Genomic DNA, 43302 nt, shown 5'->3' with positions numbered 1-43302 from the left:
AAGGGTTTATGGTAAAAAACATATTCCAGGGCAAGGAAAATAATGATTAGTTAAGAATTAGTGGATGATATTATTATATTATCTATTTGATATATTTATTATTTTAATGTTATTACGGATTTAAGATCCCAAACTATCTAAAATAAGATCGCCATAATGATAGACCACATTCTAAATTTTGTGTATTTGCCATCAAAAGGTGACGGTTGATTCTGTCACCAAATTTTACAATAAACGACCTATTGCACTTTTTTAGTTTTGAATAAGCATAGTCCATTTTTCTGAAGTGAGTTGGATTGTTATAAATAAACGATTTTTTAAACTGAGTTATTGGTTGGGAAAATCTTACGTTTCTTGATGGGATAGAAACAACACTATTTAAAGACTCTATCACATTGGTGACATAAACTGCTTTGCGAATCTTCTAAAGATACGCAAATAATGTATTGAGATTTTCCTTGTTTTTAGGTTATGACTGTCTAAATTTGAATGAGTGAGTAATTTCCTTGTAGCTATACTTTTGGCTAGCACTGTTGCTATTTACCTAGTTTTTTGTCCATTTTTTATCTAATTAGTTTTAATTCAAAAATAAGCAAATATACAATTTTATTTATAGATCACTAATGGTAATTGAGATAAATTGAATGATTTGTCATCTTTTCTCACGTTTTTCGTGCCTGAGTTATGCTACGGCTTTTCTATGATTTTTTTCCAAAAGCGATGATTTTAAGCTTAACTTGATTTTCAATTAATAATTAAACTTAGTGATTAATTAAAGTAATATATAAAAAAAGTTTATTGTGATGTTTTTTTATATAAATTTATTGCTTAAATATGGTAAGGTTTTGAGCTTGTCTTAAATAAACAGGAAAGTAGTATGACGCACTCATCCAATCCTTTGGTTCGTTTTTATTTTAAAATAGGGCTGATACCGCAGATTTTGTTGGGTTTAATATTTGGTATTATTCTTGCTGCGGTTTCGAAAGATACCGCATTAGCGATGTCACTTATAGGTGGGCTATTTATTAATGCTTTAAAATCGGTTGCTCCTATACTAGTGCTCATTTTGGTAATTGCATCAATATCAAATCATCAACATGGCAAACAAGCCAATATGAGACCATTAATTGCTCTTTATTTTGTCGGTATGATCTTAGCTGCTTTAATAGCAACCATTGCTAGTTTTTTATTTCCATCGCAGATTTCATTTGGTGATACGTTAAATAACCTTGAACTTACACCACCTAACGGTATTGCTGCTGTTTTAAAAACCTTGCTAGAAAAAATGATCGATAATCCCATAAATGCACTAATTAATGCAAATTATATTGGTCTTATCATTTGGGGTGTTGGTATCGGCTTGGCATTAAGACACTCAAGCCAAAGTACTAAAACCATGATGAATGATCTGTCTTATGCTATTTCTTTTATTGTAAGAATTATTATCCGCTTTGCTCCTTTAGGGGTATTTGGATTAGTGGCCTCAACGCTAGCTGAAACAGGTTTTGGTGAATTACTGAAATATGCACATCTATTGGTTGTGTTAGTTTCTTGTATGCTGTTTGTTGCATTGGTAATAAATCCATTATTAGCTTATTTAGTTATGCACAAAAACCCTTATCCATTAGTATTTACCTCTTTAAAAGAGAGTGCGATCCCAGCCTTCTTTACCCGAAGTTCAGCAGCAAATATTCCCGTTAATATGGAGATCTGTAAAAAATATAAAATGGATGAAGATACTTATTCGGTTGCAGTACCGTTAGGCGCTGCAATTAATATGTCAGGTGCTGCCGTTACTATAACGGTTTTAACTCTAGCCACCGTCAACTCAATGCCAGCTAGTGCTGGTATACATGTTGATATCTATTCCGCGGTATTACTTTGTATTGTAACTTCAGTATGTGCTTGTGGGGCATCAGGGATTGCGGGTGGATCGTTACTGCTTATTCCTGTCGCTTGTAGTATGTTTGGTATACCTAACGAAATTTCAGCTAAAGTGATTGGCATTGGAATTGCCATCGGAGTCATTCAAGATTCGGTTGAAACTGCATTAAATTCATCAAGTGATGTTGTATTTATTGGTGCGGTTTCATCAGCCGCGCAGAAAAAGCAAAATAATACGACTAAAAATTAAGTATTCAAGCCTATTTAATTGGTAACTCTGATTTATAACTGAGCATGGTAATTTGTTATTATCAGCTCAGTTTTTATTTATTCCTCACAACCAAACATATCACATTGCTTTTTCTTGAATATTAAAATAACATCTAATATTTAAGCGGTTTCTTATATTATTTAGATGTTCCGATACTATATGTGATGAGGAGACACTATGCCATTTAATGCCATTGTTTTATCGAAAGAAGAAAAAACGGGGTTTTCATGCTCCTTAAAGAGTATTAGTAAACAGCAGTTATTAGCGCAAGAAGGTGATACCTTAATCCAAATAACCTATTCAAGTATTAACTATAAAGATGCGCTAGCTTTAACTAATAAAAGTCCTGTTGTTAGACAGTGGCCAATGATACCAGGTATTGATGGTGTTGGTATTGTGCTAGAGTGTCGTAGTGGTCGCTATCAAAAAGGCGATATAGTTATATTAAATGGATGGGGGTGTGGCGAGACTCATTGGGGATGTTTGTCACAATATGCTTATTTAAAATCTGATTGGCTAATACCCTTGCCCAACAAACTTACAGATTATCAAGCAATGGCAATTGGTACGGCAGGTTATACAGCAGGCCTTTGTGTCCAACGTATTGTTGATTTCGGTGTAAAACCACAAGATGGTATGGTTTTGGTAACAGGTGCTAGTGGTGGAGTTGGCTCAATTGCCGTTGCATTACTTACTAAACTTGGTTATCAAGTCACCGCATCAACGAGTAAAATTGAAGAAGATCATTATTTACGACAACTTGGCGCAGTAAATATTATTGATGGTCAAACCTTAAAAGAAACAGGTAAACCATTACAAAAAGAACTGTGGTCAGCTGTTGTCGATGCGGTTGGTTCGCACACTTTAGCAAATGCTTGTGCCCAAACTCAATATGGTGGCATTGTGGCGTGTTGTGGTCTTGCTCAAGGCATGGACTTACCAGCAACGGTCGCGCCGTTTATTTTAAGAGGTGTTTCGTTAGCTGGGGTGGATAGTGTGATGGCAAATTATGATAAACGTGTGGCAGCATGGAATTTATTGGCACACAATCTGGATGAAAAAGTGTTATCTCATATTAGTAATACAATCACACTAAATGATTGTGTTGAGGTGGCAAATAAAATGATAGCAGGGCAAATAAAAGGACGATTTGTTGTTGATGTAAACAAACGAATTTAACGTTTACGCCCAATTTTTGTTGTTAGCTTAATTAAAAGAATGCTAGATAGAAATGCATTATCAAATATTTAGCGGTGTTTATATGCAAATATTTTTATTGTTGAATTTACAAGTTAAATAAAATTTTTAATAAATATATATTGTTATAATTATTGATTTTAAAATTAAATATTTTGTAAACGGAATAATATCTGAAAGCTGATTAGGTGGAGTATTATTTTTACTATTACCATTTTAAATTTTCAGCCATCAAAATTAATTTATGAGGGGGGATGTGATATGCCATATAAAACACGTGAAGATTTACCTGATTCAGTACGCCATGTCTTGCCTGAACATGCGCAAGATATTTTTAAAGAAGCATTTAATAGTGCAATTAAGGAATATCAAGATCCGCATAAACGGCGTGATAACAGTGCACCAGAAACGATTGCTTTTAAAGTAGCTTGGGCTGCTGTCGAAAAGGTTTATCACAAAGGTGAAGATGGTAAATGGGTAGCTAAATAGATATTTAAATGGTTTAAGTTGAGCAACACAGCTTAACATTTTGAAAAATTTATTTTTTGTATATTTATTAAGGATCTATATTATGTTTATTTATACACTTACTTATGTAAAACCCATTACTGAAGTAGAAAAATATTTGTCACAGCATATTGATTATCTTGAGGACTATTACCGATCGGGACATTTTATTGCATCAGGTCCAAAAGTCCCTCGTACAGGTGGTGTGATTATTTGTCGTGCTGAGAATAAAGAGCAAGCGCTAGCAATATTACAAAAAGATCCGTTTTATATTCATCACATTGCTCAATATGAGATTATCGAGTTTGTGCCATCAAAATATACTGATGGGTTTGAAGAATTTATTTAAAAGTTAACTTCAAATATTTAAAGTTTATTATTCATTTTTGTGATATTTATCACATTTCGGTAAATATCACAAAAAGCTGCACATTTCACTAATCACCTGTCCTCTCCAGATATACTTATATTTTTCCTGATCAATAAGGAAAAAGTTGGTTAGTAATTCTATTTTTTTCCTTTTATACTAAATTTGAATTATCAATAAACACAGGTACTTAATTATGAAAAATAGAGGTTTACCAAAAGATTTTTTGTGGGGTGGTGCTGTTGCTGCTCATCAATTAGAAGGTGCTTGGCAAGTTGGTGGAAAAGGAATAAGTGTCGCTGATGTGATGACTGTTGGTTCACCAAAAAGTTATCGTAAAATTACTGAAGGTGTTATTGAAGGTGAATATTATCCTAATCATGAAGCTATTGATTTTTATCATCATTATAAAGATGATATTAAGTTATTTGCTGAAATGGGTTTTAAATGTTTTCGTACTTCTATTGCTTGGACTCGTATCTTTCCAAAAGGTGATGAACTTGCACCAAATGAAGAAGGGTTAAAATTTTATGATGATCTTTTTGATGAATGCTTAAAATACAATATTGAGCCAGTTGTTACACTTTCTCATTTTGAATTACCTTATTACCTTGTTACTGAATATGGAGGATTCCGTAATCGTAAATTAATTGATTTTTTTGTCCGTTTTGCCGAGGTATGTTTTGATCGTTATAAGAATAAAGTCAAATATTGGATGACTTTTAACGAAATCAATAATCAAGCTAACTTTAATGAAGATTTTGCACCGTTTACTAACTCAGGTATTTTCTATAAACAAAGCGACGATCGCGAGCAGATTATGTATCAAGCTGCACATTATGAATTAGTTGCTAGTGCTAAAGCGGTACAAATTGGTCATGCTATTAATCCTGATTTTGAAATAGGCTGTATGTTGGCGATGATCCCTATCTATCCAGAGACTTGTAAACCAGGTGATATTCTAATGGCACAAAAGGCGATGGAGCGTAAATATTTTTTTGGTGATGTTCATGTCCATGGTCAGTATCCAAACCATATTAAAAATTATTGGCAACGTAAAGATTTTAAACTTGATATCACCAATCAAGATCTTGAGATCTTGAAAAATGGAACAGTTGATTACATTGGCTTTAGCTATTACATGTCTAATGCAATTAGGAAAAAAGAAGATAATGAAAGCTATGAATATAACGAAAAAACCGATCTGATCGGCAATCAATATGTTAAAAAATCAGATTGGGGTTGGCAAATCGATCCTGAGGGACTTCGTTATACACTTAATTGGTTAACTGATATGTATCGTTTACCGCTTTTCATAGTTGAAAATGGTTTTGGCGCCTACGATAAAGTTGAAGCTGATGGTAGCGTGCACGATGCTTACCGTATTGATTATCTGCGTGAACATATTAAACAAATGAAACTTGCTGTTGAAGAAGATGGTGTTGATTTGATGGGATACACTCCTTGGGGATGTATTGATCTTGTTTCAGCAGGGACAGGTGAAATGGAAAAACGTTATGGATTTATCTATGTTGATAAAGATAACAAAGGTAACGGTTCACTAAAACGTAGCCGCAAAGCCTCATTCGCATGGTTTAAAAGAGTGATTGAGTCTAATGGTGAAGTCTTATAAAGCATAACTATTTTTAGGGGAATTTATGAAAAAAGCATTAATCATTTGTGCGGCAGGTATGTCATCATCATTAATGGCTAAAAAAGTAACAGAATATTTTGCTAGCAAAGATAAAACAATTTTGGTTGATGCAGTCTCGGCAACCGAAGGCGGAAATATGATTCAAAATAGTGATTTTTCACTCTTTTTAATTAGCCCGCAAACTATGATGATGCTTGATAAATTTAAAAAATTGGGGGAAGAAGTCGGTAAGCCTGTTGTGAGTATTCCTTTTCAGGCTTATATACCCGTTCAATCAGGCATTGAACAATTGGCTAAGTTAGTAGAGGAGAATATAAACTAATTTAAATCAATATATATCGGCTTTAGCGATATGATTTGGCGTTGTGAATAGATTATTAAAATAGCAGCGCCTTACTATCTTACGTTGGTGTGTGGTGTACTTATGTTATGTAATAGTTAAAAGTATTCACTATATTATTAATAATATGGTTTTAGTTGACACAGGTATGGATGATAGTGATTAAAAATAAACAGCGTGACCTTATTAGTTTATTAGTTCGTTCTAAAGATATATTCAAAAGTAGTGCATTACTAGCAAATGAGTTAGCATTATCAGATCGTACTGTTCGCACTTATCTTAATGATTTGAAATCGTTAATTGAAAGTCACGGTGGATCTATTATTAGTAAACAAGGTTATGGTTACAAATTACAAATTAAAGATAGAACAGCTTTCAATTTATTTTTAATTGAGCATCATTTATTAGATCGCAATGTAGAACAAGCAAATTGTCGAGAAGTATGTCAGAGAAAACACCATATTCTTAATTTATTATTATTAGAAAGCCAAAAAATCGATATAGAAGCATTAGCTGAACAATTATTTATTAGTTCTTCTCAACTAAATAAAGATATTTTAGAAATCAAACACCAGCTCCAACCTTATGGGCTTACTATTAAAAAAAGTCAATCTCTGTTTTATGTTGAAGGTGAGGAAAAAGCAAAACGACATTTTATTTTGAGCTATTTTTTTCATGAAGAATCGATTAATTTTCTGCAGCATCTAACTTATTTAAACAAGTTCAATGATGTAATTGGCTTAGATACGTTAACCATTATTATTTTAGATGAGTGTCGTGAGGCAAAAATAAAATTATCTGATGTAATGATACAAAATATCGTTTTGCATTTATCATTAAGTATCAAACGGTTACAGTTAGGGCTTTCTATTCAAAATCTTGATATGCCACAATCTACTAAAAAGAAATTGGAATATCAAGTCGCTAAAAAAATCATCAATAGAGTAGAAAAAGTGATTGGTTTTTGTTTTCCTAAAGAAGAACAAATGTATTTAACATTGCATTTGATTAGTAAATCAAATTTTATTCAAAATGATTTTAACTCCGAGCTGTATTTATCTTTGACTAATTTATTATTTAGAATACAGCAAGAAACTGGATATTTATTTTTAAACGATGAGCAATTGAAAAACGGAATTATTCAGCACCTAAAACCGATGATTGTCCGCTTAGAACAGCATATAAAATTGAAAAACCCATTGCTTGATGAAATTAAAACAAACTCTCCAGAATTGTTTGAGTTAGTTAAAAAATACCTTAACCGGCTTCCTGAACTTAAAAAATTTACGATTCCTGATGATGAATGGGGTTATTTGACTTTGCACTTTTTAGCTTCGATAGAAAAGTTAAAAAATGAACAAAAGGCTAAAGTGTTAATTATTTGTGCAACTGGGCAGGGTAGTGCTCAACTACTAAAAAATCGCGTTGAATGCGAGTTTAATGAAAGAATAAAAATCGTTGCAACGCAAGGCTATTATGAAATTGAACCCAACGTATTGGATAAGGTTGATTTTATTATCTCGTCAGTTGATCTATCATCAAAAGTATTTAAAGTCCCTGTTTTTCACGTCTCTGTATTTTTTACAGAAGATGATATACAAAAAATTCGTCGTCATTTATCGTCACCAATTATGCTTATCTCGGCACATACAGAGCCAATATCAACATTTGCATCATCAAATACTTTAGATCATCTTAGTAATGTTGAACAAATGGTAGATGAATTATCCGCTGATTATTTCTACCAATGCAGTGGTACCCAAAGTAAAGCACAAGTTTTAGATGGTTTGCTTGATCTTTTAGTACTAAATGAAGATAACAATTATAAACAAAAGATGATAGAGCAAATGGAGAATCGTAACATATTAGGTGATATTTTCTTTAGCCCAACTATCGTAGTGCCACATCCGGCAATGCCTGTGGGAAAATTGTCTAAAATTGGTATTGCAATTATTCCTGGTGGATTATTTTGGGATCACAATTATCCAAAAATTCACTTTATCTTTATGATTTCACCATCTATTTATCAAAACCCGACTTTATCAATGATGACAAAAGCTATTGTCAAATTGATTGACGATTTAGAAATGCAAACAAAACTGTTAAAAACACAAAACTTTAACCAATTTAAACGACTTTTTATCCAACTTATTGAAAAAGAGGTATAGCAATGAATAAAGAAATGAGCTCAGAGGATATTCAACTTATTGCTTTTAATATTATTTTGTATAGTGGTAATGCTAAAACTAAAATCCACGAGGCTTTTAAGACGATGAGACAAGCTGATTTTATTGGCGCAAATCAGCTTCTTGAAGAAGCGAATAAAGAAATCTTACAAGCACACCATTCCCAAACAGAACTACTGCAAAATTATGCCAAAGGTACCAAAATCACAATGGAAATTATTATGGTACATGCACAAGATCACTTAATGACAACCATGAACTTTCGAGAAATGGCAATTGAAATGTTACATCTATATGAAAAACATCATGAGTTAGAAATAAAACTAAAGAGCTAAATAAGGAGTAGCATAATGACAGAAAATCTAACAATGCATAAAAAAATCAGCCTAACTAATCTCTATTTTAATCGATTCTTATTGATTCGCTATACCACTGCATTTTTTTTATTTTTGAATCTTTATTGGGCAACCTTTCTAATAGGTTCATTGTCAATAGTCGCTATTTTACCGCTTGCTCTTTTTGTTTTGGGCATACTTACCACATGGGAACAAATTAAGCTTTATCGTAATCATTGCAATAAATTGCCTTATGCAAGATTATTTTATCGTACTTTAGCAATAGTCTTTATGACACTCGTTATTACTTTCTACACTCCTTTGTTTCAATTTTTCTATCCATTCTTAAAACAGACGCAACAAACATTACATGTATTAGCGATATTACTGGTAGTGAGTTTAATTATTACGTTTTTAATGCTTAAAAAGCTAAATAATATTCAACATAATAGGGATCAGTATTTTAAAAGAATCCAAACTTACGAAGAATTTATTAATTAAAAGAGGACAATAAAATGAATACGGGATTTGTTATTTTGCAGAAATATCTGATGACGCCCATGGCTAAAATATCGCAATTCAAAATTGTTCGAGCCGTAATGGCTGCGGGAATGGCGTCTGTACCTTTTTCCATTGTAGGTTCCATGTTTTTAGTATTCAATACGTTGCCAATGACATTTACGGGATTGGAGGTTTTTTTTGAAAATACTTTTTTTAGAGTGAGTGATCTTTATATGATTGCTAACACAGCGACAATCGGTATTTTGGCTCTTTATTTTAACTTTGTTGTTGGTTATGAACTAACTAAAATCGAAGCAGAAGAAACAGGCCTTAAAGTTAATGCTCTTAATGGTGCGATGTTATCTGTTTTTGCCTTTTTCATGACTTTGCCTGAACTGATCATGCAAAATGGGGTTATTACCTTACTTAATGATCAAAATAATTTAGTCTTTAATGGGCTACGCTTACAACCATTTATCTTTCGCTTGGGTACATCAGGTATATTTATTGCAATAGTTATGGCCATTGTGGCAACTAACCTCTATTTTTTATGTGTTAGACGAAATTGGGTTGTAAAAATGCCTGAAACAGTGCCATTAGGTGTTTCGCGATCTTTTACCGCACTGATCCCAACTTTTGTAATTGCCTTTTTTGTGATCATTGTTAATGGTATTTTCATCTATTTTGGTACTGATATTTTCAATATTATAGCTGTACCGTTTGCTTTTGTAACCAATCTTACCAAAAGCTGGTTGGGTATTATGGTTATCCTATTTTTAATCCATGCGCTATGGGTGGTTGGGATCCATGGTGCCAGTATTATTGGAGCATTTATTACCCCTATTATGTTAACTAATATGACTGAAAATACAGCGGGAGCACATATTCCTTTTGCTGGTGAATTTAATAATTCACTCGTGATTTTAGGGGGATCAGGTTCTACTTTATTAATGACATTTTTTATTGCGTTTTTTGCTAAGTCTAGTCAACTAAAAATTTTAGGACGAGCATCTGCAGTACCCGCAATATTCAATATCAACGAACCAGTTATTTTTGGTATGCCGATTGTATACAATCCTTATTTAGCTCTCCCTTTTTTCTTAGCACCTATGGCTTGCGGAACATTAGGTTATTTGGCTATTAATACTGGATTTATTCATCCAATCATCGCATTAATTCCATGGCCATCTCCAATGGGATTAGGAGCATTTATTAGTACTGGCGGTGATTATAAAGCGGCTATTGTTGCCATATTCTCGGCTATTTTAGCTTTGCTAATCTATATTCCTTTTGTCAAATTATATGACAATAAATTGTATAAAGATGAGCAAGGTAAATCAGAAAACCAAATTCAAACAGCTTAATTTTTATATAAGGGCGTATACCTTTTATTAAAGGTTACGTTCTTTTTTAGTTAAAATCATAAATATCAATTATACTTATTTTCTCTGAGATCCAAGAAATCATTCCGACTAAATTTACTACTGTTTTATACTTAAACGTAGTGTTTCCTGAAAGTTTTTAACAAAATTAGTTTTATTTAGACGGAGGATATTTTACGCTAATTATATTAAGAAATGTATCATTGTTGACACTTGTGGGTAATTCTGTAAAAACGTTTTACACCAAACAAGAGTATTGCTACTCCATTTAAGTGACAATTTAAGGAAAGGTATGCATAGTGTTCCTGAGCAATATTTACTCAATGTTTTTGTTTTCTATGTTATATTGATGGTTCCCCCTTAACATATTGTTGCATGATTTATTAATATGCTTTATGTATTTTGGTGTTAAGTGGGTACGATAAATAATACTTTAATTAGGAGGTGCAAAATGTTTTCTCTTAAACATAAATTGATAAAGTATTGCTACTTTATGGTATTTTTACTGATAAGCCAACAAATACTTGCTGTCGAAAACGTAACACAAAAATTAACGGCTGCCGCAGTTGCTTCGCCTGATTATTATGGAGCAAAGGCAGCCGAAGAAGTGCTCGAAAAAGGCGGAAATGCAGCCGATGCTGCAGTGGCTACCGCATTTGCTCTTGCTGTTACTTATCCTGAAGCGGGTAATATTGGTGGGGGTGGTTTTATGACTCTTTGGATGGACAGTAAGCCTTATTTTATTGATTATCGTGAAGTTGCACCAAGTAAAGCTGATAAAGATATGTATCTTGATAATCATAAAAATGTGATTCCTAATTTGAGTTTATATTCTTACAAAGCATCGGGAGTGCCTGGAACTGTTGCTGGTATGTGGGCGGTTCATCAGCGTTTTGGTAAATTACCTTGGAAAGAGGTTATAGCACCAGCTATTCGATTTGCCAATGAAGGATTTATTGTAGACAAACAACTAGTTAAACGTTATCAAGAAGCACAAGAACTTGCGCCTGCTAATGGTCATTTTAAGCAATACTTTGGTTCAATGCAAGAAGGTAAAATATTTAAACAACTTGAGCTTGGTAAAGTTTTGGATCGTATTGCCCACCAAGGTAGCGATGGATTTTATAAAGGTGAAACGGCTAAATTAATTGCACAACAGATGGAGAAAAATGAAGGTTTAATTACTGAAAATGATTTAGCAAATTATAAGGTTAAATGGCGAGATCCTTTAATTGCTAACTGGCATGATATGCAGATTGTTACTGCTCCACCGCCAAGCTCAGGAGGTGTTGGTTTAATTCAATTATTATTAATGAAACAATATTTAGCGAATGATTTCAAAGGTGTAAAAGTAAATTCAGCACAATATATTCACTTGTTAGCAGAAATAGAAAAACGTGTTTTTGCTGATCGAGCCGAATATATGGGAGATCCTGATTTTATCTCTGTACCTGTCACTGAATTGATTGATACTAATTATTTAGCGCAGAGAGCGAAACAAGTTAATCCAAAAGCGATTTCTATTACTGAAAAAGTTAAACCAGGTTTAGATAATAATCGTGAAAAGTTACAGACTACACATTTTTCGATTGTAGATAAATGGGGCAATGCCGCATCGAATACTTATACACTTAATGGTTGGTTTGGCTCTGCTGTTGTAATAGAAGGCACTGGTATCATTCTAAATAATGAAATGGATGATTTTAGTAGTAAACCCGGTGTTGCTAATCAATTTGGTGTCGTGAGCAAAGATGCTAATGCAATAGAACCAAATAAACGTCCTTTATCTTCTATGACACCAAGTATTTTTATTAAAGATAACGAAGTTGCAATGGTCATTGGTACACCAGGCGGTTCAAGGATTTTCACTTCAATCTTTCAAGTTGTGACAAATGTTTTTGATAATCATATGTCATTAAAAGCGGCAATGGATGCTCCGCGTTATCATCATCAACTATTACCAGCGAATCTTATCTTTATTGAGCGTTTTCAAAATAAAGTGCCAGAGAAGTTAAAAGATAAACTTAAACAGATGGGTTATCATTTTAAACAGCAAGATTTTAGCGGTGATATTCAAGCCATAAAAATTACGGATAATAAACCCGAAGCCGTATCAGATATTCGAGGTCGAGGTAAATCAATTATTGTGAAATAGATAATAAAAGACCCGCCATAATGACGGGTCTTTTTGTGTTTATTGTTGGATAATTATTCAGGAATAATATCAACAATAAGTTTAGCAAATGCTTCGCTGTGTACTTGGAAGAACACTTCATGTTCACCAGTAGTACGCAGTACGCCATTTGGTAAGCGAACTTCGCTTTTTGATACTTGAATACCACGAGCTTTAACAGCATCAGCGATATCACGAGTACCGATTGAACCAAATAATTTGCCTTCATCACCGGCTTTAGAAGTAATAGTTACTTTACCAAGTGCATTGATTTGAGCAACACGCTCTTCAGCTGCTTTCAATGTTTCTGCAAGCTTAGCTTCTAATTCAGCACGACGAGCTTCAAAGAATTCGATATTCTTTTTAGTTGCTGATACAGCTTTACCTTGTGGAATTAAAAAGTTACGTGCGTAACCTGCTTTAACATTAACTTGATCACCTAAGCTGCCTAAATTAGCAACTCTATCGAGTAGAATAATTTGCATTATATGTTCCCTCTGTTGCTAATTACTGATGATTATCAGTATATGGTAATAATGCCAAGTAACGGGCGCGTTTGATTGCGCGAGCTAATTGACGTTGATATTTTGCGCTAGTACCAGTGATACGGCTTGGTACGATTTTACCACTTTCTGTGATATAACTTTTTAATAAAGAAACATCTTTATAATCAATTTCTTTAACGCCTTCTGCAGTAAAACGGCAGAATTTGCGACGACGGAAATAACGTGCCATTTGGCTATTCTCCTAATAGTTTAACTTGGTCAGCATGTAAAACAAGTTGGCTTGTTTGGTTGCGTTTAGTATGTGTGCTTATAAAGCCACTAACTAAAACTTTGCTGCCTTTTTTTATGTAACTTAACTCTTGTTGTCCACTAACAATCACAGGCATTATGCACCATGCTTGTCTTGTGAGTTCTGCTTCGATTTGTTTAGAAACGTGTTCTAAATAAAATTGACAATGCGAGATCCCACTTGGACTGATTTTTTGTATCGGAGTTTTTTTTACAATACCCGATAACATTAAACGATTATTCGTCGGAATCATCGTCCATGGTTACTTCGTTAAAATCTTCTTCAGAACTACGACGTTCATCTTTGGCTTTTAACATAGGTGAAGCTTCAGTTACAGCGTGTTTTGTGCGCATAATTAAACTGCGAATTACTGCATCATTGAAACGGAAGCTATCTTCAAGCTCGTTAACAGCTTCTTGAGTTGCTTCAACATTCATTAACACGTAATGTGCTTTGTGCAGTTTTTCGATAGGATAGGCTAATTGACGACGACCCCAATCTTCTAAACGATGGATTTTACCACCATCAGTGGTTAACGTACCAGTATAACGTTCAATCATACTAGGTACTTGTTCACTCTGATCTGGGTGAACCATAAATACTATTTCGTAATGACGCATTATCGCTCCCTACGGATTAATCAGCTTTCTGTCGGGGCAACCGCAACCCATTGAAAGCAAGGAACATGAAAAATAGGCGGTTGAAATCGACGAGGCATTATATATCAACCTATCATTTTTGACAAATGAATATACCAAGTTTAATTGTGGGTTTGTGTCACTCTTTTTTATAGAAAAATTTTTATATTTATGTCAGCTTTTAATAGAGGATATATTGTAGTGCATTATATCAAAAAAATAAAAAATCTAATAAAATAAATAGTCTACCTAATCGCTTTTTACGCTCTATCTTGATTATTTTACAAAGCATCTAAATTAATAAAAAAGTTTAAAAAAATTAATTAGTTTTCTAGTCTGCTTTTATAAACATAAAAATGCATTCTAAAATGTAACGTTTTCTATACATTTTTGTTATCAAAATATGCTATTCTTATGAGTACCTATCATTTTTACTTATAGACGTATGTATAAAAGGAGTGTTTGATGGTTCAGGAAACTATTTTTAGCAAAATCATTCGAAAAGAAATCCCAGCTAATATTGTTTTTCAAGATGATAAAGTAACGGCATTTCGTGATATTTCTCCTCAAGCGCCGACACATATTCTAATTATTCCTAACAAACTTATCCCAACCGTTAATGATATTAAGGAAGAAGATGAAACAATCATTGGGCATATGATGGTTGTTGCTGCCAAAATTGCAAAACAAGAAGGTATTGATGAAAGTGGATATCGTTTAATCATGAATTGTAATAAAGATGCAGGGCAAGAAGTTTTTCATCTTCATATGCATTTATTAGGTGGTAAAAATCTTGGTAGATTAATAGGGTAATCATATATGAAACAGATCAAGCGCATATTTGTTACAAGTTCACTGGTTTTTGCTTTAACGGGGTGTCACCTTATTAGTAATACCCAAAAAGTTGAGGTGAAACCACCTGTAGATGTTACTCAGCCTGATGATACTGGTGTGATTGAAATGCCTCCTGAAATTGCTAAACAGACTGATTGGAATTCGGTATTATCACCATTTATCAAGAAATTAGTTAATATGCCACTTTCAAATTCAGACAATAAACTTATTTTTATTAGTGATATTCAAAACCGGAGTGGTGATTATCTTGCAAATAATCAAATAGATGAAGCATTACATCAGTTAATGCATAAGCAAAATACGTTTACAGTAGTAGATAGACAGACAATAAGCCAAGCTAAACAATCATTGGGGATTTCAGTTGATGATAAGTTGGTATCACGAGGTAAGATGATTGGACTGGCTAAATCGATAAATGCTAGCTATGTTCTTTTCACCACAATATATAAAGTACCAAGTGCAAGCAATGATGTCGATCTGGCAATGGAATTAATTTCAACACAAAGTGGAGAAATCCTAACCAGATTTGCATCTAAAGATTTTCCTAAGCAGCCTGATATCAATAAAGAAACAAATAAAGTTATTGAGGACAACAAATAATGGGACCATTGTTGATTGATGTTGAAGGTTTAGCATTAACTGAAGAAGATAAAAAACTGTTGCAAAATCCGTTGATTGCAGGGGTGATTTTATTTAGTCGTAATTATCAAGATCAAACTCAATTGATGACATTGATAAAACAGATTCGAGCTGCCTCTTCACAGCGTTTATTAATTTCGGTCGATCATGAAGGAGGGCGTGTTCAGCGTTTTAGAGACGGTTTTACTTCTATACCTCCAGCGCAATCTTTTGCGGTTCTTAATGATCTTGAACAAGCTAAATCATTAGCTTTTGATGCCGGTTGGGTTCTGGCTATGGAACTTATTGCTTTTGATATCGATCTTAGCTATGCACCCGTTTTAGATTTAGGTCACGATTGTCTTGCTATCGGTACACGTTCTTTTCATCGAGATGTCGATATTGCTTATCACGTTGCTTCCGCTATGATTGATGGTATGCATGCTGCAGGTATGAAAACTACGGGCAAACATTTTCCTGGGCATGGTCATGTGATTGCTGATTCACACAAGGAAACGCCTGTAGATTATCGCGAAAAGTCGCTTATCGAACTCGATATGCAAATTTTTGCCAAATTGATTGCGGATAAAAAACTTGATGCAATCATGCCTGCTCATGTTATCTATCCTGCTTTTAATAATAAACCTGCTAGCGGTTCGCCATATTGGCTTAAAACAGTGCTTCGTGAGCAATTACATTTTGATGGTGTAATCTTTTCTGATGATTTATCAATGGAAGGTGCTTCAATAATGGGTAATTATGCTGAGCGAGCCCAAACGGCATTATCAGCAGGTTGCGATCTGCTTTTAGCTTGTAATAATAGGCAAGGGACATTAGCTATTTTAGACCAATTAGCAGCATTAGATAAGATTAATTCCTTAACATCAGATAAAGCAAAATGTTTATTAACCAATACAAAAATCACCTATGTAGAATTAACAAAAAGTTCTGAGTGGCAATATCGTCGTGATAATTTATTAAAACTTAATGAAAAGTGGACAGAGTATGCAAGCAGCAATCATTGAAATGGATAATGACCAACTTTTGGTTACCTATAATCATGTAGCTAGAGCACTATTCGCTCAAAACGATTTAGTATTAAATCAACCCTTTAATTATCAAAAGGTCTTCAATCTTGATAATACAATAAATATAGATGGACAAGATGATACGATTATTGTGTTAGATTCTCAGCACGTTTTATTGCAAAAAGTGATGGAATCATCTAAAACAATATTTATTTTACAACCAATTGAGTATTTAAAAAAAAGGTTATCAAAAATAAAGGTTGTTGGTTCTCAAGCTTTTGATATTTTTGCCAGCCAAAGTTTAGTCATGCAAAAACTTATCGCTCAAGCTAAAGCATTCTCAATGCAAAGAGAACCATTGCTTATCTCTGGCGAAACTGGTACAGGTAAAGATTTACTTGCTAATGCTTGTCATCAATACAGTTCACGTGGCGATCAGGCTTTTCTAGCATTAAATTGTGCAGCTATGCCTGATGAGGTTGTTGAAAGTGAATTATACGGGCATGCAGCTGGTGCCTATCCTGGCGCTATTGAAGGTAAAAAAGGCTTTTTTGAACAAGCCAACGGTGGCTCAGTATTGCTTGATGGCATTGATGAAATGTCGTTTCAAATGCAAACTAAATTATTACGTTTTATCAATGATGGCTATTTCCGCCGAGTGGGTGATGATGATGAAGTTTATGTCGATGTTAGAATTATTTGTGCAACAAAGGTCGATTTAGCTGATTTGGTTGAACAAGGTAAATTTAGAAAAGATCTTTATTACCGACTTAACGTACTATCGCTTAATTTACCTTCTTTACAACAGCGTAAAGACGATATTCAATCACTTACGCATATTTTTGTAAATGAATATGCCAATAAACAAGGCATCATACCACCAACAATTGACGATAATGTTATTGATAATTTGACCCGTTACTCATGGCCAGGTAATGTAAGACAACTTAAAAACATACTTTATTCGGCATTGGCGCAATTGACCTCGCCTAGGTTAACGGTCAAAGACGTTGTGTTACCGACTCCAATCACATCGCAATTATCGTGGGTCAACAATATTGAAAATAAAACTCTTGATGAAATAACCAAACAGTTTGAAAAAGAGATCTTATTAAAATTATATGATCAATACCCAAGCTCAAGAAAGCTGGCCAAAAGATTAGGTGTGTCGCATACAGCGATTGCGAATAAGTTGAGAGATTATGAGATAGGGCGGTGATAGATTTATCTATATAATTTTACATAATAAGCATCGATACAGCTTACGTGCATTATGTCGATGTTTAAATGTAACCCGAAATCGTTTCTATAATCAACGGTAATTGACGCAGTAACCACAAGATATATTCCTAGTGAAATTTTTAATAATAATTATCGTGCTTATGGTACAAAGCGTCTGCAAGCAGAGCTGAGAAAGCAAGGCATAACCGTATCTAGACGCCGAATAGGTCGGATCATGGCTGGGTATTCGAAATACACCTGTAAAAAATATTGTATTCATATAGAAAAAAGCAATGAATCGCCGGTGAATAATGAACTTAATCGAGAATTTGATATAGGTCAACCACAAAAGATATTAGTGACCAATTTAACCTATGTGAAGGTTAAACAACGTTAGCACCACTTTCGTGTAATTGTTGATATCAGTAATCGAGAAATAGTGGGACGAAGTGCTGGCAGGCATAAAACAGTGGCACTGGTCATGCAAGCTATGAGTCAAATTCCAATGAACTTACAGACGATTGAGTTGTTTCATTCTGATAGAGGAAAAGAGTTTGATAATCATTTGATTGATGAATGTTTAACAGCATTTGGAATTAAACAGTCGTTAAGTCGCAAAGGCTGCCTCTATGATAACGCAATTGCAGAAAGCACATTTAAAGCAGTGAAAACAGAATTTGTGTCAAATACTATTTTTGATTCACTGGCGCAACTTAAATTGGAATTTAATCACTATGTGGATTGGTTTAATTATAACCGACTTCATTTAACATTAAATTACCAGTCGCCGATTGAATACAAAAGAAATCGATGACCTTATCTTTTTAGTACTAAAAGTGTGGACATACCAAATAATGCGGATATAATAAAAAGGCATTTTTGTGCCATCATGATAACGGGGCTGAATTTGTTGCTCCTTATTATGTTGATATTAATCCAGATTTATTTGAAGAAGATAAAAATCATGCTAAATTTAAGATTAAAATAGATAATAAAGAATACAATTCAGATGTATATTTTAATGCTATTTATAAGGTTATGAATGAGAAGTAGTAATTTTTATAAATAATATTAACTGGGATTTAATTTTAATAGATATATTCAATAATAACAGCATTGTTACTAATTTATGTTAAAAGTGTTAATATGTACTAACCATATGGCTAGTATTGGTGGTTCTGAAATTGTCGCTTTAGAAGTTGCGGAATGCTTTAAGAAAAATAATTATGCCGTTGATATCGTTGCCAATTACGTTGGCTCTCCAGTCTCTGATATTGTTAGGGATTCTGGTATTAATTTATTAACTAGTGATGATTTACCCGATCCTTTTAGTTATGACATTGTTTGGGCTCAACATCAAATATTGCCTATTCTTGTTAATCACTATATAGATAGTTTTAATAATAATACATATTTTGTATTTGCCCATTTATCTCCATATGAGCATTTAGAAACTCTTGGTTTATATACAGAGAGATTACTTGCTGATAAAATTTTTGCTAATAGCAAAGAAACTTATAATCAATTATGTGATTTTGGTTTACCTACTGATATAAGCGATATTTTTTTTAATGCATCACCATCCGAATTTTTCCATGAAAAAGCTTCAAATGAACAACCTCTAAAAAATATACTTTTAGTCAGTAATCATCCGCCAGAAGAAATTCTTGATGCAATGGAAATTTTAAAAAATGAATATTCACTAAATATAATGAATATTGGTGTTCGAGGACAAATACAGCGAGTAACACCTAGAATGATCGAATATACAAATGCTGTTATTACTATTGGAAAAACAGCTCAATATGCTATTGTAGGTGATACTCCAGTTTATTGCTATGATCATTTTGGTGGGATTGGTTGGTTATCTGTAAATAATTATAAAAAAGCAGAAGAATTTAATTATTCTGGTCGGTGTTGTTTAAGAAAGATCTCTGCACGAGAGATAGTTGAAGAAATAATTGTTGGTTACGAAAAGGCTAAAAATGACATTCATGAAATTAGACATGAAGTTTTATCTAAATATTGTTTAGATTCCTATATAAGTACTATAATTAAAGCATCTAGAGAAAATTATAATTCAAGATTTATTAATTTAGAAGATCGTCAAAAAATAAAATCTGAATCAGAAATTACTAAATCAATCAAACAATATTACAATGCATATAATGAATTATCTGTATACCATAATGGGCTATTGATAAAGTTTAATGATTTATCGTCTAAAAATGAACAATTGGTTTCAGAAAATAATATTGTTTTGGATAAATTTAATAAATTAACTATTGATCATGATGAACTTATCTCAAAATTCAGTGAAGTAACATCTACGATTAACAATCTTTTAATCCATAATAATCATTTATTATCAGATAATAGTATTTGTTTGGAAAAGTACAATTCTTTACTAAACTCTTATAATAAATTAAAAAATCAATGTTTAAAATATAAGAATACATTTTTTAAAAAGCTAGCAAGAAAAATAAAAAGAATATATAACAAGAATGTAAATTAACTTAAATTAATAAAACCAATCTTTATCCGAATGATTTTCTGTTTTTTATAGTAAATTATTTATAAAGATTGGTTATAAACTTATTTTCTTGAATTGCTATTTTTTCCTAGCTTCTTTCCATAGTTTATCAATATTTAAACTAATAATTAAATCGGAAATACCTCTTGGATTATTTATAAGTAATGGATTCAATTTTACCACCCAACTGATATCTTTAGTTCTTTCTGATTGCGCACCAATATCAAAAACTAATGTTGGAATTCTTAAAGCTAGAGCTATTGATAAAGTATAAGAAAATGTTTCTTCCCATATGCTTGGTAATATGATTAAATCAGGAGAAATTTCTCTAATTTTATCAATACATTCTTTGTCGTTTTTATATTTACCAGTGACTGTAACATTATTTGTTTTCATTACATGTTGATCTCCTGGGTTACTAAATCCGACTAAAAAATATAATAAATTCAAATCTCTATTTTTAGAGTCAATAGCTAATGTTGAAAGTACTTGTGAACCTTTCTCAACACTAAGAGCACCAATTGATACAATTTTTATTTTATTTTTTTCTTTTTTTCTTTCAGCGGGTAAAATATCACCAACTATATCATCATGAGGAATAACATCAATGTCCAAGCCAGGAAAATCCTTTAGAACTATATCTCTAGCACGGTAAGATGGAGATTCAATTTTAAAACATTTTTTTAGAAATAGTGCATAGGCTTTATGTCGCGAATAAGCTTCAGTTATGTTTATTTCGTAATCAACTGGAATTTTTTTTGCATTGTACCAATGATTTCTTCTTTCTAATGAAGGCACACCTTCATAAATATATTCAGGATTTAGCAATTTATAATCATATGACATACAAGCATAATCATGAATAATAAATTTGTAATTTAAATTAGATGAAGAAAAATAAGACAAAAGCTTTTCATGATGATGCCAATCAAGACCTGCAAAACTATTGATATGAACTAAAACTGGCTGAATAGTTTTAAAAAACAAATCTAAAAAATTAAAATCACAACTTAATGATAGATTTTTTAAATTACAAAGATTGAATTGGTCATTTTCATGAGAAAAGATAGAATAACGATTTTTATCATGCACTTTTAAAAGAATTGTATCAGTTCCTTGGCTAGTATATTGACTTATTATTCTTTCTAAATATGTATTAATTCCTCCATCCCATGCATGGGAAAGAATTACGACACACTCCTTCTGTCCAATCTTCAACTGTAATCTAGCTATGTCCAAATTACGTCGCAATATAAAGACAGGATCTACATTTATAAAATTATGAACTAAATTAAGATAGTTTGGATGTTTTAGTTTTAATGCATTTGCTCCTTTTTTCATGTTTTCAGCTTTAATAGCGGAGAATGAAACAGATCCTACATGATATACAAATACATCACCAATGATAATATTTTTAAAACCGGCATGAATAGCTCTCATACAAAAATCGTTTTCTTCTCCATATCCAACTTTAAAAGAGTTTTCATCAAGCATACCTATTTTATCAATTACTTTTCTTCTCATATAAAAACAGAAGCCAACCCCTGTAGGTGCTTCGATGTAAGCGCTTTTATTTATCTTAGCGGCTAATTTATCTAATTCTGCAGGTGAAACTTCAATATTTTGATTGTTATCTTGGCATATAAAAGGATAACTACATATCGTGGCATTATTCGACATAGGTGTTATTGTTGCAATTGATTTATCTTTATCGGCATAATCAATCATCCTTTCAAAACATCCTTCAAAAACGAAAGCATCAGAGTTAAGTAATATAACATCAAGATTATGTGATAAATTACTAATTGCAAAATTGATTGTTTTAACAAAACCCAAATTTTCTTTATTTAAATGGTAATCAAACAATCCTTTTTTAGATAATTCTTTTAATTTTATATTTAATTTTTCATCCGGTCCTGCATCATTAATAACTAGTAAACTATATTGTTCTGATATTCTACTTTTCAATGCGTGATAAATTGAACATAATGATTCATCTAAACCTTTATAAATTGGAAGTATAACCACACATTTTGTATTTGAGGTGTATTTAGCAGGTTTAAGGCTATCCCACTTTTCATCTTGTGGTGATATAGGTGTAAACCATAATATATTTGATAATTCTGAATTAATTTGAGATTCTTTATGTATATTCTTAATGTTAGTATCAAGATTGTTATTTTTTACAGACCGTTTTTTAGATAGAATTTTAAAACCCAAAAAACTAATTGTTTTATAAGTATTATCCCTCTTAATTACAAGTGCTTTTTTTAAGAAATATTGTTCTTTAGGATTAAAAACTCTTTTATACACAGTTAAACCTAAAAATTTTATTTTTAACGACTTTTGAGACATGATTCGCTTTATCATTTGCTTTTTCACCGTTATCTTCTGTCGAATATAGGCTAGGAATTATAACTTAATTTATAGTTAAATAAAACTTGTGTTTATTAGTGAAGATACACAAAAAACAAAATTAATGCCTTATCAGATACCAGAGATATGGCAACGATTAAGGTACATAAGCGTGAGCAGAAGAATTACAAACTGTTCATGCTATTACGATTGTCATGAGCTATGCTATTGTCAGCTTAAATAGCTGTGCTTACTATTATAAATCTAAGTTATCAAATGATTCGATGATTATGTCTGTATAGAAGAAAAACATTTACGCAGGGACTTTCCTAAATATTTTCATTGGGGTAAAACACCTTATGAGTTTTTAGAGGATTATTTTAATCATGAAGTGTAAACAACTAGTGTTTTCATACTAGATTAATAATAAAGCATATTATATTACGAAAGATTGTGGCATAATTAGTTTTTTAAACATTATTAGCTAAATAATTCTTTGGGACTAATATGAAAACATTAATCACAGGTGGTGCTGGTTTTATCGGTTCCGCTGTTGTTAGGCATATTATTAATCAAACAGAAAATGAAGTTTTAGTCATTGATAAATTGACTTACGCGGGGAATTTGGAATCATTAGATCAGATATCTAAAAACGAAAGATTCCATTTTAAGCAAATTGATATTTGTGACCGAAAATCACTTGATTCTATAATCACTGATTTTCGACCTGATATTATTATGCACTTAGCTGCCGAAAGTCATGTTGACCGTTCTATTGATAATCCTTCAGCATTTATCGAAACCAATATAATAGGTACTTATGCTTTATTAGAAGCATCTTTGGCTTATTGGAAAACTCTAGACACAACCAAACAATCTACATTTCGTTTGCATCATATTTCAACTGATGAAGTGTATGGTGATCTGCATGGAACGAATGATTTATTTACTGAAAAAACACCTTATTCACCAAGTAGCCCATATTCGGCATCGAAAGCTTCAAGTGATCATTTAGTCCGTGCGTGGCATAGAACCTTTGGTTTACCTACAGTTATTACTAACTGCTCAAATAACTATGGTCCATACCATTTTCCAGAAAAACTAATCCCATTAATGATACTTAATGCTCTTGAAGGTAAGCCGTTGCCAGTATATGGTAATGGTCAACAAATTAGAGATTGGTTATATGTCGAAGATCATGCAAGAGCACTTTATCTTGTTGCTACTAAAGCAAAAATAGGTGAAACTTATAATATCGGTGGGCACAATGAACAAAAAAATATTGATGTTGTAAATATTATTTGTGAATTACTTGAAGAACTCGTTCCAAATAAGCCAGATGGTGTTAAGTGTTATAAAGATCTGATTACTTATGTTACTGATCGCCCAGGTCATGATCAACGTTATGCTATTGATGCATCAAAGATTTATCAAGATTTGGGTTGGAAACCACAAGAGACATTCCAAACAGGAATGCGCAAAACAGTAGAGTGGTATCTACAAAACAAACAATGGTGTGATCATATTAAAGATGGCTCATATGCAAGATCACGACAAGGAATTATTTAATATAGGTAATTTTATGAAAGGTATTGTATTAGCTGGCGGGTCAGGAACCCGTCTTTATCCCATAACTCGAGGTATTTCAAAACAGTTGTTACCTGTTTATGATAAACCGATGATTTATTATCCTTTATCTGTACTCATGCTTGCCGGCATTCGTGATATTTTAATAATCACAACACCTGATGATTTACCTGTGTTTCAACGATTGCTAGGTAACGGTTCTCGTTTTGGTGTCAAACTAAGTTATGCACAGCAACCTAAGCCAGAAGGTTTGGCACAAGCTTTTTTAATCGGTGAGGAGTTTATTCAAAAACAACGCTGTTCTTTAGTGTTAGGTGATAATGTATTTTTTGGCGAAAGCTTTGGCAAAAAATTGGTAAGAGTTGCAGCTCAAAAAGAAGGTGCAACAATTTTTGGTTATCAGGTACTTGATCCTGAACGTTTTGGTGTTGTTGATTTTGACGAAAATTTTAAAGCGTTATCCATTGAGGAAAAACCAGCCAATCCAAAGTCGAACTGGGCTGTAACAGGTCTTTATTTTTATGATGAAAATGTGGTTGAAATGGCAAAACAAGTTAAGCCATCTCATCGTGGTGAGCTAGAAATTACAACTCTTAATCAGATGTATTTGGATGCAGGACTGTTAAATGTTGAAATCCTAGGACGCGGTTTTGCTTGGCTTGATACAGGTACACATGACAGTTTGCTTGAAGCGTCATCATTTGTTCAAGTAATAGAAAAAAGGCAAGGACTCAAAGTTGCCTGTCTTGAAGAGATTGCTTATCGTAATGGCTGGCTAAGTGCTGAACAGGTGAAAGAAGAAGCCATTAGTTCAGGTAAAACATTATATGGGCAATATTTGGCAAGATTGATAGAACAATAAAATAGGTGGACAAATGGAAGTTATTTCAACGAATATTGTGGATGTGAAAATTATAAAACCGAAAGTGTTTGGTGATGAACGAGGCTTTTTTCTTGAAACTTTCGAACAAAAGCGGTACCAAGAAATGTTAGGTATAGAACTTAATTTTGTTCAAGATAACCATTCTCGCTCACAAAAAAATGTGTTAAGGGGATTACATTTTCAAAAAAAAAATCCTCAAGGCAAACTAGTTCGAGTTGTTCGAGGTGAAGTTTTTGATGTGGCTGTCGATATTCGTAAAGATTCCCCAACTTATGGAAAGTGGGTTGGTGTTACCTTAACTGAACATAATAAAACACAATTGTGGATACCTCCTGGACTTGCTCATGGTTTTGCTGTACTGTCAGATATTGCTGACTTTGAATATAAATGTACTAACTATTATGATCCTAAGTCAGAAGGGTGTTTGTTGTGGAACGATCCAACAGTAAATATTAGTTGGCCGATTTCAAACCCATTACTATCGACAAAAGATAAGTTAGGCAAAACATTACAGGAGTTATAGTTAATTGATGAAAGTTTTGTTAACTGGTGCTAATGGTCAGTTAGGTCATTGTTTTGAAGATATCTTTCCTTCAGATTGGCAATTACTTGCCACTAACAGTCAGCAATTAGATATAACTGATGGTTTAGTTGTTGATAATTTTGTTGCCTTGCATAGACCTGATGCCATTGTAAATGCTGCAGCATATACAGCAGTAGATAAAGCCGAAGATGAATATGAACTAGCTTATAAAGTTAATGCTGTCGGTCCTAAGAATTTAGCAGCAGCTGCCAAAAAATATCATGCAAAACTAGTTCATGTTTCGACCGATTATGTTTTCGATGGAACTAAACGTTCTCCTTATTTAGAGGATGATTTAACCAATCCAGTTAATGTTTATGGTGAGACTAAACGAGCTGGTGAATTATCTGTCTTAGACAATTATTCCTCTGCAATTGTAATTAGAACCTCTTGGGTTTTTAGTGAATATGGCAATAATTTTGTCAAAACGATGTTAAAGCTTAGTCAAACTAGACCTGAATTAACCATTATTGATGATCAGCTAGGATGTCCAACTTATGCAGGTGATATTGCTAAAACGATTTTAGATATGCTAATGAATGATATTCAAGGTGGTATATATCATTATTGTGGTGATGAAGCTACATCATGGTTTTTGTTTGCCAAAGAAATATTTGATATAGCATTAGATCAAAATTTATTGTTTCAGGCTCCTGTTGTTTCTCCAATTAATTCTCAATCTTTTCCCACTAAAGCTAAAAGGCCATTATATTCTGTCATGAGTATGGATAAAATGAAAAAACATAATTTATCTGGTTCAAATTGGAAAAAACAATTAATTTCTTGTATTTCTAAAATTAAATCTATTTAGGCTAATTAATGACTATTTATTTTGCTGAGTGGAATGCTGATTATGAAAAACATATGGTTAATATCTTAAAATCTGAATATGATGTTGTTCTTTTTAATAAATTAATGAAACATTTTAGAGATATTAATTTTCTATTGGATAGAAAGAAACTTCCTAGACAGTGGTTTATCAAATTCCACCAATTCATGAAATTAAGATCATTAAAATCCGATGATATTTTATTGTGTAGTGGTTTTGCTATTTCTGGATTCATTGACTTAGTCAAAAATCTTCAATGTCATAAAGTTTTAATATTGCGTGATACTATTGAAGTATTAAATGACAGCATGAAAAATAAGAAAAAATGGTTATGCCAACATGAAGATTATATAAATAAAATCACACCGTTTTTTGATAAAATTTATAGTTTTGATTTTGATGATTGCCAAAAATATAGTTTTACATATTTAAATCAATTTTTACCATTTACTTTTTCAGAAATGAAAAAATTGAGGGCGGAGTCTGATTATTTTCGCAATACTATAAAAAATTGTTTTTTTATAGGTGAGTATTGGGAAAATAGAGTTAAAGTTATTAATAGAATTGCGCCTATATTACACCAAAATGGTTACCAAACAGATTTTAATTTAATCAATTACAAATCAACACAAATAATATACCCGTTAGGAAAATCTAACTATTATAAATTGAGAGAAAAAATTAGTTATTTCGAAAATATAGAAAAAGTAAAACAGAGCGATGTTATTTTAGAAATAGGGCAAATAGGTCAAACGGGAGTCACTTTAAGAGCTATTGAAGCCATTTTATTTAACAAAAAATTAATTACTACTAATAAATCTATAAAAGAATATAATTTTTATTCGCCAGAACAAATTTTTATTCTTGATGATGAAAATTATCAAAATATTGAGTTATTTTTGAAATCTAAGTTTACACCAGTTACATTAGATATTTTGTATCAATATAGCCCAGATGCAATGCTAAAAACAATGACTAGTAATTTCTTATAAAAGAATTATATTTTTTAACTTTTTATTTTTTTTAAGCAATATTTAATATAACAAACGAAACCAGACCATAATTTCTTCTGATGCAATTTATGCTTTGCACAATATCTCATTTGCGCTGCTGTGATAGGTGATAGCAGAGGTGTTGAATTCAATGGCGATGCAGATTTCGCATCAAGAAAGCATTGCGAGCATTTGTAATCTTTAGCCCAATTATGCCATGGTTTAGTTGGACCAATATAATGAATTAATATTGTTTCATCTGAAATAGGCGAGTAGCAATTAAGGTCTGTTTTATATTTTAATTCATAATTAATGCTCACCTGTTGATTATATTTCCTATCAATATATTTAACTTTTTCAAGTAATAACAGATTTAATACATCTTGATCAAGATGTGTGAATTTTATTGATAGGTAAGGATCTGAAAGTAACTCTAATGCTTTGCTATTTACATTAAATTCTTGCCATTTTTTTAGATTAATTAGCAAAAATCCTGCATTGAAGTAACCTGATGATAATTTATGTTCATTAAGTCGAGTAGCACATTTGCTCCACCATATAGAGTCTTTTTCTGTCACTACATAGGCGATATTATTATCAAAATTTAACGTACATAATTCTTTTAATGAACCTTTACAGATGATATCGGCATCTAGATAAAGGATTTTATCTATTTTTCCATAAAAATAATCTGCTACGATAAATCTAAAATAGGTTGCAATTGTCCAATTTTTAGTAGTCGGTAAGTGTAATAACCCATTATCTTCAACTAAATAAATTGCTATGGTTGTTTTATAGCTATCGGCAAGTTGTTCTAATTTTTTTTCAAAATCGTCATTAATGTAATTTGTGAATATATGGAAATTAAAATTTAAACTAGGATTAGCCACTAAAATAGACGTAATTGAAACAGCACAACCTAAAAAAAAGTTTTTATCAATACCATATGCGATGTTTAGTTGATTAACATTATTGTTATTTCTAGCTCCAAATATTATCATTTTTTTTATGATTTTGTTTGCGTCGAAATACATTGTCAATTCCTATTACATCGTTTTTAATTAGTATTTAATAACTGAATACTTAATTAAGTATTTAATATTCTAAGGGACACTAAGAAACTTACTTAATATTTCTTTATTATATAGATAAAACAAATTTTTTCTAGTTGAAAAAGAGTTGTAATAAAATTTCAGATTAATAGAGTTTGTATAGTATAATTGCCTTTCTGATTAATTTTTTTACTTTATTATGTCTAATAAATATAGCTCATTGAATACCATTAAACAATTGTGGCCATTTATTTACCCACATAAAAAAGCGTTAATTGTTGCAATTATTGCACTTTTGCTAAATGCGGCAACTGACGCAACATTGATCTCATTAACAAAACCACTATTAGATAATGGGTTAATGGATAAAAATTATGAGTTATTAATTCTTTTTTCGATTGGTATTATAGGGTTAATTACATTACGTGGATTGTCTAACTATTGTTCTACTTACTGTCTTTCTTGGTTATCTGGTAAGGTGGTTACCAAATTCAGGCAGATGATTTTTAATCACCTTGTCAAAAGTCCTACTAGTTTTCTTGATAAAAATCCTATTGGCGAACTTGTTACTGTAATTACTTATAATACTCAATTATTATCAAAAGCTTCATCCGATGCTCTTATCATTTTAGTAAGAGAAATTGCTTATGCTATCGGTTTATGTATCGTTATGTTTTATGGTAATTGGAAGTTGGCTTTAGTTTTAATTATTGTTGTACCGTTAGTTATTTTTATAGCCCAATTTATTGCAAAAAAATTTCGAAGTACACTTGTTTCTATGCAAAAAGGAATAGGTAACATTACAACAGCAGCAGATGAGATGCTGAAAGGGCATAAAGAAATTTTAATTTTTAATGCTCAAAAATACGAAAAAGACAATTTTTATTCAATCAATAAAATTTTTAGAAAAGGCATTTTAAAAATTGTACTTGTTTCTGGTTTATCGACACCGATCATTCAATTAGTTGCTACATTGGCTTTAGGATTAATCTTGTTTCTTGTTGCAAGTCAAACTTTAGATATTACACCAGGATCATTTACTGTTGTTTTTTCGGCTATGGTTGCAGTAATGCGTCCTTTAAGGGAGCTAACTAGTGTTCATCTAGAATTACAAAAAGGCTCTGTTGCTTGCGAATCATTATTTGGGTTGTTAAATTTACCACTCGAAGATGACAACGGAAAAGTTGAGTTGAATAGAGCAAAAGGAAATATTGAGTTTTGTCAGGTCACCTATACTTATCCAACAAGAACATCACCATCTTTAAATAATATTAGTTTTAAAATTAAAGAAGGCGAAACGGTAGCTTTAGTAGGGCGCTCAGGTGCAGGTAAATCAACAATAGCAAGTTTATTGCCTAGATTCTATGATATACAAAAAGGTCAGATACTACTAGATAGTATTAATATCAAAGATTACACACTTGCTTCATTGCGTAAGCAAATAGGCTATGTTTCACAAAAAGTCCATTTATTTAATGGCACAATAGCAGATAACATAACTTATGGTGCTAAAAATCAGTATACTCAAGAAGATATTATTAATGCAGCTAAACAAGCTAACGCAATGGAGTTTATTGAAAAATTAGAACATGGATTGAATACAGAGATTGGTGATAATGGTGTTTTATTATCAGGTGGACAAAGACAAAGAATTGCTATAGCAAGAGTACTTTTACGCGATAAGCCTATCTTAATTTTTGATGAGGCTACTTCAGCATTGGATAATGAATCTGAAAGATTTGTTCAGCAGGCTATAGATAATTTACAAAAAAATCGAACTTCTATTATTATTGCACATAGGCTATCTACAATTGAAAAAGCTGATCGTATATTGGTTATTGATGATGGTTCGGTAATAGAGGAAGGTTCTCACAGTTCATTATTACTTCAAAATGGCACTTATGCCAAGATGTATCAAATGCAATTTAATTCTTAAAGCAAAAAAAATTTATGAAAAAAAATAATAATCAATCAGTAAACAACGATATTGATCAAGACACATCCACATGGAAAACGTTTTCTAAGTTATGGCCTTATATTGCTAAGCATAAATTTATTCTGTTTTTATCAATAATTCTGCTTGTTTTTAGTGCGTTTGCCGATACTTCACTTATTGCGTTGTTACAACCTTTACTTGATAAAGGTTTTGTTGAAAATGATCAGCATTTTTTAATGATGGCGCCTTTTTATATCTTTGGATTAGTGTTACTCCGCGGTATTGCTAATTATGGATATTCTTTCTTTTTATCTTTGATTTCTACTAAAATTGTACTTAATATTCGTCAACGCCTTTTTAATCATTTTGTTGATGCTCCAGTCAGTTATTATGATCGAAATTCTACAGGAAGATTGTTGTCTCGTATTACTTATGATACAGATCAAGTCGCCTCGTCATCATCTGATGCTTTGATAACAATAGTGCGTGAATCAGCATTTATTTGTGGTTTATTTTATACTATGTTTAGCAATAGCTGGCAGTTGTCTTTATCGTTGATTATCATTACGCCAATTGTTATTGGGTTGATTACTTTTATTTCTGTAAAATTTAGGCGATTAGCCAAAAATATGCAAAATTCAATGGGCAGCGTCACTATGTCTGTTGAACAGATGTTAAAAGGCCATAGGGAAATTATTCTTTTTGGTTCCCAAGATGAAGAATCAAAAAAATTTGATAAAGTGAACAATAAATTTCGTCGAGATGGTATGAGATTAGTTTCTATTTCAGCATTATCAACGCCAATTGTTCAACTTATTATTTCGTTTGCTATCGCTTTTGTCTTGTTAATGGCAAGTAATCCTGATTTAAATATTAGCCCAGGGCAGTTTACGGTAGTTTTTTCTTCACTAGTAGCGTTAATGCAACCAATAAAAAGCTTAACCAGTGTTAATGCTGATTTTCAAAAAGGTATGGCTGCTTGCCAAACGTTATTTGCTATTTTTGAACAACCAATTGAGAAGAATAATGGAAAAATCAATATTGAGCGAGTTAATGGAAATATTGAATTTAAACATGTGACTTTCACATATGAAAATAGACAAGAGCCAGCACTACAAGATATTAGTTTTTTAGTAGAGCCATGTAAAACCGTTGCTTTAGTTGGTCGTTCAGGTTCAGGAAAAACAACTATCGCAAGTTTGCTCACTCGTTTTTACGATATAAATGATGGTGAAATTTTAATCGATAATAATAATATTCAAGATTTAACTTTATATAGTTTGCGTAATCAAATTGGATTAGTTTCGCAAAACGTGCATTTATTTAATGATACTGTTGCAAATAATATTGCTTACGGAAAAGTAGGTGAATATTCTCAAGAAGAAATAGAAGAAGCTGCTAAAAAAGCGTATGCATATGATTTTATTATTGGGCTTGAAAATGGATTTGATACGATAGTTGGTGAAAGTGGCGTGTTATTATCTGGTGGTCAACGACAGCGTATTGCAATAGCAAGAGCTTTATTACGAGATACACCAATTTTAATACTTGATGAAGCCACTTCAGCCTTAGATACAGAATCAGAACTAGCAATTCAAAAAGCCTTAGACGATCTTCAAAAAGGAAGAACATCAATAGTGATAGCTCATCGACTATCAACTATTGAAAATGCGGATAAAATATTGGTAATTGATAGTGGTAAAATTGTTGAGCAAGGTAACCATCAAATGTTGTTATCAATGGATGGTTTATATGCAAAATTATACAAAGGAAACTTTGTAATTTAATATAGATGATTTTTGCATTATAGGGTATTAAAAGGAATGGCAAATAAGTTACTAGAATGTATTAAATACTTAAATAGGCAAAGAAATTTAAAGGTAAAACCGTTTAAATTGGCTATTAAATTAGCCTGGTTAAATCGAAAAAAAAAGGTAAGAACTATATTTCATCCGGATAAGTATCATTCTGTAGCAATTCTTATGAATGATCAAGGAATTGGGGATGCGATAGTTACTTCCTATTTAATTAAGTCCCTTCGAGAAAATGGGTTTAAGGTTTATGTTATCGTAGAAAAAAGGATTGCCTTTCTTTTTGAGCACTTTATTTTTGTTGATGGTGTTTTATTCTACGATAGAAAAAAAAGTATAAAACAATTAAAAGAACAATTACAGAGCACAAGAATTGATGTTGCAATTGACCTTGTTGATAAAGGCCACAATAGTGTAAGGCGTTGTCAAATCATCCAAGCTATCAGTCCATTGCATACAATTGGCTTCAATCAAGAAAAATATAAATTGTATGATACTTCAATATTTTATCACGAGTATACGTCTCATGTTTCAACAAGAAGTCAGAAAATACTTCAATTAATGAATATTCAATCTGAACCGATACAGTATTACATTAATATTCCAACCGATAATGAGCAGTTTGTAAGAAATTTTATTAAGCCTATAATAGAATCAAACAGAAAAATAATTATTTTTAATCCTTATGGTTCAAATGAAGCTAGAAGTTTTTCTAACTATCAGATTGATAAGACTTTATCCTTCTTATCGCAATTTGATGATTGTACAACAATTGTGGTGGGTGAACCTAATAAAATTTCTCATATTGAAGCTAAAAAAAATATTATTATAAACCCATTACCTTCTTTTTTTGAAACAGTGGCGTTAGTTAAATATTCAACTTTAGTGATTACTGTTGACACTTCTATAGTACATATTGCTTCAATTTATAATATAAGAATGATTTGCGTCTATAATAATAGGATTATTGATAAACAATTTATTAATAATTTTGTATGGGGACCAAATTATTCCAATGCAATACAAATATTTACTAATGATAACCTTGGTACAGGGCTTGGTGATCCAATAGCTAGCCTTGATATTAGCATTATGCTTGAACAATTGAAACTAGAGATAAAAAAACTATAGGTAGATAATTTATTTGATGAATAGGAATTATTTTGACTAGTCTAAATCAGAAATTTCGACAATTAAACTGGAAACGTAATTTTATTACAAAAAAAATTAAGTATTTTATATTTATAAAATTTTTATCTTTATTTACTATATTTTTACGAAGTAAAAACAATTCATTAATTCCTTGTTCAGTTAAAAAAGTTCTTGTTATAAGAAATGATTGTATTGGCGATATGATAGTTACAACGCCATTTATTCGATATTTATCAACGGCAGGATATAAAGTATATGTGTCTTCAAGAAAAAATAGTTTAGAAATTTTAAGTAATAACCCTTACGTAACTGATTGTTTTTTATATGATGATGGAACTTTTAGTAAGTTAGTGAGATCACTTAAAATCATTAGAAAACATCAATTTGATTTGGCTATCGACGCAAGATTTCACAGACGATTAGACTTAAAACATTTGTTTTTTTGTGTTTTTGTTAAAACTTTACATCTACTCAGCTATAACAAAAGTAATATTAAATCATTCAATATTTCTTTACCTTATTATAAAACGACGGAACATGTTACAAATCAATTAAAATATTATTTAGACTATCTTGATATAAATTATGATTCATTTGGTTATGATATCTTTATTGATTCAATAAAAGATAAAGATGTTGATCTTTTTATTAATAACAATATTAAACCAAAAGAAAAATTCGTGGTAATTAATCCTTATGGAGGCTCTGATTATCGTTGTTTATCAGAACTTCAGATTTTAATGTTGTGTAATTTATTTAAAAGCTACTATCAGGAATATAGAATTGTAATAATTGGACAAGGTGGAAATTTTGATAAATTGTGTATACCCGGTACAATTAAATTTCAATCTCCCTCAATTTTAGATGTTTTTCCTTTAATAAAAAAAGCTGATTTAGTTATTAGTGTTGACACATCTATTGTGCATGTGGCTTCAGCATTTTCGACTAAGTGTATTTCAATCTATATGGAGCCGTTACCTCCTAAATTAGATAATTTAAAAGCTATTTATAGTCGAGAGTTTAGTAATTATAAATATTTATTACAAGATTTATTTTTAGATAAAGCCTATATAAAAAAGCATAACCCTAATCTTGATTTACAAATAAATAAGGATATTTGGTCCCCTAACGGCATAAATAGCAAACAAATTGTTTTTTATTCTAATAGTATGAAAACAATCAATCCTGATATATTAGTAAAATCTATAAAAGAATATATTTAAATTAAAAATAGCTAATTTTTAAGTTTATGAATTAAATAAAGCAGATAATACTTAAAGCCATTTATAATTTTTCTATCTCTTATGTGGTTTTTTGCATAAATACGATAATCATTAACGCGCATTTTATGTTTATAACTTTTAAGTGGACTATTTGCCCAAGGAGTGAAGTGTTTATAAAAACTATAAATATTTTGCGCGAGCCCTTTATGTTCTTGATACCACATCTTTCTGGCACCAGTAAAATGAATGATAAAAGGTAAAGATTCTTTATTATAAAAGAAAGTTTCTTTTTGCTTATCGTTCATCCAAGTAAATAGATAATTCCAGTTAGTATCTATAAATAGAACTTGATGCTGTAAAACTACATTTAGGGCATCTTGATCTGGATAAATTAAATGTTTTTTTTCTGCGGACAGCAATATCTTATTTGTTTTATTTTCTGTATCAAAATCCATCCAATTATTAACATTAATGTATAAAAAACCAGAGTTGAAATAACTTTGAGAAGTCAGTTCCAACCTTTTTTGGTTTTTGTTCATATTTTCTTTCTCTAATGAGTCTGGTGTTACAGCGCAAATGACTGAGTCTATATTTATATTTAAAATTGGTGATAGGTCAGAAAAGCATAAGGTATCAGCATCTAAATAAATAAATTTATCAACTTTACCATGTAATAGTCTTGGAACTGATAATCGGATATACATCGATCGGTTAATATGCTTTATTTTATTATTCGAAAGATCTGAATATTTATTTAGCTCATCTGTTGAAATCAAATAAATTGTGATAGAAGGACTGATTTTTTGTAACTTATGTTGTTCTTCTGGTGCGACATCATATAAAAAGACATGGAAATTAATATTATGATCCATATTGTTAAGTATAATAGAGGTAATAGATACAGCTACATGTTCAAGATAATTTGAATCACTACAATATGCAATGTTAATCCTATTATTCATTTTTAACACTCTTTAAAACTTAACCTTGTTATTTAGTCATTACTAAATCAATATGTCAATATAAAATTTATTATTACTTCATTGTTTAATTTAACATATGTTACAATGCTTTAATCTTTTTTAACATAATCGAAAAATTGGCACAAGATGAAAGAAAACATTTTTATTAGCAAAATCAAAACACTACTTAATAATACCGTAGAATCTTTTAATACGGTACATATAGCATTTTGTTTTGATGATAACTATGCAATGCCAGCTAGTATTGCTATGTCTTCAGTAATTTTGAATAATCCAGATAAAAATCTTGTATTCCATTTATTTGCCAATAATGTATCTAGCGAGAAAATTATAAGATTTAATCAATTAAGTAAAGAAAATATTACCATAATTTGTTATGAAATTAGTGATAATTTTTCAATTAATCCAGATACTTTAGTTTTACATGTTTCTGCTTCAACTTGTTTACGATTTGTTGTACCACAGATACTAAATAAAGTAACTTCTCGAGTTTTATATTTAGATTGTGATGTACTGTGTACAAGTAACCTTAATGAATTAATTAATATTGATTTAACTGATAAATATTCTGCGGTTGTCCCAGATTTAGAAAAAACACAAGAAAAACAGTGTGCTAGCTGTAATATTCCTTATGGTGAATACTTTAATGCTGGAATGATATATATTAATACAGATATGTGGGTACAAAATAACCTTACTGAAAAAGCTTTTGCGATGATTAACAGTGGTAAAGTTTATAAATTTGCAGATCAAGATGTCCTAAATATTTTAATGCAAGGTAAAACAGTATTTTTACCTAAATGCTTTAATTATCTTACTGCGCTAACTGCGGGTGGAAAAGAGGATAATCTTATTGGCAATGATGCTGTGATTATTCATTATGTCACCGGTAATAAACCTTGGTATAAACTATATTTGACGCCTCTTTATCAACATTATATAGAGTCTTCTTGTTGGGCAAACGATAAATTATTGCTAGCTAATGAAAATGCCCCGTCAACCACCAGAAGATATGCTAAATTACTTGCTAGTCAGCATAAATATTTTTCTGCATTGAAGTATTATCTACTTTATTTGAAGCATAAAGCGTTTAAAAGATGTTAAGGAATAATGTCGTGATTAATGTTGAAAAATTTATTAACCAAAAAAATGAATTATTATCATGTGTTTTTTCGAATAATGAACATGTATTACATATTCTTTTGTGTTTTGATGATAACTACGCTCTATCAGCAGGTGTAGATATTGTTTCAGTTATTGAAAATAATAAAAATAATCAGATTCATTTTCATATTTTTACTCATAATGTTTCGGAAGAAAATAGAAAAAAATTGGCAACAATCAACTCTGATAATGCTTCTATAACTGAATATGTTATTAATGATGAATTTAAAATTGATCAAAAGAATACTGAACAATTTCCTATATCAGCTTGTGTTAGGTTAATAGCTCCAATAATTTTAAAAGATATAGCTAAAAGATTGCTTTATATTGATAGTGATACACTTTGCCTTAAAAAATTAAATTTTATTCATGAAGTTAATTTAGATTCTGCAATTGTTGCTGCTGTTGCTGATGAGCCCTATATGCAGCAATCTCAGTGTGATAGATATAACATAATATATGGGAGATATTTTAATTCTGGTGTGATGTTAATTAACATACCTCTTTGGTGTCAGGAAGACATTACTTCTAAAACATTAAAGTTATTAAATAATGGTGATAAATATCATTATCCAGATCAAGATGTATTAAATATTTGTGTAGGTGAAAAAAGAATTATATTAGAAAAAAAATATAATAAATTATTGGCGCTATCAATAAATGGTAATGAGGATTCTAATGTTCCAGACGATACTGTTTTAATTCATTACATAACTAAAAATAAACCTTGGCATCAGCCTTATCGTTCAAGATTATTTGATTTTTATTTGGAAAAGTCTCCATGGAGAAATAATACTTTACTTTTATATAGCCGAAAGAAAACATCTTCAATCCGAGCCTATTCTCGATTGAAGTTTAAAGAAAAGAAATATTTGCTATCAATAAAACATTATTTAATATATTTAAAAGTAAAATTTTTGAATAAATAATTATATTTATACATTTTTTGTTATTCAACATTGTTAAAATGTCAATGTTCTTATATATCTTTTTTGCTTAGTTATTGTTATATTATTAATGATTTTAAGGTTATTCATGATCCAATTCTGTTACAACAATAAATCTTTATTTAAATTATAGATATATTGTTTTCATAATATTGTGTAATTCCAAAATTAATTTTCTAATTTTATTAATATTTTGAATTTATTTCTTATTAGGTATATTTTAAGTGATTGATGATTTTTCTGAGAATGGTTTATTGGCTAAAGCTATTGATGGATTTGTGGCAAGAGAGCCACAACGAAACATGGCAAGTAAAGTCTCAGAGTCAATAAATAAGCAACAGTCTCTTGTTGTTGAGGCTGGGACTGGAACAGGTAAAACATTCGCTTATTTAGTACCCGCTCTACGTAGTGAAAAGAAAGTAATACTTTCCACGGGATCCAAGAATCTACAAGATCAACTTTTTAGTAAAGATCTGCCTATTATCAAAAAAGCATTAAATTACACTGGCAAAATATCTCTTCTTAAAGGTAGATCGAATTATCTTTGTTTAGAACGATTGTATAATCAATATGCAGCTGCCGGAGATCTTGATAAAGATTTACGTGTTGATTTAGTTCGTGTCAAAAATTGGTCAATTAAAACCAAAGATGGAGATATTAGCAAATGTATAGCAGTTACGGAAGAAAACCCAATTTGGCCCGTATTAACTAGTACAAACGAAAGCTGTCTTGGAAGTGACTGCGAACATTATAATGATTGTTATGTTGTTAAGGCTCGTAAGCGTGCTTTAAATGCGGATATTGTGGTTGTTAATCACCATCTATTTTTAGCCGATGTTGTGGTAAAAGATACAGGTTTTGGTGAGCTTATTCCTAAGGCTGATGTAATGATTTTTGATGAAGCCCATCAGTTACCAGATCTGGCTTGTCACTATTTTGGACAACAGTTAACTAGTCGTCAGCTACTAGAACTTGCAAAAGAAATAACGCTTAGCTATCGCACTGAAGTAAAAGATATGTCTCAGCTACAGCAGTGTGCAGATAAATTGCAAAAAAGTGTTCAAGATTTGCGTATTGCAATTAATCAGCAACTACCTAAAGGTAATTTGCGAGTGTTATTCAAACAGCAAGCAATAAAAAAAGAGTTATCTTATCTTTTTGATGCATTAGATTTTTGTCGTGAGGTTTTAATGTTGGCAATAGGACGATCTACAGCATTAGATAACTGCTTTGAACGAGTAAATCAATACATCAGCTTATTAAAAAAATTAAGTGAAACATATGTAACTGGGTTTAGTTATTGGTATGAATGTACTTATAATTATTTTGTTTTTGCGATAACGCCATTGTCAGTGGCCGATAAATTTTCTGAACTATTAGTACAACGTAAAGGTAGTTGGATTTTTACCTCGGCAACTTTGTCTGTTGATAATAAATTAGATTATTTTACTAAGCGCCTTGGTCTCACAAATGCCGATTCCCTTATTTTAGAAAGCCCATTTGATTATTTACATCAAACTGTCATGTGTGTTCCGCGTTATATTCCTTCTCCTAATGAACAAGGTAATACTGAAAAACTGGTCGATATATTATTGCCAGTTATTGAAGCAAACAATGGACGTTGTTTTTTCCTATGTACTTCTTATGCCATGATGAATGCTTTAGCAAGACAGTTTAAAGAACTCACCAAATTACCAGTATTAGTGCAAGGTGAAACAAGCAAAGTAAAATTACTTGAACAATTTATACATATCGGAAACGCCTTATTAATTGCTACCAGTAGTTTTTGGGAAGGTATTGATGTTCGTGGCGATACCTTATCTTGTGTTATTATAGATAAATTACCATTTACATCTCCAGACGATCCTTTAATAAAAGCTCGTATGGAAGATTGCCAAATGCAAGGTGGAGATGCATTTAATGATGTGCAATTACCTGAAGCTGTTATTACCTTAAAACAAGGTGTAGGTCGATTAATTCGCCATCATAATGACCGTGGAGCAATTATTATTTGTGACAATCGCTTGGTTATGAGACCTTACGGTGCAACATTTATTAATAGTTTGCCTCCATCGCCAAGAACACGAGATGTAAATAAAGTTATTAATTTTTTATTATCTAAAACTAACTTATAAAATTAAATATTTTGGAAAAGAAATGAGTACTATCTTAGCTATTGATACCTCAACAGAAGCATGTTCGGTAGCTTTACTTTACCGTAATGAAATCACTCATGATTTCATCATATCAGCACGCGATCATACTAAGCAAATATTACCAATGGTGGATAAGCTTCTTGCACTATCAGATTGTTCACTTGCTCAAGTTGATGCCATAGCCTTTGGGCAAGGACCTGGTAGTTTTACTGGCGTTAGAATTGGTATTGGTGTTGCACAAGGTTTAGCATTAGGCATTGACAAACCAATGATAGGAGTTTCAACGTTGATGACCTTGGCTCAAGGTGTATATCGAACACAAAAAGCCACAAAAGTCATTGCTACAATTGATGCCAGAATGGGTGAAGTCTATTTAGGACAATACTCTTACAGCAATAATCAATGGCAAACAGTTATTCCAGAATGTGTTATTGCACCTGAAAAAGTAATAGAAAAAGTGGAAAATATAGGTAATGATAGTTATTGTGCTGGCACTGGTTGGCAAACTTATCCAGATATGATTAAAGGAATAAGGCAAAGTGATATTTTATTACCTCACGCACAAGATCTAGTCGTTCTTGCTAACAATAAATGGTTAAAGAATGAAGTAGTTAATGTTGAGGAAGTAGAACCAACTTATTTACGTAACGAGGTTACTTGGAAAAAACTACCAGGTCGTTAATAACAAGTAAACATTAAAAAAGCCACCAAACGGTGACTTGAATTTAATACACTCGTTTACATTATTCTTTAAATAAGCCTAAATGCTCTTTTGCATAAGCTTCAAAATCAGTACAACCACCGATTGGTTTTTCATCAATAAAGATTTGTGGTACTGTTTCAACAGGTTTACCTACACTTTTTGACAGATCTTCTTTAGTAATGCCTTCTGCATTAATATCAACATAACGATAAGAAAAATCATCACGCTCTTGAGAAAGTTTTTCTGCTAGTTCTTTAGCTCGAACACAATAAGGACAACCTTGACGTCCAAAAATTACAGTATACATTTTTACCTCGAATAAATTGTTTCACATATAGATACTATACGTTACTTTAAATTAAAAAAAAGTTGTTAAATATAGTTGATTAAATAGATTATACCTATTGATATTGGGCTTGAAAAGCTAATCTAGTTTTATGTTTGAAAAGTTAAATCTATTTGCTTATTTTTTCATAATTTAGAATTATTATTCAGAAAGCTAGCATTTTTTAAATTTATCACTTAATACTTCAGTAAACTTGATATCAAAAAACTAAACACCTAATATAAACATAATTTAATAACCTTTTAACGTTCAGACAAAAAGATAGTTCTATTTCTGTAAAAATCATTCAGAAATAGCTTGTGCTAATCTTGACTTGTTTGTTTTTCCAATCACAACATAAGCTCAACTTTATTATGTTTATTTTCAGGTAGACGTTATAATCTTCATAGATGAACTAGTTGGATATGAAGATGTTAAAAAAATTGATATTGATTGCTTTGTTGTTACCTATCACCGTATTCGCTGCTAAAAAAGAGTGTGGGATTAAGCCCAGTTATGACATTACGATAAGTAGAGAAAGTGTACATATTTTTGATAAAAAAAATGATTTAATTATCATGCCAAATGGTAATGCCATATTAAATAAAGAAACGGTATCTCTTAATCCATCATTACAAAAAGAACTGATTCAATTTCAGCAAGATTTACGTCAACAGTTACCGCTACTAGAACAACAATCATTAAGCCTTTTAACTGAAGTTAAAGAAACTTTTGAAAAAGCAATAAAAAATCAATTGGGCGATGATAATGAACTAAAAAGCGAGTTAAACAAATTATATAAACGTTTAGTCAAGTTGTTACATGCATCAATTATTACTGAAAATGGTAATACGCGATTTTCTTACCGACATTTTAATAATATCAAAAAAGATGGAGAAGATATTGGTCAACGCATTTTTTATAATGTTGTGGGCGGAAGTATTTTGCATTTCGAATTTTTTAAAAATTATGGAGCAATTAAACAAATTTCTAAAAATGAATGGAAGGCTCAAAAACCTAAATTAAAAGCTTTTGATGCTCATATTTGTTCAGTTATTACAGATATTGATGCTCAATACAAACAAATATTGAATCAACTTAATCAATCAATTCATAACTAAATAGACATTAATAAAAACTTTTGCGAAAATGATACCTCTAATAAGATAGTTAAACGGAAGCTTATGACTGCACATATAATTGATGGGAAAGTATTAGCACAACAAATACGAACTGAAATCGCTAATAAAGTCAAAATGCGTATTGAAAAAGGACTATCAGTCCCAGGATTAGCAGTAATTCAAGTCGGTTCAGATCCTGCATCAAAAATCTATGTTAAAAATAAGCAAAAGGCTTGTGATGATGTTGGTTTTGTTTCATTTGCTTATGACTTTACCTCGACGACCACCGATGAATTATTAGCATTAATAGATGAACTAAATCAACGTTTAGATGTGCATGGTATTTTAGTACAACTGCCTTTACCTGATAATATTGATAAAACTAAGGTTCTTGAACGTATTGATCCAAGTAAAGATGTCGATGGTTTTCACCCATATAATATTGGACACTTGCTACAGCGTGATCCAATCTTACGACCATGTACTCCTTATGGCGTAGTCAAAATGCTAGAATCCACTGGCATAAATCTGTCAGGTTTAAATGCTACCGTTGTAGGAGCATCAAGCATTGTGGGTCGTCCAATGGCATTAGAGTTATTATTATTAGGTTGCACAACAACCATTACCCATAGTCGTACTATTGATTTAGCAAAACATGTTAGCAATGCGGATATTGTTGTTGCGGGAGTAGGCATTGCTAATTATGTTAAGGGTGAGTGGATAAAGCCGGGGGCAATTGTCATTGATGTTGGTATCAATCGTTTGCCAGATGGTAAACTTGCAGGTGATGTAGAGTTTGATGTTGCTGTTAAAAGAGCGGGATGGATCACACCTGTTCCTGGTGGTGTTGGTCCCATGACCGTTGCTATGTTAATGAGCAATACACTAGAAGCATGTGAAAAATTTGGTAAATAATTTATATTAATTAAGATTTACTAAATTTTATTCGAAAGATATATATTAAAAAAGGATTATGTAATGATTGTATTTCACACTAATTTAGGTGATATTAAAA

The 43302-nt window shown here is 31.4% G+C and carries 42 protein-coding genes and 2 pseudogenes (1 of these 44 cut by a window edge); 36 read left to right on the top strand and 8 right to left on the bottom strand.

The window, feature by feature from the left end; all coding sequences use genetic code 11:
- Window positions 1–877: 877 nt before the first annotated feature.
- The 11 genes from sstT to ggt all read left to right on the top strand — a co-directional run bounded on the left by sstT (window position 878) and on the right by ggt (window position 12779).
- A complete protein-coding gene (gene sstT, locus ACGH49_RS05335; protein WP_411588506.1) occupies window positions 878–2134 on the top strand; it encodes a serine/threonine transporter SstT in 1257 nt (418 codons plus the stop codon).
- Window positions 2135–2332: 198 nt separating this feature from the next.
- Window positions 2333–3334, top strand: a complete 1002-nt coding sequence (locus tag ACGH49_RS05330; protein ID WP_411588504.1) for an MDR family oxidoreductase — start codon at window positions 2333–2335, stop codon at window positions 3332–3334.
- A 279-nt stretch (window positions 3335–3613) separates the two neighbouring features.
- Window positions 3614–3841, top strand: a complete 228-nt coding sequence (locus ACGH49_RS05325) for a ChaB family protein (RefSeq protein ID WP_065590864.1) — start codon at window positions 3614–3616, stop codon at window positions 3839–3841.
- Between the two features lie 82 nt (window positions 3842–3923).
- Window positions 3924–4208 carry a YciI family protein gene (locus tag ACGH49_RS05320; protein ID WP_174786440.1) on the top strand — a complete coding sequence of 95 codons (285 nt, stop codon included), beginning with the start codon at window positions 3924–3926 and terminating at the stop codon, window positions 4206–4208.
- Window positions 4209–4422: 214 nt separating this feature from the next.
- A complete protein-coding gene (locus ACGH49_RS05315) occupies window positions 4423–5859 on the top strand; it encodes a 6-phospho-beta-glucosidase (protein WP_065590866.1) in 1437 nt (478 codons plus the stop codon).
- A 25-nt stretch (window positions 5860–5884) separates the two neighbouring features.
- Window positions 5885–6202, top strand: a complete 318-nt coding sequence (locus ACGH49_RS05310; RefSeq protein ID WP_065590867.1) for a PTS cellobiose transporter subunit IIB — start codon at window positions 5885–5887, stop codon at window positions 6200–6202.
- Window positions 6203–6378: 176 nt separating this feature from the next.
- Window positions 6379–8388, top strand: coding sequence for a BglG family transcription antiterminator (locus ACGH49_RS05305; RefSeq protein WP_411588501.1), 2010 nt, complete (start codon window positions 6379–6381; stop codon window positions 8386–8388).
- A gap of 14 nt (window positions 8389–8402) precedes the next feature.
- Window positions 8403–8741 (top strand): PTS cellobiose transporter subunit IIA, encoded by a 339-nt coding sequence (locus ACGH49_RS05300; RefSeq protein WP_411588516.1) that lies wholly within the window; start codon window positions 8403–8405, stop codon window positions 8739–8741.
- A 15-nt stretch (window positions 8742–8756) separates the two neighbouring features.
- Window positions 8757–9242, top strand: a complete 486-nt coding sequence (locus tag ACGH49_RS05295) for a hypothetical protein (protein ID WP_411588500.1) — start codon at window positions 8757–8759, stop codon at window positions 9240–9242.
- 14 nt (window positions 9243–9256) lie between these two features.
- Complete coding sequence (celB, locus tag ACGH49_RS05290; RefSeq protein WP_065590869.1) at window positions 9257–10606, top strand: PTS cellobiose transporter subunit IIC; 1350 nt, start codon at window positions 9257–9259, stop codon at window positions 10604–10606.
- A gap of 511 nt (window positions 10607–11117) precedes the next feature.
- Window positions 11118–12779, top strand: a complete 1662-nt coding sequence (gene ggt, locus ACGH49_RS05285; protein ID WP_411588515.1) for a gamma-glutamyltransferase — start codon at window positions 11118–11120, stop codon at window positions 12777–12779.
- Between the two features lie 53 nt (window positions 12780–12832).
- Here ggt and rplI read toward each other — a convergent pair whose 3' ends face one another.
- Genes rplI through rpsF form a run of 4 tightly spaced genes read right to left on the bottom strand, consistent with a single transcriptional unit; the run spans window position 12833 to window position 14212 of the window.
- The gene (gene rplI, locus ACGH49_RS05280; RefSeq protein WP_296210427.1) at window positions 12833–13282 is read right to left on the bottom strand and encodes a 50S ribosomal protein L9; all 450 of its coding nucleotides are present in this window, start codon (window positions 13280–13282) and stop codon (window positions 12833–12835) included.
- Window positions 13283–13304: 22 nt separating this feature from the next.
- Window positions 13305–13532: a 30S ribosomal protein S18 gene (gene rpsR, locus ACGH49_RS05275; protein ID WP_025314965.1), complete on the bottom strand. Its 228-nt coding sequence runs from the start codon at window positions 13530–13532 to the stop codon at window positions 13305–13307.
- Between the two features lie 4 nt (window positions 13533–13536).
- Window positions 13537–13845, bottom strand: coding sequence for a primosomal replication protein N (gene priB / locus ACGH49_RS05270; RefSeq protein WP_065626143.1), 309 nt, complete (start codon window positions 13843–13845; stop codon window positions 13537–13539).
- Window positions 13829–14212, bottom strand: coding sequence for a 30S ribosomal protein S6 (rpsF, locus tag ACGH49_RS05265; RefSeq protein WP_065590872.1), 384 nt, complete (start codon window positions 14210–14212; stop codon window positions 13829–13831). The genes priB and rpsF overlap by 17 nt, the downstream gene beginning before the upstream one ends.
- A gap of 483 nt (window positions 14213–14695) precedes the next feature.
- On the opposite strand from rpsF, the gene ACGH49_RS05260 reads away from it, so the two are divergent.
- The 9 genes and pseudogenes from ACGH49_RS05260 (at window position 14696) to ACGH49_RS05220 (ending at window position 20467) form a co-directional block, all read left to right on the top strand.
- Window positions 14696–15043, top strand: a complete 348-nt coding sequence (locus ACGH49_RS05260; protein WP_411588498.1) for an HIT domain-containing protein — start codon at window positions 14696–14698, stop codon at window positions 15041–15043.
- Between the two features lie 6 nt (window positions 15044–15049).
- Window positions 15050–15685: a hypothetical protein gene (locus tag ACGH49_RS05255; protein WP_411588497.1), complete on the top strand. Its 636-nt coding sequence runs from the start codon at window positions 15050–15052 to the stop codon at window positions 15683–15685.
- The gene (gene nagZ / locus ACGH49_RS05250; protein WP_411588496.1) at window positions 15685–16728 is read left to right on the top strand and encodes a beta-N-acetylhexosaminidase; all 1044 of its coding nucleotides are present in this window, start codon (window positions 15685–15687) and stop codon (window positions 16726–16728) included. The genes ACGH49_RS05255 and nagZ overlap by 1 nt, the downstream gene beginning before the upstream one ends.
- 355 nt (window positions 16729–17083) lie before the next feature.
- A pseudogene (locus tag ACGH49_RS05245) lies at window positions 17084–17950 on the top strand (sigma 54-interacting transcriptional regulator); the annotation flags it as partial.
- Between the two features lie 102 nt (window positions 17951–18052).
- Window positions 18053–18178, top strand: a pseudogene (locus tag ACGH49_RS05240) (IS3 family transposase); the annotation flags it as partial.
- 9 nt (window positions 18179–18187) lie between these two features.
- On the top strand, window positions 18188–18349 hold the full coding sequence (locus tag ACGH49_RS05235; protein ID WP_411588494.1) for a hypothetical protein: 162 nt from the start codon (window positions 18188–18190) through the stop codon (window positions 18347–18349).
- Window positions 18350–18364: 15 nt separating this feature from the next.
- Window positions 18365–18766 carry a transposase gene (locus ACGH49_RS05230; RefSeq protein ID WP_411588514.1) on the top strand — a complete coding sequence of 134 codons (402 nt, stop codon included), beginning with the start codon at window positions 18365–18367 and terminating at the stop codon, window positions 18764–18766.
- A 65-nt stretch (window positions 18767–18831) separates the two neighbouring features.
- A complete protein-coding gene (locus ACGH49_RS05225) occupies window positions 18832–19005 on the top strand; it encodes a hypothetical protein (RefSeq protein WP_411588493.1) in 174 nt (57 codons plus the stop codon).
- Between the two features lie 106 nt (window positions 19006–19111).
- Window positions 19112–20467: a hypothetical protein gene (locus tag ACGH49_RS05220; RefSeq protein WP_411588492.1), complete on the top strand. Its 1356-nt coding sequence runs from the start codon at window positions 19112–19114 to the stop codon at window positions 20465–20467.
- Window positions 20468–20563: 96 nt separating this feature from the next.
- On the opposite strand, the gene ACGH49_RS05215 is transcribed toward ACGH49_RS05220, so the two are convergent.
- Window positions 20564–22867 carry a glycosyltransferase gene (locus ACGH49_RS05215; protein WP_411588490.1) on the bottom strand — a complete coding sequence of 768 codons (2304 nt, stop codon included), beginning with the start codon at window positions 22865–22867 and terminating at the stop codon, window positions 20564–20566.
- A gap of 480 nt (window positions 22868–23347) precedes the next feature.
- Here ACGH49_RS05215 and rfbB point away from each other — a divergent pair, with 480 nt between their 5' ends.
- From rfbB to ACGH49_RS05190, 5 genes are read left to right on the top strand one after another with little or no spacing between them, the layout of a single operon-like run.
- Window positions 23348–24409 (top strand): dTDP-glucose 4,6-dehydratase, encoded by a 1062-nt coding sequence (gene rfbB / locus ACGH49_RS05210; RefSeq protein ID WP_411588489.1) that lies wholly within the window; start codon window positions 23348–23350, stop codon window positions 24407–24409.
- A gap of 13 nt (window positions 24410–24422) precedes the next feature.
- On the top strand, window positions 24423–25289 hold the full coding sequence (rfbA, locus tag ACGH49_RS05205) for a glucose-1-phosphate thymidylyltransferase RfbA (protein WP_411588512.1): 867 nt from the start codon (window positions 24423–24425) through the stop codon (window positions 25287–25289).
- Window positions 25290–25302: 13 nt separating this feature from the next.
- Window positions 25303–25833 carry a dTDP-4-dehydrorhamnose 3,5-epimerase gene (gene rfbC, locus ACGH49_RS05200; RefSeq protein WP_296208072.1) on the top strand — a complete coding sequence of 177 codons (531 nt, stop codon included), beginning with the start codon at window positions 25303–25305 and terminating at the stop codon, window positions 25831–25833.
- 7 nt (window positions 25834–25840) lie between these two features.
- Complete coding sequence (gene rfbD / locus ACGH49_RS05195; protein ID WP_411588488.1) at window positions 25841–26704, top strand: dTDP-4-dehydrorhamnose reductase; 864 nt, start codon at window positions 25841–25843, stop codon at window positions 26702–26704.
- An 8-nt stretch (window positions 26705–26712) separates the two neighbouring features.
- Complete coding sequence (locus ACGH49_RS05190) at window positions 26713–27714, top strand: hypothetical protein (RefSeq protein ID WP_411588487.1); 1002 nt, start codon at window positions 26713–26715, stop codon at window positions 27712–27714.
- Between the two features lie 14 nt (window positions 27715–27728).
- Here the strand turns inward: ACGH49_RS05190 and waaO are convergent, their stop codons facing one another.
- On the bottom strand, window positions 27729–28748 hold the full coding sequence (waaO, locus tag ACGH49_RS05185; protein WP_296208076.1) for a lipopolysaccharide 3-alpha-galactosyltransferase: 1020 nt from the start codon (window positions 28746–28748) through the stop codon (window positions 27729–27731).
- A 217-nt stretch (window positions 28749–28965) separates the two neighbouring features.
- Between waaO and msbA (ACGH49_RS05180) the strand changes: the two genes are divergently transcribed.
- The 4 genes from msbA (ACGH49_RS05180) to ACGH49_RS05165 are packed head-to-tail and all read left to right on the top strand — an operon-like array spanning window position 28966 to window position 34888.
- The gene (msbA, locus tag ACGH49_RS05180) at window positions 28966–30702 is read left to right on the top strand and encodes a lipid A export permease/ATP-binding protein MsbA (protein ID WP_366881390.1); all 1737 of its coding nucleotides are present in this window, start codon (window positions 28966–28968) and stop codon (window positions 30700–30702) included.
- Window positions 30703–30716: 14 nt separating this feature from the next.
- Window positions 30717–32489: a lipid A ABC transporter ATP-binding protein/permease MsbA gene (gene msbA, locus ACGH49_RS05175; protein WP_411588486.1), complete on the top strand. Its 1773-nt coding sequence runs from the start codon at window positions 30717–30719 to the stop codon at window positions 32487–32489.
- Window positions 32490–32525: 36 nt separating this feature from the next.
- A complete protein-coding gene (locus ACGH49_RS05170) occupies window positions 32526–33644 on the top strand; it encodes a glycosyltransferase family 9 protein (protein WP_296208082.1) in 1119 nt (372 codons plus the stop codon).
- A gap of 32 nt (window positions 33645–33676) precedes the next feature.
- Complete coding sequence (locus tag ACGH49_RS05165; RefSeq protein ID WP_411588485.1) at window positions 33677–34888, top strand: glycosyltransferase family 9 protein; 1212 nt, start codon at window positions 33677–33679, stop codon at window positions 34886–34888.
- Between the two features lie 11 nt (window positions 34889–34899).
- Here ACGH49_RS05165 and ACGH49_RS05160 read toward each other — a convergent pair whose 3' ends face one another.
- Window positions 34900–35850 carry a glycosyltransferase family 8 protein gene (locus tag ACGH49_RS05160; RefSeq protein WP_411588484.1) on the bottom strand — a complete coding sequence of 317 codons (951 nt, stop codon included), beginning with the start codon at window positions 35848–35850 and terminating at the stop codon, window positions 34900–34902.
- Window positions 35851–35997: 147 nt separating this feature from the next.
- On the opposite strand from ACGH49_RS05160, the gene ACGH49_RS05155 reads away from it, so the two are divergent.
- The 4 genes from ACGH49_RS05155 to tsaB all read left to right on the top strand — a co-directional run bounded on the left by ACGH49_RS05155 (window position 35998) and on the right by tsaB (window position 40820).
- Window positions 35998–36975 carry a glycosyltransferase family 8 protein gene (locus tag ACGH49_RS05155; protein WP_411588483.1) on the top strand — a complete coding sequence of 326 codons (978 nt, stop codon included), beginning with the start codon at window positions 35998–36000 and terminating at the stop codon, window positions 36973–36975.
- An 11-nt stretch (window positions 36976–36986) separates the two neighbouring features.
- On the top strand, window positions 36987–37964 hold the full coding sequence (locus tag ACGH49_RS05150) for a glycosyltransferase family 8 protein (RefSeq protein WP_411588481.1): 978 nt from the start codon (window positions 36987–36989) through the stop codon (window positions 37962–37964).
- 242 nt (window positions 37965–38206) lie between these two features.
- Window positions 38207–40117, top strand: a complete 1911-nt coding sequence (locus tag ACGH49_RS05145; RefSeq protein ID WP_411588480.1) for an ATP-dependent DNA helicase — start codon at window positions 38207–38209, stop codon at window positions 40115–40117.
- Window positions 40118–40139: 22 nt separating this feature from the next.
- A complete protein-coding gene (tsaB, locus tag ACGH49_RS05140) occupies window positions 40140–40820 on the top strand; it encodes a tRNA (adenosine(37)-N6)-threonylcarbamoyltransferase complex dimerization subunit type 1 TsaB (RefSeq protein WP_065607557.1) in 681 nt (226 codons plus the stop codon).
- A 61-nt stretch (window positions 40821–40881) separates the two neighbouring features.
- Here the strand turns inward: tsaB and ACGH49_RS05135 are convergent, their stop codons facing one another.
- On the bottom strand, window positions 40882–41148 hold the full coding sequence (locus tag ACGH49_RS05135; protein ID WP_034912061.1) for a GrxA family glutaredoxin: 267 nt from the start codon (window positions 41146–41148) through the stop codon (window positions 40882–40884).
- A gap of 449 nt (window positions 41149–41597) precedes the next feature.
- Between ACGH49_RS05135 and ACGH49_RS05130 the strand changes: the two genes are divergently transcribed.
- From ACGH49_RS05130 to ppiB, 3 genes are all read left to right on the top strand, one after another.
- On the top strand, window positions 41598–42287 hold the full coding sequence (locus tag ACGH49_RS05130) for a DUF2884 family protein (protein ID WP_411588479.1): 690 nt from the start codon (window positions 41598–41600) through the stop codon (window positions 42285–42287).
- 63 nt (window positions 42288–42350) lie between these two features.
- A complete protein-coding gene (gene folD, locus ACGH49_RS05125) occupies window positions 42351–43202 on the top strand; it encodes a bifunctional methylenetetrahydrofolate dehydrogenase/methenyltetrahydrofolate cyclohydrolase FolD (protein WP_065560709.1) in 852 nt (283 codons plus the stop codon).
- 63 nt (window positions 43203–43265) lie between these two features.
- A protein-coding gene (ppiB, locus tag ACGH49_RS05120; RefSeq protein ID WP_065626113.1) for a peptidylprolyl isomerase B crosses the window boundary here: on the top strand, window positions 43266–43302 show its start. Its footprint extends 455 nt past the window's final position; 37 of the gene's 492 nt are visible here — the first part of the coding sequence; the start codon lies at window positions 43266–43268; its stop codon lies off the right edge, out of view.

The organism is Gilliamella sp. BG7, from assembly GCF_046635565.1.
Taxonomy (GTDB): Bacteria; Pseudomonadota; Gammaproteobacteria; order Enterobacterales; family Orbaceae; genus Gilliamella; species Gilliamella apicola_P.
The sequence above is the reverse complement of the archived record's forward strand: the minus strand, read 5'-3'. Positions and strand labels throughout refer to the sequence as shown.

Coding starts and splice junctions, on each gene's coding strand:
- sstT (WP_411588506.1), top strand. CDS start 878: ATGACGCACTCATCCAATCCTTTGGTTCGTTTTTATTTTAAAATAGGG.
- ACGH49_RS05330 (WP_411588504.1), top strand. CDS start 2,333: ATGCCATTTAATGCCATTGTTTTATCGAAAGAAGAAAAAACGGGGTTT.
- ACGH49_RS05325 (WP_065590864.1), top strand. CDS start 3,614: ATGCCATATAAAACACGTGAAGATTTACCTGATTCAGTACGCCATGTC.
- ACGH49_RS05320 (WP_174786440.1), top strand. CDS start 3,924: ATGTTTATTTATACACTTACTTATGTAAAACCCATTACTGAAGTAGAA.
- ACGH49_RS05315 (WP_065590866.1), top strand. CDS start 4,423: ATGAAAAATAGAGGTTTACCAAAAGATTTTTTGTGGGGTGGTGCTGTT.
- ACGH49_RS05310 (WP_065590867.1), top strand. CDS start 5,885: ATGAAAAAAGCATTAATCATTTGTGCGGCAGGTATGTCATCATCATTA.
- ACGH49_RS05300 (WP_411588516.1), top strand. CDS start 8,403: ATGAGCTCAGAGGATATTCAACTTATTGCTTTTAATATTATTTTGTAT.
- ACGH49_RS05295 (WP_411588500.1), top strand. CDS start 8,757: ATGACAGAAAATCTAACAATGCATAAAAAAATCAGCCTAACTAATCTC.
- celB (WP_065590869.1), top strand. CDS start 9,257: ATGAATACGGGATTTGTTATTTTGCAGAAATATCTGATGACGCCCATG.
- ggt (WP_411588515.1), top strand. CDS start 11,118: ATGGTATTTTTACTGATAAGCCAACAAATACTTGCTGTCGAAAACGTA.
- rplI (WP_296210427.1), bottom strand. CDS start 13,282: ATGCAAATTATTCTACTCGATAGAGTTGCTAATTTAGGCAGCTTAGGT.
- rpsR (WP_025314965.1), bottom strand. CDS start 13,532: ATGGCACGTTATTTCCGTCGTCGCAAATTCTGCCGTTTTACTGCAGAA.
- priB (WP_065626143.1), bottom strand. CDS start 13,845: ATGATTCCGACGAATAATCGTTTAATGTTATCGGGTATTGTAAAAAAA.
- rpsF (WP_065590872.1), bottom strand. CDS start 14,212: ATGCGTCATTACGAAATAGTATTTATGGTTCACCCAGATCAGAGTGAA.
- ACGH49_RS05260 (WP_411588498.1), top strand. CDS start 14,696: ATGGTTCAGGAAACTATTTTTAGCAAAATCATTCGAAAAGAAATCCCA.
- ACGH49_RS05255 (WP_411588497.1), top strand. CDS start 15,050: ATGAAACAGATCAAGCGCATATTTGTTACAAGTTCACTGGTTTTTGCT.
- nagZ (WP_411588496.1), top strand. CDS start 15,685: ATGGGACCATTGTTGATTGATGTTGAAGGTTTAGCATTAACTGAAGAA.
- ACGH49_RS05235 (WP_411588494.1), top strand. CDS start 18,188: ATGGCTGGGTATTCGAAATACACCTGTAAAAAATATTGTATTCATATA.
- ACGH49_RS05220 (WP_411588492.1), top strand. CDS start 19,112: ATGGCTAGTATTGGTGGTTCTGAAATTGTCGCTTTAGAAGTTGCGGAA.
- rfbB (WP_411588489.1), top strand. CDS start 23,348: ATGAAAACATTAATCACAGGTGGTGCTGGTTTTATCGGTTCCGCTGTT.
- rfbA (WP_411588512.1), top strand. CDS start 24,423: ATGAAAGGTATTGTATTAGCTGGCGGGTCAGGAACCCGTCTTTATCCC.
- rfbC (WP_296208072.1), top strand. CDS start 25,303: ATGGAAGTTATTTCAACGAATATTGTGGATGTGAAAATTATAAAACCG.
- rfbD (WP_411588488.1), top strand. CDS start 25,841: ATGAAAGTTTTGTTAACTGGTGCTAATGGTCAGTTAGGTCATTGTTTT.
- ACGH49_RS05190 (WP_411588487.1), top strand. CDS start 26,713: ATGACTATTTATTTTGCTGAGTGGAATGCTGATTATGAAAAACATATG.
- waaO (WP_296208076.1), bottom strand. CDS start 28,748: ATGTATTTCGACGCAAACAAAATCATAAAAAAAATGATAATATTTGGA.
- msbA (WP_366881390.1), top strand. CDS start 28,966: ATGTCTAATAAATATAGCTCATTGAATACCATTAAACAATTGTGGCCA.
- msbA (WP_411588486.1), top strand. CDS start 30,717: ATGAAAAAAAATAATAATCAATCAGTAAACAACGATATTGATCAAGAC.
- ACGH49_RS05170 (WP_296208082.1), top strand. CDS start 32,526: ATGGCAAATAAGTTACTAGAATGTATTAAATACTTAAATAGGCAAAGA.
- ACGH49_RS05160 (WP_411588484.1), bottom strand. CDS start 35,850: ATGAATAATAGGATTAACATTGCATATTGTAGTGATTCAAATTATCTT.
- ACGH49_RS05155 (WP_411588483.1), top strand. CDS start 35,998: ATGAAAGAAAACATTTTTATTAGCAAAATCAAAACACTACTTAATAAT.
- tsaB (WP_065607557.1), top strand. CDS start 40,140: ATGAGTACTATCTTAGCTATTGATACCTCAACAGAAGCATGTTCGGTA.
- ACGH49_RS05135 (WP_034912061.1), bottom strand. CDS start 41,148: ATGTATACTGTAATTTTTGGACGTCAAGGTTGTCCTTATTGTGTTCGA.
- ACGH49_RS05130 (WP_411588479.1), top strand. CDS start 41,598: ATGTTAAAAAAATTGATATTGATTGCTTTGTTGTTACCTATCACCGTA.
- folD (WP_065560709.1), top strand. CDS start 42,351: ATGACTGCACATATAATTGATGGGAAAGTATTAGCACAACAAATACGA.